Below are 57,671 nucleotides of genomic sequence, written 5' to 3'. Positions count from 1 at the left end.
GGATAGTTGCCCGGTAACTGCAAAATACAATCCTATACAATTGTATAAAAAGGATACTACAAAACTGGATTTAATAATAGTAATTGCTTGCTTGGATACTTGTAAATATTTAGGGATCATATCAAATTTTGTAGCATCCAAAATGGCATCACAAGCAGGAGAAAACACATTTACGTTTTCTGAGATTGCAATACCTACATTGCTTTGTGCCAAAGCTCCTGCATCGTTTAATCCGTCTCCAATCATCACTACTTTTTGATTGTTTTTTTGTAATGAGGAGATGTAGTTTAGCTTATCGTCTGGTTTTTGATTAAAAAACAATGATGTATTTTCTGGAAGCACTTGTTTTAAGTATTCTTTTTCGCCTTCGTTATCCCCTGATAAAATTGCTAGGTTATAACCGTTGGATAATTGCCTGAATATGTTTTTAACGCCTTTTCTATATTGATTGTGAAAAACATAACGACCTTTATATTCTTGATTTGTACTAATATATACCGATGTATTTATGGTTTCATAATCCCTGTCGTTTCCTGCAAAACTTGCAGATCCTATTTTTATAGAAGTCTCTTGTAGTTTACCTTCAATACCTTTGCCCAAATACTCTTGGTATTCATCTAGTGTTAAAATATCATGCTCCTCTAGTATATCATACAAAATTCTGCTAAGAGGGTGATTGGATGCACGTAATGTGTTTTTAAGAAGAGATTCTTCCTCTGGCGTTAGTTTCATCCCTTCATAGCTTACCTCATTGGTGATAGTAGTGGTAATTGTCCCCGTTTTATCAAAAATCATAGTATCTGCCATAGCCAACTGCTCTATAACATCTGCATTTTTGAGATAGAATTTATTTTTTCCGAATATGCGAAGAATGTTTCCCAGAGCAAAAGGTCTTGCCAGTGCCAATGCACATGGACAGGCAATAATAAGTACCGCGGTAAATACCTGGGCAGCTTTTGAAGAGTCTGTGAATAACCAAAAAGTGGTTGCAAGTACCGCAATACATAAAATAGCGATGGTAAAATACTTGCTAACGGTATCTGTAAGATTGGTAAAAGAAGCAGATTTATCCTGATTAAACACATCATTACTCCATAATTGGGTAAGATAGCTTTGTTCTACAGATTTTAATACTTCGATTTCTATAGCTCCATACAGTTGTTTACCTCCCGCAAAAAGAGTGTCTCCGGATTGTTTGGTTACCGATTCGCTCTCGCCGGTCACAAAACTATAATCGATTTGTGCATTACCATCAATAAGGATAGCATCTACAGGAATCAATTCATTATTTCTAATTAATAATCGATCCCCTTTTTTGATATCATATACTTGTATGTTTTCTTCTTTTCTTTCGCTTTTTTGTTTTGCAGTAGAAATTCTGGTAACGGCAATAGGAAAATAAGATTTATAATCCCTTTCAAAAGATAAAAACGAATAGGTTTTTTGTTGAAAGAATTTTCCTAGTAGAAGAAAGAATACCAATCCGGTAAGGCTATCAAAAAAGCCAGTTCCCCAGTCAAAAATGATTTCGGCAGTACTTCTTACAAAAAGAACCAAAATTCCTAATGCGATAGGAACATCAATATTTAATATTTTGGATCGTAATCCTTTAAAAGCAGAAACAAAATAGTCTTGGGCTGCATAAAATACCACAGGTAACGAAAAAGCAAACATTAACCACCTGAAAAGAGACTTATATTGTTCCAGCCAGAACTCAGATACTTCAAAATATTCTGGAAACGATAAAAACATTATATTACCAAATGCAAATCCGGAAATACCAAGTTTATAAATCAAACTTCGGTTAATTTGTTTTTTACCAGTTGTATAATCGTCCAGGCTAATATATGGTTCATAACCTATAGAGTTTAGTAAGGTCACTAGCTCTTTAAGAGAGATACGGTTGCTATTATAAGTAACGCGTATATTTTTTTTAGGAAAATTAACTTGTGATGCCGTAATTGCAGGTTGTAACTTATGTAGATTTTCTAAAATCCAAATACAAGAACTACAATGTATATGTGGGATATATAATGTGATGATTTGTGTAGTACCATCATCAAACTCCACTAATTTTTTAGCAATATCAGGGGTGTCTAGATAATCGTATTTTCCTTTAATCTCTTCAGGAATCGCTCCGGGAGCGGATTGCAGATCGTAATAACAGGATAGATCATTAGACGAAAAAATATCATATACCGTTTTGCATCCATTACAGCAGAATATTTTTTGATCAAACTGGATTACCGTTTTATTACAATCATTGCCACAGTGATAGCAAGTAGACTCTGACATAAAATTTATTTACTACAAATTTTAAAAAGCAGCACTGGATATTCTATGATAAATATCATACTTCTGCAACTGATATAAATCATAGTTTCTGCCTTTATAGTTCTTTACTTTTGAGACAGTATCCAATGTAAAGAATAATGAGAAAAATAGTGGTCCCTACAGATTTTTCAGAAAATGCAATGAATGCTTTGCGATATGTTGCAGAGCTATTTAAGTATGAGCATGCAGATTTTTTTATTGTACATGCGTATGCAGATGAGGTATATAACCATAATACTTTGGTTTCTCGTGATGTTTTTGATGAGTTAAAAAAAACAACTCATAAAAACTCAGATACTGCATTAGAAAAAATACGATATGCAATACAAGAGGTTTCTCCAAATCCTCGCCATAATTATACAATATTGTCAAAATTTGGAAGCTTGATTGACGAGGTCAATGATTTGGTAGATCAAGAGAATATAGATATTGTGGCAATGGGTACAAGAGGGGAGACTGATAATAGAAAACTTACTTTTGGCAGTAATACATTACAGGTTTTAAAATATGTGAAATGCCCTTTACTGGCTATCCCGAATGGTTGTTGTTATAATCGCCCGGAAAGGGTTTTATTTCCTACCAACTATTTATTGCCTTTTAAACGAAGAGAATTAAAGTTACTAAGCACTTTAACCAAAAGTTTTAGATCTGTTATCCATTTTCTTTATGTTTCCGAAAGCAAAAAACTATCTATCAGACAGGAAGACAATAAAGATTTTTTAAAAAAATCATTGCCGGATGTAGAGTTGAACTTTCACATAGAAAATGCAGGGGATCTTACTACTGCAATTAATGAATTTATTGAAAAAAAATCGATAGGTTTTTTAGTTATGGTAAACTCCAGACATTCTTATTTAGAAAGTATTTTATACCAATCTACTATAGATAAAATAGGACTTCATATCAAGATTCCTTTTTTGGCTATGCAAAATTTACAACGATCTTAAAAAAAAAAGAAGTTTTTGAATACTTAAAAATCAAAGTACAATGAAACATATATTATTACCTACCGATTTTTCTGATAATGCATTTAATGCGATACAATACGCTATGCATTTTTTTAAAGAAGATATGGCTACTTTTTATTTGTTGAACACATTTACACCGGTAGCATATCATACCGGATACCTTATCGAAAACCCAACACCCTATGGGATGGAGGACATAGCGATGATAAACTCGAACCGGGATATAGAGCGAACAGAAGAAAAAATAAAAGAAAAATTTGATAACCCCAACCATAGTTTTGTACGACTATCTACATTTAACACTTTGGTTGCAGAGATTAAAGACGTAATAGAACGGTATAACATAGATCTTATAGTTATGGGAACCAAAGGGGCTACCGGGGCTAAAGAGGTTTTTATAGGAACGCATACTATGTATACCATCAAAAAAGTAAGCTGCCCGGTTATAGCAGTTCCTGCAAATTTTGAATTTGAAGAGCCTAAAGATATTTTGTTCCCTACAGATTATAATCTTGATATACAAAACAAATATTTGCCCCTGATAAAGGAGATCTGCAATAAACATATAAGCAGGCTTCATATTTTAAACGCATATTATGGGGTTGCACTGGATGCCGGTCAACAAAAAACAAAGAGTGATCTTGATGTATATTTTGAAAATAATGCACATATTTTTCATATAGCAGAAGGAATGGATGTATTGGAAGCTGTTGAAGATTTTCAAAAAAAACATAAAATCAATTTATTGGTTATGCTCCATAACAAGCATTCTTTTTTTGAAAACCTTTTGTTTACACCAGTAATCAATAAAGTCGCATATCATACAAATGTTCCGTTTTTAGTAATTCCTTCAAAAGAAAGAATGCGGTGATAAAAAATTTAATCCCTCATTGAGGGTATGATTGCCAAAGGCTTACTTTGAAAACAAAATATATTTTTAAAAAGAATATCTCGTGAGTTTGCTCCGAGGTTATTGATTTTTGAAATAGCTATGACATTAACTTTAGATCTTACCAGTATTAAAAACCTGTTAGGTTTTATAAAACGTAGAGAGATGAAAAAAATCCTGATTCCCACAGATTTCTCCAAGAATGCATGGAATACTATTATCTATGCCATAGAACTGTATAAAAATACGCCATGTGAGTTTTATTTGTTAAATGCTTATAATCTTGATCCTGTACAGCTTTTAACTACCGTAAGCTCACAACGAATAGGTCATTTTTATGGGATGCTAAAGAAAGAGTCTGAGTACGAAATGCAAAAAATAACAGAGGAGATACAAAATCATAAATCAAATTTATACCATACTTTTAAAACAATAAGCAAACGAGGGCCTCTGGTATCCATCATAAATGAATTAGCAGAACAATCTCTGTTTGATATGATTATAATTGGTACCAAAGGAGCTACAGGGACCAAAGAAGTTTTTTTGGGCAGTACCACCCATAATGTAATCAAAAATGTAGATTGTTGTCCTATTTTGGTTATTCCGGAAGACTTTAGTTTTCAAAAAATTTCAGAAATAGCCTTTGCAACAGATTTTGAACGTTTATATCACAAATCTGAAGTAGAACCAATACTGGAATTTGCCAAAAAACACGACGCTACCATTAGAATGATTCATATTTATGATGAACCAAAACTGGATACGGTACAGCAATACAACTCTAATACTTTAGAACACTATTTTAAACACGTAAAATACGAGTTTCATGTAATTCCTGACTTTTCAACTGTCGAAAATGCAATTCAGGCATTTATAGAAGAGTTAGAGATTGATATCTTAATGATGATTTATTATAAGCACAGTTTTTTGAAAAGAATTATAAAAGAACCTGTTATCAAAAAAATAACATTTCATACTAATATCCCTTTTTTAGTGATACCTGAAGATACTAGTACGGTGTACTAATAGAATTTTACCATTATTCTTGCATCTTTCTTTTGAAACCTCGCAATAAAACAAAAACAAAATATAAATTATTTCTCAAGTAATTTATTACAATAAAATACCACCTCATCATTTTTATGTATAGAAAATTAGTGATCTTAAAGTTATATTTACCTCTATCCCCTTTTTGATAGCCAGATACACAGTCTTTGTACAAAACAAGAAGCTGATCAACGATAATATGAATATCAATTTGTGATCGTATCATTTGTGATACCATTTGAATATCTTTTGCATTATATTTTTGTATTTCATTTATGATATTTTTCTCGTTAGCGGGGTTTTCCATTAATTTCATTCCAAAATTAAACTTTCTGTAATGTTTAAGATTTTTGGTAGTAACCATCCCGGCTAACCCTCTAAAGTCACAAATAATTACTCCGGCTCCTGTTGCTATTGATTCCATAGCAGCTTTAGCTTTAGCAAAAATAATATCATAGTCTTCAAGATATTTTTCGGGATCTCGTTTTTGATTACCAGATTCCTGACCAATAACATCAAGTATTAAATTACATTGAGCACATGCTTTTTTGATAGGAACTAAAAAATTGCGATTGTTTGCATAATTAGAAAATATCAACGCTTTTTTTGGTTTAGTTTGGATAGTATCTTTTAGAGCAAATCTTTTAAGGTTTACCCAATTATATACCACGTCTGAATCGGACTGAGAAAATCCACAATCAGTAGCGTATCTTTCTTTACAATTATAATCAACTGCCATATATTTCACAATATTTTTATGAAACGGGGGGTGATCAAAGGGGCTTAATCGATCATGAATCCAAAATAACACAGGGACATTTTTAAAAAAAGATAAAACATCTAGAGTTGTTACATTATGATGTGCATGAATAACATCTGGATAAAAAGTGATATCGGTAAGATTGTTAACGATTGTAATTCCTTGTTCTCTGAGTTCAATCCCAATTTGACCTATTAATCTAGAATATATTTGAACATTTTCTCCTCTCTCTATCAATGAAATGGCTAATTCTTTAACATATAGTGTAGTTCCATTATATCCATCCATTTGTATATTAGTGATCAAGATATTCATAAAAAAACTAGAGCTTTTTAGGAGAAAATAGAGAGCATGCTATTTTTTTTATATGATTCTCGAATGAGATTAATTGTTCATAAGCTCCTTCAGCTATACGTCTTTTTCCAAACTCTTCATAGTAAGGAAACTCTGTATCCCAACTAGTGATCATTTTTGGATCTTTTACTTTTCGGAAAAACTCTAAAGCAAAGAATTCTTTTCCAAAATGAGCAACAAATTTATCTACCTCTGATTTGATTTCCGGATAATTCATGCATGCATCCATTTTTTTTTGAAGCTCATTTTTATTTAATTCTAAGACGATATCCTCATCCTTTTTTTCAGACACCTGGTTTTTTCGAACATCATCTTGAAAAAAATCATAATTCTTAATTTCAAAGCCTTCATTTTTAAGTTCTACTACAATAGAATTAATTAAATATCTGCAAAGATCATGAGATGGATTGAAACCTTCTAGTGCATCACCAACAATCATTTGAAATTCATTTTTCAAAATAAACTCTTTTAGAGTTAATTTAATTCTTAAAAAAGAGTCTATAGAATTAGATAATATTAAATCATATATTTGACGATCAGAATAAGGTTTGAAAGGAGAATATGCATTAAGGTTTAGAGATTTAATCAAATTAACAGACTGGTGTATTCTTGGTTGATTATTGTTTCCTGAGCCATCAGTTAAGAAAACGACAGCAGGTTTATAAATACTCATAAACTTATGTGCCAATAGCTCATGACCAGGATGACCGATAAATAATAGTGTTTTCATAAATTAGAATCTATTCAAAATTACAATAAAACATTTTAAGGAACTTATTGAAATGAATCATATTTTTAAAAATGCAGTAAATTATTCAATAGGAAATTATTCGAGTAAGTTTATTGCAATTTTGATATTTCCAATAATTGTCAGTTATCTTGGGTTTGAAGATACAGGGGAATTAGATTTGATTATTTCTACAGTAGCTCTGTTAACTACCGTTTTCTCATTACAGATTGGAGATGCTATATATAGATGGTTTAATACAAAGGATATTACAGAGCAACAAATTAGTTTTTCTAATGGCATAATAATTATGATACTTATGGTTGTAGTAACAACTATTGTTTATGCCTTTGTATATTATTTCTATTCATCTTTAACTTCATTTTTATCTATTACATATTTGATTTTAATGAGTCAGATTATTCTTTCTATTTTTCTTCAACTTATTAGAGCTATTGGCAACGTAACCCGATTCACAGTAGTTGGAATTGTAAAAAGCGTATTGTTTACCATAACATCGTTGTTGGTTGTTGTGTTTACCGAAAACAAATTATACAATACTCTTTTAGTATTACTTGGATCAAATATTATTTGTATTATTCTATCTATCTGGGGGTTTAGTTTTACAACTTATTTTAGAGATTATCTTATAAATTTTTTAAATGCTTTTAAACTAATCAAGTATTCAACTCCATTAATATTGAATGCATTGAGTTGGGCATCTTTTTTTACAATTAACAAATACATTATTGTATCCAATCTTGGTATCTCTGATAATGGTGTTTTTGCAGTAGCAGAAAGATTATCAACAGGGATATTTTTTTTAGGAATGTTTTATTACTATTCCTTACAAGATCATTGTTTATCGAACCCAAATTTTAAAGAAGAAAGCTCTTTTTTTAAAAGTATTATAATCAAGGTTATATTGATTTCTGTAGGATCCGTTATTATGGTTATCTTAGGCTCTTGGATTATTTTTCCTCTATACTTTCCTGACTTGGTAGCTTCATTAAAATATTTACCCTGGTTGGCTTTTTCTAATTTATTTATAATTCTTGCTGGTTACTTAGGGATTACCTATAACTATAAAAAACAAACATTGTTAATGGCTCTTACGTCCTTAACAGGAGTTGTTATAAGCATTCTTTTATCTCTATTATTAGTTTCCAGGTTATCTGTTCATGGGGTTTGTATTTCTATTCTTATAGGTACTATCTTTGTTTTTGTTACTAGGTTAAAATATACTTTAGCATTTTTTAAATCAACCTAAGTTAGTATCTGGTTACATTTAATAAATAAGGACCTTTTTATAACGAATTGAAAAAAGTTTAAACCACTAACCGCTTCGTATATTATCTTAAAGATTTTATTTAAACATATCATAGAGTAATATGAATTCCTAAAGGATACTAAAAAAACTATTAAAGTACCAAAATATAATTTTATTCAAAAATCAGATCTAACATACTCCTAATTAATTTTTTTAATTGAATACGTTTTCTTTTTATTGAATATTTTGATGTTTTATGTTTAGAAATTTTAAGCCAATATTGCCCGTCAAATGCATCTCTGGATAAACTTTCTAATATCAAGTTACGTTTATCGCACTCTGATTGAATCCATTTTCGCGAATGCCTTATACAACCAGATATATCAGACCTATGACTGGTACCTACCCAATCATTTCCTTGGTAATCATTTTTTTTTAATCTTGCAGGAAGGTATGAAGTCAAGAATACAGCAGAATCTGTTGTATTATTAGCAAATCCATTAAGCATTACCCTAATGCTCTCTTTACTACAATGTGTCCAGATAGATCCAGCTAAAAAGAAATCAAACTTTGTATGAAAAACAGAAGTATCAAAAATTTCATTAAAATCAAACTGAGGCCTTTTTGAGGCTAAAATTTCTGAATGTAAGAGATATTTTTTGCCGATTTCTACTCTTTTTTCTGCTGGCTCGATCCCATAATAACAATCTGGATTAAGAAAATGGATTAACCAATATCCAACACGAAGCACTCCACAGCCAATTTCAAGAACTTTAGAGTCTGGTGTTAACCCTTCCTCCAAAAGCGTTATCAATTGGTTTCTCCCAGCCTTTTCAAATGAATGGTCAGGAACCCCAAGAAAACCATTTTCACGGGTCATCTTTTCTCCAATAGATTTTAGATTAACAGGTATTCTTTCTATTTCGGGTATTTTTTTTTCATTTTCAGTGCTCATCATTTATTGTAAATATTTATGATTCGCTAATTTAGTCTAAAATCTTTACCTAATTTATAATGGAATACGGCAAATTAACAGAAACCTGATGATTATCATAGGATGCGTAATATTTTGGAAATAGTTTTAAGGTTTAATGTATTAAAACCAAAAGCAATGAAAAGAATACTTGTTCCTACAGATTTTTCTACAAATGCCTATTGCGCCCTTTTTTATGCAACACGATTGTTTCAAAATCAACCATGTCAATTCTATATCTTAAATACATTTAATGTAGAAACCCCTGTTTTAACTAGTAGGATCAATACTAGCAAAGGAGATAAACTATATCAGGAATTAAGTGCATCTTCTCAAGACGGTCTTACCAAAACAATGCATTCTATAATCCTGGATTCCAAAGGATTACAACATTCTTTTGAAACTATATCCGTTTCTAAAAAACTTGTAGAAACTATTCAAAAAACAATTAAGAACTTAGAAATAGATCTTGTGGTAATGGGAACCAAAGGAGCTAGCGGGGTTAAAGAAATCATTATGGGGAGCAATACCGTAAAGGTTATTCAAAAAATAAAAAATTGTGCAATTTTGGCAGTACCGGACCAGCTGGATTTTAAAACTCCAAAAAACATTGCTTTTGCAACAGATTTTAAATGTTTTTATAACGAGGCATCCTTAAAACCTTTTTTGGAAATAGTTACTGCATTTGCTTCTAACATCAGGGTAATACATATTCATGAAAAAGAAAAATTAAACGAAACACAAGAGTACAACCTTGCCAATCTTAAAGAAAAATTTAACGATTTTAATTATTGCTTTCATTGGATCCCCGGATTTTCAAAAAAAGAGAAGCATATACAGGAGTTTATAGATAAAATGAATATCGATATACTATGTATGTCGCAGTACAAATATGGTCTTATCGAGAGTATTACACACGAACCTGTAATCAAAAAAATAGGCTTTCATGCTGCTGTTCCGTTTTTGGTTATTCCCGAGGTAAGCTGATAATTATCATAGTTTTAAGATAGTGATACCTGTACATTTATAAGATTAATCGTAAAGACTTAAGTAATGAAAAAAAAGATATTGTTGCCCACAGATTTTTCTGGAAATGCGTGGAATGCTATGATATACGCAATAGAATTATACAAAAATGAAACCTGTGATTTTTATGTGCTTAATGTATTTAACGCAATAGGTTATGCTGTAGAAAGCTTAATGGTTCCCGAACCGGGAGAAAAGCTATATGAAGAAGCAAAAGAGAAATCCGAAAAAGGATTAGGTAAACTACTGGAAAGATTAAGTTTTAGGGACGAAAACCCAAATCACAAGTTTTTTATGATATCTCAATTTAATAGCATGTTAGAAGCTATCAAAGATATTGTTGAAAAACAGGATATAGAAATGATCGTTATGGGCACTAAAGGAACTACCAATGCCAATGATCTGGTTTATGGCAGCAATACAGTTTTGGTTATGGAAAAAGTAAGAAACTGTCCGGTAATGGCAATCCCTGCCGAAGCAAATTATAAAGAACCTGAAGAAATTGTATTTCCTACCGATTACAAAACCCATTTTAAACGCAGGGAACTTCAATATTTGGTAGAGATAGCAAGAATAACCAATGCTACTATACGAGTGCTTTATGTTACCAACGATGATGACCTGGATGAGGAACAAGTAAATAACAAAAAATTATTAGAAGAATCCCTGGATGGTTTACAGTATACTTTTCATACCCTCCATAATGTAGATATAAAAGGAGGGGTAAGCTGTTTTGTAGAAAGCAGAGAAAGCGATATGATTACTTTTGTAAACAGAAAGCATGGTTTTTTTGAAAGTATATTTTCAAAGCCAATGGTAAAAACTCTGGGACACCAATCCAAAGTGCCGGTATTAGCATTACATGATTTAACAAACTAATAAAGAAAAACAGATATCCGGTAAGTGGTTCTATGCGCTGTTAGAATTGCTTGCTGGATATACTCTGTACATGATAACCTTAAGGTTGCTTTGTGTTTTTCAGAAATTCACCTTACAAAATCACAATATAGTTTTCGATACAAAATTCTTAGCAGAATTTCACTCAGAATGACGCATTTCAAATGAATCAAAATCAGGTTCTTAGGCTATAGATTATAAACAGACTTTATGCAAAAACAGGATTTTGATATTATAAAATCTACAGGAGAAAAAGTTAAATTTTCTCTTCAAAAACTTCGGGGATCTTTACAACGTAGCGGAGCAGATGCCAAGGATATAGAGCATATTTTGGATATTGTTAGAGACGAGCTATATCAAGGTATTTCTACCAAAGAGATTTATAACCGCGCTTTTGCTTTACTTAAAAAGAAAAAATCTGTATTTGCTTCAAAATACAAACTCAAAAAAGCGATTTATGAACTTGGCCCCACAGGGTTTCCTTTTGAACATTTTGTTGCAGCAGTACTAAAATATTCGGGTTATGAAGTTGTTGTAGGACAAGTTATTAAAGGCAATTGTGTGTCTCATGAAGTAGATATAATAGCTCATAAAAATGGGGACTATCTGGTTATAGAGTGTAAATTTCATAGTGAAGAAGGACGCAATTGCAATGTAAAAGTCCCTTTGTATATCCATTCCCGATATCAGGACATTAAACAACAGTACCAAAATAACAAAGTAAAAGAACCTAATCAAGGGTGGGTGGTAACCAATACCCGTTTTACTACAGATGCTATCCAATATGGTACGTGTGCCGGGTTGTATTTATTAAGTTGGGATTACCCAAAAAACAATGGTCTTAAGGACAGGATAGATCGACTAAGTCTTTATCCGATAACAGTCTCCACACTTCTTACCAACCGAGAAAAGCACTTTTTATTAAGCAGGGATATTGTGCTTTGTAAACAATTACTGGGAGACGTTTTTTATCTGGACCATTTGGGTGTTTCAGAACAAAGAAAACAAAAAATCTTGAATGAAATAAACATGCTTTGCAATATATAAAACAGAAGGATATGCCAACAGTTAAAATTCATTTTTTGGGAGCAGCAGGTACCGTAACAGGATCCAAGTTTTATATAGAAACTCCGCAAAAAAACATACTAATCGATTGTGGGATGTTTCAGGGAGTTAAAGAGTTACGTGAGTTAAACTGGAAAGATTTTCCTGTTGATGCTACTGCAATAGACATGATATTACTTACGCATGGGCATTTGGACCATACCGGCTATCTGCCCAGATTGGTCAAACAAGGATTTAACGGGGATATTATAGCAACTGCTCCAACATTGGCTATTACAGAGATTATCCTTAAAGATAGTGCAAAAATACATGAAGAAGAGGCAGAAAGAGCAAACGAAGAGGGGTACTCTAAGCACCATCCTGCATTGCCTTTTTACACAAAAAAAGATGTAGAAAAAACAGTTCAGTATTTTAAAAGCCAGGATAAAGATAATTGGGTTTCGCTAACCAGGGATATTCAATTTAGATTTCGATATAATGGGCATATTATAGGTGCTACTTTTATAGAATTAGATCTATACGGAAAAATTTTAGTGTTCTCGGGAGATATAGGAAGAGCAAAAGATGTACTTCTATATCCTCCTCAAAAACCGGATTGGGCAGATTTTCTCTTTATAGAAAGCACGTATGGAAATAAATTACACCCCACAGAAAATGTAGAAAAAAAATTGATTGCCCTTATTAAAGAAACCTTATACAATAAAGGTACTTTAATTATCCCCTCGTTTGCAGTAGAAAGATTGCAGACTTTGATGTATATATTGTGGAAATTATATCAAAAAAACAAAATTCCAAATCTACCAGTGTATGTAGACAGCCCTATGGGTAGCAATGTGCTTTCTGTTTTTGAAAGCTTTTCAGATTGGCATAAAATACCAAAAAATGAATATTATGCCATCTGTGATTATATTAATATAGTAACCTCCTATAAAGAAACCTGGGAAGTAATTGATAAACCTCATCCCAAAATTGTTATTGCCGGTAGCGGTATGGTTACAGGAGGAAGGGTTCTTACCTATTTAAAACAATGCATAGATACTATAAACACATCGATAATACTGGTAGGGTATCAGGCAGAAGGAACAAGAGGCAGACAATTGCAGGAAGGGGCACATGAAATCAAACTATTTGGAAAATATTATCCTGTAAAAGCAAAAATACACCTGATCGAAAGCTTATCTGCTCATGCAGACCAACAAGAATTGTTAGATTGGATGGGGGCTATCAAAAATATCCCTGAAAACGTGTTTTTGGTGCATGGCGAGGCAACCGCAGCAGATGCTTTGCGCGTAAAAATACAGGATACCTATTCCTGGAAGGTTGAGATCCCCAAGCTACATGAGATTGTAGAGATTATGGTGTGATTCTCGGAAGGGTTAATTTTTTTAAGGCTCGTCTCTTCGAGTGCCACACCTTAGCGTTGTGTATCGAGAAGGAAGTGATTGTTATAGGAGCAACAAAAAGAATTTCATGTAAATAGTTAATAATCAAATTATTAACTATTTATATTTAGAATAAGTACGCAAAACTGGAAAACGCCCCAGAAAACCCGGGGCGTTTTCCAGTGCTACCGGATATGCTACCGTAAAACTCGGCAAACTTTCTGGTTTCACTAGAGGCTCGCCAAACTTTTGGAGGTACTTTTATGTTGATTTTATACGTTATCTTGCCTTTTTGCTAAAAGAAAACAGAAAGAAAACAGGGTAAAACACCAAAAACTATATCGTCATAGAAAACAGCATTGTTTCTGGTTTGTTTCGTTGTAATCTTAAATCAAAAGCCATACAAATATTTCGAACAAAGGGGCGGCCTTTTTCTGTTACTTGTATATGTTTATCGCCCATTATCAATAACCCGTCTTTTTCTAACTCTTTAATGTTTTGCAGGACTTCTGGTAATTCTTTAAAATATAGTGTATCCTTGTCCCAATTAGTTTTAAAATGGCACATCAAATTCAAAATATGTTGCCTTATAATTTCATCTTCTTTGGTAAGCATGTGCCCTCTGTATACGGGTATGATTCCTTCTTCTACCAGATGTTGGTATTCTTCAATATTTTTAACGTTTTGAGCAAAACCATACCAACTGTCACTAATTGCAGATACCCCTAATCCTATCATCGTATGTGTTTTGGATGCTGTATATCCCATAAAATTACGGTGCAAGGTTTGGTTTTGCATAGATTGATACAGAGTATCATTTTGCAATGCAAAATGGTCCATCCCAATCTCTACATATCCTGCTTTTGATAATAATTTTTTTCCTATTTCATATTGTTTTCTTTTCTGCTCTGCACTTGGCAAATCCGAATCTAAGAAACCCCGTTGCCCGTTACCTTTTTGCCACGGTACATGGGCGTAGCTATAAAATGCCAGTCGATCCGGTTGTAATTCTTTTGTCTTTTTGATAGTATTTTTTATTGCATTTTCTGTCTGAAAAGGCAGCCCAAAAATAATGTCATGCCCAACAGACGTATACCCTATTTTTCGTGCGGTATCTGTAACATATTTTACATTCTCGAATGGCTGTACCCTATGAATTGCTTTTTGAACTACGGGGTCATAATCTTGTACCCCAAAACTAACTCTTCTAAAACCTACATCATAAAGGGCTTGTAAATGCTCTTTTGTAGTATTATTGGGATGCCCTTCAAAACTTAGTTCGCAATCTTGTGCTTGTTCTGTTCCCAAAAAAATACCCTTAATCAAATAGTTCAGATTTTCAGGAGAAAAAAAAGTAGGAGTTCCTCCTCCTAAATGCAGCTCTTTTATTTTAGGTTTGGTTTCAAAAAGATTAAGATATAATTGCCATTCTTTCAGGACTGTTTTTATATAAGGTGTTTCTACATCATGTCGTTTTGTAATACGTTTATTACATCCGCAAAAAGTACACATACTCTCACAAAAAGGTAAATGAATATACAGGCTTATACCTTCGGTGTTATTGCTTTGCACAAAGGATCGTTTTACAGAGGTTATCCAGTTTTTTAAAGAAAACGTAGTTATATCCCAATACGGTACTGTAGGGTAACTTGTATAACGTGGTCCGGGAATATTATATTTATGTATTAGATTCTCGTACATTTTTAAGGTTTTTTGAACTATTTACGATTGTCAAACCTTCAATATTATGCACAGGCCGACTTTTTTATATCTTGACTCAAACTTATATAACAGCATCACTCGTGCAATACCAGAAAAGGAATACTGGTATGATAGCTTATTTTTTCTACAACGGGATGAAACAAAATACGTTGAAAAAAATTAAGATTTTTTGCCACCATAGTGATTACTTCGATATTTCTGCTTTCTACAAAACATTGCACAGCCTCTTCTATATTTGGGTTGGAAAGAAAATGAAAACTATGCTTTATTTTACCCAAAGAATCATCCAAAAAATCTTTGTTCTTTTTTTGTAAACCGGTTAATTCTTGTTCTTTTTTGGCAATATGCAATACTCGTAGAGATGCTTTATTTGAAACAAGAATATCTGTAATCGTATCCAGAACCCTGCTTTTATAAAGCATATTATAGTCTGTAGGAAATGCTATTTCTTTAGGCTTTATATAGCTTGCTTTTTCGGGAATAACCAATACCGGGCATTTTACTTTGGTAATCACATCGCCGGTATTGCTTCCTATAGTTTTTTCTTGGATTCCTGAAGCTCCTTTGGTTCCCATTACAATAAAATCTATAGATTTTTCTTCTACTTGTTTTCTAACTGCATCTACAAAAAACATGTACTCGTTAGTAACAAAAAAGCGATGTTTTGTATTAAGAGGCTGTTTTTCTATTTTTTTAAGCAAACTCTGCATTTGCCTGGCATTACTACCTTCGGTGTTTTTTGTAGTTGTTTTTCCGGATTCATAAAAAGAATTTCCTACAACTGTTTCTTTGAAAGGAGAGACATGTAAGAAATAAAAATTACAATGTATTCTTTTAAAAAAGGATAATGCATATATAATGGCATTCCATGAATTTTCAGAAAAATCTGTAGGAATCAGGATGTTCTTCATTTTTAATACTTTCTAATACACAAATGTATCAGGATGTATTCATCAAAAGTATGACAAAAATCAGTTTAGATATTTTTTGTGTTCTTATTCTATTACCTGTAGACCAGATAAGTCTAAAATTTTTATATTGCGTCCTTCTATTTCTATTAGCCCGTCTTTTTTAAAACTGGACAGGGTACGAATCAAACTTTCGGTGGCAATTCCTGCTACACTGGCAAGATCATTTCTGGATATTTTTATACAATCCTGTGGTTTTTTATTAAGTACCTCTGCAAACTGTAATATAGTTTGAGCTGTTTTTTTGCGTACAGAACTATATGCCATTTGTAGTAATTGTTCTTTAATCTCTGAAAGATTATGGGTAAGTAACTCCATTAATTCTAAAGATATGTTTTTGCTTTTTTCTAATATCTCTTTAAGGCTTGTTTTGGATATTCCTGCTAATTCTGCGTCTTCAACTGCCGTAGCCGACTCCAAATAGGGGGTGTTATCTATAAAGGAAGTAAATCCCATAAAATCATCTTCTTTATACAATGCAGTAATCAACTCTTTACCGCTTTCGTCCATTTTATAGCTTTTGACTACTCCTTTCAGTATAAGGTAAACATTATTTGAATGTTCTCCTTCTTTATAAATGGTTTCTCCTTTTTTAAATCTGGAAACCTCGCCATGGTCATCAAAAAAATTTTTAAGCTCATGTAGATTACGAATCCCGCTATCTTCAATCTTTTCTTTTACTGAGGCTTGTTTTTTGATAATTTTTGAGACTATATCGGCCTTGGCAAGACGGCTTTCTATAGCACTTAGCAGTTCTTCTTCTTCAAAAGGTTTGGTAAGATAATCATCTGCTCCCAAATCCATACCTTTTCTAATTTCTTTATGTTCTGTTTTTGCAGACAAAAATATAAAGGGGATATGATTGGTGTTTATATCATAAGATAATGCCTCTAATACTCCATATCCATCTATTTCGGGCATCATAATATCGCATACAATAATATCGGGTTTTTCTTCTTTTGCTTTATGGATGCCTAATTTGCCATTTGGTGAGGTAATAACCTTGTAATTAGAAAGCTCTAAGAGTTCTGCTGTGTTTTCTCTAAGCGCTGTGTCATCTTCTATTAAAAGAATAGTCTTCATGATTTGCAGGTATTTATGGGTACTGTAACAATAAAGGTAGAACCTTTGTTTTCTTTACTTGTAAAAGTAATACTCCCTCCAAGGTTTTCCAAATGACTCTTTACTATATTTAAACCAATACCTGTACCTTGGTCCAGCAATGCATTTTCTGCCCTAAAATACCTTTTAAATATAAAATTTTGTTCTTTTTCAGGAATCCCCCTGCCCTGATCTATAATTTTTACGGTAAGGATACTATCTTTATAAGATACCTGCAAATCTATAGTAGTATGCTCTCCAGAGTATTTGATCGCATTATTAATAAGGTTGGATAGTACAAGTTCCAAAATTTTTTCGTCAAACTCTATTACATAATCATCAATATCTTTGGGATAATTTATACGTTGCCCGTCTTTAAGCAGCATATTGGCATCATAAACTACTTCGTTAATCACTTTACTTAATGGAAATTGGCTAAATTTATAGGTTACCTTACCGGTCTCCAGACGTTCTATCGATAAAAAATCGTTGAGTATATTATCCAGATATTTTACTTTGTTTTTTATAGTATTAAGGTGTTTTTCCCTCTTTTCTTGCTGTTCTGTTTGGTTATATTTTCCTGCAAGTGTTGCAGAGGTAAGAATACCACTTAAAGGAGTTTTAAACTCGTGGGAAACGAGAGATAAAAATTTTGTTTTTAACTCATTAAGATCTCTCTCCTTTTTTAAAGATTCGTTTGTTTTTGCTTCTGCCTCCATACGAAGGCTTACTTCTTCTTTTAATTCTTGTATGGTATGGTGTAATTTTTTTGTGCGATCCTCAATCTTTTGTTCTAGCTTGGCATTCAAATCCTGTATTTGTTTTTCTTGCTCTTTACGAAACGTAATATCAATAACCAAAGCCATTACATAACTATTGCCATAAATTGCAAATGGATTTAACCCTGCTTCTACAGGAAAAACAGTTCCGTCTTTTCGAACTCCAAAAAGATCGCGTCCTTTTCCCATATTTCGTTTTTCGCTATGGTTTACAAAACCTTCAAAATGGCTTTTATGGTTATGGTGATATTTTTGAGGAATCAGGATATTTAAGTGCTTCCCTTTTAGCTCATCTTCTTCATACCCAAAAATAGTGTTAGCAGATCCATTGGTAGCAACTATAACCTGATCTTCATTTACAACGATAATACCTTCTGAAATGGCTTCAGAAAGCAATTTGAAAATATTATTCTCTTTTTCGAAAACTTTCATTCTCCAAAAATAAGGATTTTGATTTGTTAACACTACTGATAAATATCATAAAAAACCTCATTGTAGCTGCCTAAATTTATCCTAAATAATCTATAAATTATTATACGATGAGCACTTCAAAAAATATGGGAATCGAATTTTATCAACATCTGGGCAAGTTATTTTATGCTATTGCTGCTGCGGATAAAGTAGTTCGAAAATCTGAATACGATTCTTTACGAAAAATTGTGAAATCTGAATGGATAAAAACCGGTACTACAGAAGATGATTTTGGAGTAAATGCGACCTACCAGATAGAAATTGTTTTTGATTGGCTGGATTATGAGGAAGAATTAAATGCTGATGAATGTTTTGAACAATTTGAAATGTATTATAAAGAAAATACATCTGTTTTTACCGATAGCCTGAAAGACCTGATTTGGGACACTGCCAACACTATTGCAGGTGCTTTTTCAGGAAAAAACAAATCCGAATTAATGATGCTGGGGCGATTAAAACTGGTTTTTGAAAAACAATGATTAATTCTATGTATTTATTATGGAGTTTATTGATTATTATAAAGTTTTAGAGGTTTCTAAAAAAGCTTCGCAAGAGGATATCAAAAAAGCATATCGAAAATTGGCGAGAAAATATCATCCCGATCTTAATCCAAATGATAAAAAAGCAGAGCAAAAATTTAAAGATATTAATGAGGCTAATGAGGTTTTGAGCAATCCCGAAAATCGGAAAAAATATGACCGGTACGGGAAAGACTGGAAACATGCAGAAGAATTTGAAAAAGCCAGACAATCACAACAATCCTACAAAAGACCTGAAAACCAGCAACAATACAATGATTTTTCAGAAAGTGATTTTTCTGATTTTTTTGAAAACATGTTTGGATCTTCGGGCAGGAGCTATAAAAGCAACCAGGTAAAATACAGGGGCGAAGATTATAATGCAGAGCTACATCTCAACCTGTTAGACGTGTACACAACACATAAAAGAACTCTTGCCATCAATAACAAAAATATTAGAATTACTATTCCTGCAGGGGTAGAAAACGGGCAAACCATAAAAATTAAAAATCATGGCGGGCAAGGATTAGGGGGCGGCCCAAATGGAGATTTGTACCTTACATTTGTTATTGAAAACAATACAGCTTTTAAAAGAGATAAAAGCGACCTGTACTTAAACAAAAGCATTGATATCTACACTGCGGTTTTGGGTGGGGATATCACTATAGATACTCTGGACGGAAAAGTAAAACTAAACGTTAAACCAGAAACCCAAAATGGCTCCAAAGTAAAACTAAAAGGAAAAGGGTTTCCTGTATATAAAAAGGAAGGGGCTTTTGGAGATCTTTTTATTACGTATATTATTGAAACCCCTAAAAACCTTTCTTCAAAACAAAAAGAATTATTTAGAGAACTATCTAAACTTTAAATACACAACAATGACCAAGAAGCATCTTATACCAATGATAGAATTTTGTAATCATCATGAAATAGAATTTTCATTTATTGATTCTTTACACGAATTTGGATTAATAGAAACCATTACAGAACAAGATACTATTTTTTTGAACTCTGAAGAACTGCCAAAAATTGAGCAAATTTTACTTTTCAATAAAGAATTAGAAATCAATCTTGAAGGTATAGAAGTAATCATGCGCTTACTGGATCGGGTTCAAAAAATTCAATACGAAATGAACATCTTAAAAAACAGATTAGGCTTATATGAAAATCTATAGACCAACATTTATTCCCTCTTTTAAGTGATTATTATCATATTTTTTGATGTTTTTACTACCTATTTTTATGTCTGCCAAAAACAAATGTATGAAAACCCTAATCACCTGTTTTATGTTCATAAGTTTTATTTCTTGTAAAAAAGAAATTACTCCTAAACAACCTTTGGAGCAAAAACAAACAGAATCCAAGCAAATTATTGAAGAAGAAACAACAGGGACCTCCTCTTTTTTTTCTGAAGAAAATCTGGAATTGAATCAAGAAAAAACCAAATCCATCAAAAAAGAACGGTTGATAAAAGCTGAAGATGATAAAGCTCAATTGAAGGAATTAATTATTTCTAAAAGTTTTTTTAAAGAAGAAGATTTATATATTCTGGATTATCGATATCCCTATCTTAATGAAAAAATAGATCCTAATTATGCGGTATTTAATAACTTTATTACAGAAAATTACCTGAATATTGAAAAAACCGAAAATCAAATCCTTGAAGATAAAGAGTTATTATGCGATACTTTAAAAATTAACAGGTTCAGGGACAAAAGAACTATTGATTATAAAATTTATAGTGCAAAAAACGACCTTATAAGTGTGGTACTCTACAATGAAAACTACTATTCGGGTATGCTACATTCTACCTACCTGTTTGATTGTGTAAACTTTGATCTTAAAAAGCATGATTTTATTTATTTTGATGATTTTTTTGAAAAAGGATCAGAAGATGAAGTGTTTGTAACCATAAATACCATCATAATGGAAGGCATTGGCTCTGGAGAATTATTTTATGATTGTTGGGAGTTGTCCAAAGGCGATTTTAAAGCGTACAAAAACAATTTTGTGATAAACGACAATACGGTAGAGTTTTATTTTGATGATTGTATTATTTGCCCATCTTATACAGGCACCTACTCTATCGAGATCCCGATTAAAGATATTATGCATCTTATTAAAAAATATAACGATAAACCAAAAATAAGTTAAGAGTTATTGTTTATCAAAGTTTATTTTGAAATCAAAATATTTTTTTTTTCAGAAACCACATTTTGTTAAACTCCCCCAAGATTGTCAATCTAGCTTACAAGATACATTTTTGCCATAAGAAAGATCTAAAAAAGCCAATACTTTATCTTATTTTAGAGCCTCATTAATAATACCTGATATACTTAAAAACATTAAATGCGAACAAATGAAAAATAGTTTTAGCAACATCATCGATTCAGAAACACCGGTATTGGTAGATTTTTTTGCAGAATGGTGCGGTCCTTGCAAAATGCTTGCCCCTATTTTAAAACAGGTTAAAGAGGAATTGGGAGACCGTGTTAAAGTTATAAAAATAGATGTCGATAAAAATCAGCCTTTGGCTGCAAAATATCAGGTTCGGGGGGTTCCTACCATGATTTTATTTAAAGAGGGGAAACAACTTTGGAGGCAATCCGGGGTATTACAAAAAAATGACCTTATAAGCATTATAAATTCGAATCGTTAGTTATGATATTTGCTAAGTATATAGATCATACACTACTAAAGGCCAATGCAACCGTTAACGACATAAAAAAGCTTTGTACCGAAGCAAAAGACCATGCCTTTTATGCGGTTTGTATAAATAGTTATTATGTAGGTTTGGCAGCCAGTGAATTAAGAAATACCGATATCAAAATTGCCGCTGTAGCAGGGTTTCCTCTGGGTACTATGTCTTATAAAACAAAAGTTTATGAAGCACAGCAATGTATAGACGATGGCGCTGATGAGATTGACATGGTTCTTAATATTGGATTATTAAAATCCGGATATTATAAAATAGTAGAAGATGAAATAAAGAGCATCAAAAATGCTATTGGAGAAAATATCTTAAAGGTAATTTTTGAAAACTGTTATCTTACTGATGAAGAAAAGAAAATTGCTTGTAGATTATCTATAAATGCTGGTGCAGATTTTATAAAAACATCTACAGGTTTTGGGACCGGTGGTGCTACTTTGCAGGATGTAAAACTCATGAAAAACGAAGTGAAAAACAATATACAAATAAAAGCCTCTGGCGGAATTAAAGACACAGAAACCACTAAACAATATATCGACTTAGGGGTTTCCAGAATAGGAACCTCATCCGGGATTGCCATAGTTACTTCTAAATAAAAATTAATACAGAGCAAGTTCACAAGGTACATCTCCCGAAAATATATTTTGTTTTCATGGCAAACCTCATAAAATTAAGCTCTACAATATAGATTAAATGAGCATACATATTGCAGCAAAAAAAGGAGAAATTGCAGAAACGGTACTACTGCCCGGTGATCCTGTTCGGGCCAAATGGATTGCAGAAACTTTTCTTGACCATCCGGTTTGTTATACCAAAATAAGGGGGATGCTTGGGTATACTGGCAGCTATAAAGGCAAACCTGTATCTGTACAAGGAACAGGTATGGGGATTCCATCTGCCCTAATTTATTGCCATGAACTCATTAAAGATTATGGGGTTAAAAATTTAATCCGGGTAGGTTCTGCCGGATCTTACCAAAAAGACATTAAAATAAGAGATATTGTTATTGCTATGGCAGCATCTTCTACCTCTAATATCAATAATATCCGATTTCTTAATTCGGATTACGCTCCTACAGCAGACTTTGATTTGTTCATGAAAGCCGTACAATATTCAAGAGATAATAACATACCTGTCAAAGCCGGAAATGTTTTATCTTCAGATCAATTCTACGAGGATGATCCCGATTCATATAAACAATGGGCAGAATTTGGGGTGCTTTGTGTAGAAATGGAAACCGCAGGGTTATATACTATTGCGGCAAAATACAATGTTAAGGCTCTTTCTGTTTTAACCATATCAGATTCATTAGTCACAAAAGAAAAAACATCCTCAGAAGAAAGAGAATCTACCTTTACTAAAATGGTCGAAATTGCCTTAGGGACTCTATAAACCTGAGTTCGGTGTAAGAAAATTTACATCAGTCAGATTTTTGATAGAAAATTGTACTTCGGCAAAACTCAGCATAACTATCGAAGACAAGTAAATTTTAAACCAAAAGCTTTGTCCTCTTGAGCTTGTCGAAAGAGCGATACAATTTTTCTTCGTTACCCCATGAAAAACCACTAAATTTGACGACTTTTTTAAACCAAATTTTTAGATCGAACTCACGTTTTTTGGTAGTATATAATTTTAAATGTATAAGCTTTACAAGGATATTAAACCTAATCCTATACCCTTGTAAAGTCTTATATACATCTGTTTAACTTTGAAATATCTGTCTGATTATATTTTAAATGTAATCACAGGTATGTTTGCATGATTTGCAATATCCTCTCCTATACTTCCATTAAAGAAATGTGCCAACCCTCGTCGACCATGGGTAGGGATTGCTATACAATCTGCTTTTATCTTATTACAATAGTTAAATACACCACTTTCTACACTATAATCATTATAATATACCACTTTGTCATACATTTCAAGGCTTCCTTCGTCTGCTTTAAAAAGAAATTCTTTTACTCGTTCTTCTATCTGGTCAGAGCTTCTGAATTGCTCTCCGGGCAGATTAACATATAATAAATGTATAGTGGCTTTTAAAGAGTTAAATAATTTTTTTGCATTGTGATATGCTCTGATATTTTCAATCTTAAAATCACTGGCAAAAACTACTTTATCTATTGCAAAATTATCTACAGGGCTTTTTATCACCAATACAGGAATATCTGATGTTCGCACTACCTTTTCTGTATTAGAACCAATAAACACTTCTTCTCTTAAGCCACTAACCCCATGAGATCCCATAATAATAAGGTCTGCTTCTTTTTCATGGGCTACCTCATTAATTTCGCTAAAAATCTTATAATTCTGTACCGTTTCGGTAATCTGAATTCCTTTCAAATATTCTTTATCCAAAAAAGTGCTGAACCTTTTTTCGGCAAGTTTCATATAATACATTGCTTCTGTTGCCTCTTGAGTTTCATCTTTTATTAATACAGCTTCAGATAATCCCAACATGTGCAATACTATAATTTCGGCATTTTGTTGTTTTGCCAATATTGCAGCGGCTTTTAATGCATATTCTGAGTATTCAGAAAAGTCTATTGGTACAAGAATTTTTTTCATATTTAACTGTTTTTATACTATCAAAATTAGGGGGTTTTCAGCCTTTTTAAAATGATAATTATCATATCCATACCCTTCTTTATAAAAACAACATAATTATAGTATCTTTCTTTTTTATAAAATAGTATGCTAAAACATTACAAAATTACCGTAACAGGAAAAGTACAGGGAGTATGGTATAGACAGAGCACCCTAAACCAAGCTAAAGGACTTAATATTAAAGGATTTGTAAAAAACCTGGATAATGGAGAGGTATATATAGAAGCAGAAGCTCCTGAAGAACAACTAAAAATTTTGTTAGACTGGTGTGCCAAAGGCCCCGAATTTGCAAGAGTAGATGCGGTTTCTTTTAAAGAAAGTAGTTTAGAGTACTTTGACGATTTTGAGGTTTTGCGTTAAATACATTTTATCATAAGTATGGCATACTATATAGCGCCAATGAGATGTATAAAAAATAATGTAAAAATTAAGAAAGCGTAAAAAAATGAACACCATATATAAAATAGCAGGAATCATACTAGTACTAATCGTAGCATGCAGTTGTGGCAAGGCTACTACAAAAACAAATCTCCCGGACAGGATTATCTGGTATTTTCCGCCAACAGACTTTAATACCCGTATGTTCTATGGTCCCGTAAAAAAGAGTGAAGAGATAATGTATTATGCCACAAAAGATGCAAATGGGCAAGTCGTTAAAATAGATAAAAAATACTATGATACAGGACAAATTTTCCCCCATAATTTTAGTATAGAATTTGATTCTATTGGACGAAGAAAGGAATTTGTTACTTATTCTCCTAAAGCAGGAAGAAAGAATAGAGGCAAACCAATTAATGAGGATCAATATGGTTTTGTTTATGATTACGATAAGAAAGGACGGGAAATAAAAAGTAAAACAATTTATAATAATTCAAAAAGTGTATGGTACAGTACGGCAATGCTAGATAAACATTATAATGATGTTGGTAATAATGATTATGAAAGAGTAATCCGATATGATTCTGATGGTGAAAACATTTGGGTTATAGATAGTAGTGCTTATAAATATAATGAGAAAGGATTAATGATAGATTCAGAGTTCTATATGAGAGATAGTGAGGATGATCCTTTAATACAAGAACGTGCTTTTGGCGAAGAGCCTATGACAGTCAAGGTAGAGTAGTAAAAAAGGAGGTACACATCATTATTTTTATAAAGATAGTGTACTGTACCGAGAAACCAGAGAGTTGTTTGGCAGGACAAATGAGTATATATATTATCCTAATGGAGTATACAAATCTGCCAAGTTAAGGACTACCCTAATTACCGGGGATTTTGAGTTTTTAGAAACCGGGGATATTACTACCTACAATAGTCAAAAAGTAGCAGACTACTACGAATTTGATGCGTATGGCAATTGGACCAAACGAATACGGTATAAAGAAAATGGGGAGCCCCAAAGTTATACAGAACGCAAAATAGAATACTACAAATAAAAAGATAAACGATGCCATTCATAGTTAAAAGTCATCCTTGATATACTAAAGGCTGTTAAAATTATTATAGGGTTGATTCTATTTTGTGTAGGGGAAAATCAAATCCTCCGACTTTATGTTTTTCCTAAAGGAAAACATAAAGCCACCTCCCTTTGTCCAAAGGGAGGAGCTTTTTATTAGGATATACTTATAAAAGCTCTCCCTTTTAAGTAAAAAGGGAGAATGAATTGTACACTTTTAAAAAGTGTACAAGAAAGAGGGATTTGCGAACACGTTTTAGTTTTACAAAAAACAACCCCCTGGGGTAACTACTCCCAAGGGGTCTATATTGAAACTTAATTGTATTAACACAAACTCAACTTATACTAATTATGATAGTTTCAATGTATTGTTATACTGTATTATCAATTACCGATAATACATAACTTATAAAATACTTCCTGTTCTTAAATTCGCGGATAAAAGTACTTTTATAAGTCATTTCAAAACATGACAAATATCATTTTACATATATACTTAACATCTATTTAACGATAAAATGTTGCTTCTAACCGTGTTCATTTTTTGCTTTATACGGCATTTTATAATTAATTTGATATAACATGAGTTTGATCGTAAGAATTTAGTTTAAAATTCTAGATATATGGTTTCATTTCTTGTTTGCGCTTTTTAAGTTGTTTTTCTAAATCCTCTAAAGTTTCTTTAAATGCCATCTCAAAATTTTTCTCATTAGAGCTAGCATATATTTTTGGCCCGGGCAAACTTAATTCTACATCACAGATTTTACCTTCTCCTTTTGGATCATTTTCTTTCTTAAAAAACACATCGGCCCTGATTATCCAATCATATTTTTTAAATAGTTTTTCTAGTTTTTTTTGCACATAATCTTCCATCGTTTCACTAGTCGGCATTTGTACAAATTGAATATTGATTTGCATTTGTTTGTTATGTTTTATAATTGTTAAATCTATATTGCTCTGTATTAGCAATAAATCTTACTTGTTTTTGGAGCTTTATTAAAGGCTATATTTTGATCTAATCCCTATGCTAAAATAAAGACTGTCTTCTTTTTTAAATATGATAAATATCATTCCGAAAATCCGTCTTTTCAACGAAATTCGATAAAAATATGTTGGCATGTCTAAATATATATTATGGACGTTTTTTGCTATTGTTTTTATATCTTGTACGGATAAAGAAGAAAAAACGCTTCCTACAGTAACAAACATCACAGAATTGGTATATTCATCGGTTACTGTACAGCCAGACAGTTTATATCAGGTCTATGCTTCTGTACATGGTATTCTGGATAAAAACTTTGTAGAAGAAGGGGATATCGTTCAAAAAGGAACTCCATTACTTCAGATCATAAATAGTAACCCTAAGTTACATTCAGATAATGCTAAGTTATCGTTAGAACTTGCTCAAAAAAACTATAATGGCAGTGCGGCAATCCTAAGTAGTATAGAAGAAGAAATAAAATCCGCAACTCTTAAAATGATTAATGATTCTATACATTATTGCCGTCAGAAAAATCTATGGAGTCAACAAATAGGTTCAAAAACAGAATATGATACTAAAAAACTTACCTATGAACTTTCTGTAAATTCTTTAAGTCTGTTAAAAAACAAATATAACAGAACCAAAGATGAACTTAGTACTCAATTACAACAGGCAAAAAACAATTATAAAACTTCGGTAATAACTACCAAAGATTTTACCATTAATAGTAAGATTACTGGTAAAGTATATGGTTTGTATAAGAATCCCGGAGAGATTGTAAATACTTTAGAACCTATTGCAGCAGTTGGTAATGCTACTGTTTTTGTTATCGAAATGCTAGTGGATGAAGTAGATATTGTAAAAATCAAAGAGAATCAAAAAACTATAATAACTCTGGATGCATATAATAAAGAGGTATTTACTGCAAAAGTGAATAAAATATACCCAAAAAAGGATGAACGCAATCAAACCTTTATCGTTGAAGCCCTTTTTGATAAAAGCCCAAAGGTATTGTATCCCGGATTATCCGGAGAGGCAAATATCATCATAGATCAAAAAAAAGAAGTGCTAACGATACCTAAAGAATACCTGATTGATAATACTAAAGTAAAAACTGAAAAAGGAACAGTAGAAATTGCTGTTGGGCTTCAGAGTATGGATACTGTAGAAATTTTATCAGGAATTACAAAAGATACCTGGATTTATAAACCTAAACATTGATTAACTGGAAAGTCATATTAAACATTGCCAGAACGCATCTGGTTACCAAAACCAAACAAACAGCAATAGCTGCTTTGGGTGTGACTTTTGGCATTGGAGCGTATATTACCCTGGTTTGTTTTATGACCGGGCTGAATAAGATGCTGGATGATTTGATCCTTAATCAAACACCACATATTCATATTTTTAATGAGATTGAACCTTCAAAAAAACAGCCTGTAGATTTATATGATGAATTTCAAAATACATTTAATATAGTACATTCTATTAAACCAAAGCAAAGTCAAAAAAGAATTCATAATGCGCTTCCTATCCTTAATTATCTTAATAAAGATACTCGGGTTAGAGCAGCAATACCACAGATTAAATCACAAATATTTTATATCGCAGGATCTATTGAACTGGGAGGTAATCTAACAGGGGTTGATGTTATAAAAGAAGTCGAGTTTTTTAATTTCAAGGATTATATTATAAAAGGAACTTCTCGGGATTTGCAGCGTAATGATAATGGTATTTTGCTAGGTGCGGGTGTTGCCAAAAAAATGTCTCTTGATGTGGGTGACAGGGTACAAATCAGTACCATAAAGGGAGATATTTTTCCGTTAAAAATTGTAGGAATATATCAAAGTGGGATTGCTGATATAGACAATGTTCAAAGTTTTGCCAATATTAGAACTGTACAGCGTATTCTGGGCGAAGCAGAAAATTATATTACCGATATCCATGTAAAACTTCATGATATCGAACAAGCAGTTACATTAGCTGAAAAAGTTGAGCAACAGTTTCAATTGAAAGCAATTGATCTTAATACTGCCAATGCACAATTTGAAACAGGAACTACGATTAGAAATTTAATAACCTATGCTGTTTCTATAACACTATTGATAGTAGCAGGTTTTGGTATTTACAATATTTTAAATATGCTTATTTACGAAAAAATGAATGATATCGCTATTCTAAAGGCGATAGGTTTTTCAGGTAATGATGTACAATTAATTTTTATGAGCCAAGCTATAATCATTGGGGTCATCGGAGGGGTTTTGGGCTTATTAATTGGATTTGGTTTATCTCATTTAATTGACAGCTTACCTTTTAAAACAGAGGCATTACCAACAATTTCTACCTACCCCATTAATCATAATCCCTGGTTTTATGTTATTGGTATTACATTCGCTATGATTTCAACTTTTCTGGCTGGTTATTTACCTTCTCAGAAAGCAAAAAAAATAGATCCTGTACGTATAATAAGAGGTCAATGAAAACAGTTCTAGAAGCCAAAAACATCAATAAGTATTTTAAAAAACCTGTACTTTTTCATGTATTAAAAGATATTTCTTTTAAGATAAGCCAAGGAGAATTTACCTCTATCATGGGCAAATCCGGGTGTGGCAAATCTACTTTGCTGTATATCTTATCTACTATGGATACCGATTATGAAGGAGGCTTATATCTTAACAATGAGCTCATCACAGGGCAGAAAAGAGAGAAGCTCTCCTATATCCGAAATAAGCATATAGGATTTGTATTTCAGTTTCATTATTTGTTGTCTGAATTTTCGGTATTAGAAAATGTAATGCTTCCTGCCAAAAAACTAGCAGAAAAATCTATTGAAGAAATAGAGCATGATGCTATGAGGAAGCTTCATATTCTTAACATTGATCACCTTGCCAAAAAAAGAGCCTCACAAATATCGGGTGGAGAAAAGCAACGGGTTGCTATTGCAAGAGCTTTAATAAATAATCCCACTATCATTATGGGCGATGAACCCACAGGAAACCTGGATAGTTATAATTCTGAAAATGTTTTCAATGTTTTTAAGCAATTAAGCGAGGAAGAAGGGTTATCCCTTCTTGTAGTAACTCATGATACCGATTTTGCAAATAAAACCGATCGAATTATCGAAATGGGGGATGGTAGAATTATAAGTTAATTATGTTGTAATGTAAAAACGATCTAAAAATGATATTTATGATAATTGGAAGTATAATAACCTTACTATTTATAATAGCTATCATAGGAATAGCATCGTTTCATACTTCTGTAAAAAAAGAAAAAACACTACTGTTTCATCCAAATAAAGAGGTAAATAAAAAGATCACTCCAGAAGACTTGGATGATTTACCGGATCTGATGAAAAATTACCTTAGTAAAGTCAATATTGTGGGAAAACCGAAATACTGCAATGCTGTTTTTACCCAAAAAGGAGAGATCATAACAGGGTCGAAAAAAAAGTGGTTACCATTTTCTGCCACGCAATACATGTCTTCTAATAACTTTGGATTTATCTGGAAAGCAAAAGCATTACCTATGCTAATAAGGGATAAATATACTAATGGTAAAGGTGAAGTGAAGGTAAGTCTATTGGGATTGAAAAATGTAGTTCTGTTTTCGGGTCAAAAAGTAGATCAAAGTTCATTAGGACGATATTTGGGAGAACTTATTTGGTTTCCGATAGGTTTTCTAAACCCTGATATCTCTTGGAAAACTATAGATTACAGAACAATAAAGGCTACCATCATAAACGATAATCATACGCTTGAAGGCTTTTTTATATTTAACCAAAATGGGATGATAGATCGTTTTAAAACCAAAAGATACCGAGATACAGAACTAGAAGATTTTATTGGAGAAGCAGGAGAATACCAAGATTATAATGGATTATTAATACCAAATACAATGACTGCAATCTGGGATCTTAAAAATGGAAAGCAAAAGTATTTTAAAGCGACTATTCTTAATTACAAATTAATGTGATAGTGCCTAATACCCTACTTTATTTTTTAAAGATGGTACTTCCCATTTGATAATCTCTTTTAAAAACTCATCTACCTTTTCTACAATAAGTTTTTCGGTTATAGATTCTGGAGTATGAGTCCCAAGTTCTATTACATTATTTTCTTGTGGAGAATTTTCTACCTCAGGAAATAGCATCGCTATATAGATATCCCCATTATAAGATTGCGAAAAAATTAAGGTTCCTCCCGATAAAAATTGATATGCAGGTATAAGGTTAGTACAGTCCATTAATCCCGGAGGAAAAGAATCAAATGTAATGTTTACAGCTTCATTATTATGTATCCAGCTTAATTCTTGCACCTTCCACCCTATATCATACTGTTTTACTATCTCATGCAGTGTTTTAAGAAGAACATCTTTGGTTTTGTTTTTCCATAGCATTCTCTTATCTACCACTGTTTTTATAGAGTTTTTATAATCTGTAACCCGTTCTTCTAAATGTTCAATTTTCATTACTATTATTTTTAACCGATTTTTCTTTTTCCAATTTTTTAAAATACCCCCTGAATAAAAAATTATGTTTTAAAGCTTCCATATTTTCATTAAAACGATGGGTACTTTCTTTTATATTATTCATTGTAGAATCTATATTCTTAACCAAAATTGAATCTGTTGCCAAATAATGCAATGCTCCTTTTCCTTCCTTTATATTGCTTACTGTCGAGTTAAGGTTTTTTGTTAATTGCTCGATATTTATGCTCGATTGTTCCAGATTATTAATAACTGTTTTTACTTTTTGTGCAGATATGCTATCCTTTAATAAAATCCCAATAACACTTTCGTTTTGATTAATAGAGGATACTATATTCTTTATTTCTGCAATGGTTTGTGATGCTCCTGCACTTGCATTTTTAAGTTGATAAATGGTTTGTTTTAGATCTTGTGCCATAATAGAATCATTAATAAGCAGTCCTATCGTACCATTTCCCTGAGTGATTTTTGTGGTAATTTTTAATAGATCTGCAGTAAGTAATGCTGCATTTTCATTAGTAACATTAAGAGTAGTTAACATATCATCGGTTCCTATTTTACTATAGGATTTAATAGTGTCTCCAGAAATTACTACTGGTTTTTTATTTTCCCTAGGAATAATATTTACAATCATATTACCAACCAAACCATCTGTCCCGATAGTTGCGACTGCATCTTTTTTAATATGTTTTGCTATGTTGCCTTTTATCAACATTTCTACTATAATTTGAGAATCCTCTAACATTATAATTTTATTTACCGTTCCCACATTTACCCCGGAGTATCTAACATTGTTCCCTGTTTCTAAACCATTTACATTAGTAAACTGTGTCATGATTCTAACATTGGTCCCAAAAAGATTTTGTCGATTTCCTATGGCGTATAATGCAACAACAAGTAGTAATGTGCCAACTACTACAAATACACCTAACTTCAATTTTTGGGATGCTGCCTTTTTCATAATGCTTTTCTTTAGTTTTATTTGTTCCTTAATGTTTAAAAAATGCTTTTACCTGCGGGTCTTTAGATTGGGCCAACTCTTGATATGTGCCCTCTGCATAATTAATCCCATCTACTAACAAAATAATCCTGTTAGAAATTACTCTGGCACAATCTACATCGTGTGTAATAATCAATGAAGATGTCTCGTACTTTTTTTGTATACTGCGCATTAATTGAATAATTTCTTTAGCAGTTATTGGATCTAATCCAGTAGTTGGTTCATCATAAAGGATTATTTTAGGTTTTAAGATAAGTGCTCTTGCCAATGCTACTCTTCGTTGCATTCCGCCAGAAAGTTCGGCTGGCATTAGATCTATTGCATTTGCTAAACCTACATTTGCTAAAGCCTCTTTAATTAGTACCTCTGTATTTTCGGTCATATTTAATTTACTCTTATGCCTACGCAAAGGAAATTCTAAATTTTCGCGTACCGTCATAGAGTCATACAAAGCACTTCCTTGAAACAAAAAACCAATCTCGGTTCGAAGCAGATCAAGTTCTGTTTGTCCTAAAACTGTAATATCTTGTCCTTTTATCTTAATACTGCCACTATCTGCTTGAATTAATCCTACTAAACATTTAATCATTACAGATTTTCCAGATCCTGATTTACCCATTATTACCAGATTTTCTCCTTTAGACAGTTGTAAATTGAAGCCATTAAGAACTGCTTTGTCTCCAAAACTTTTTCTAAGATCTTTAATCTCTAAAACAAATCTATTGGTATTTCTATCTGCTTCTATCAAGTGTATGTGTATTTAACATTAGGGTTCTTTTTCATTTAAAAAAATATATCTGCCAAAAAAACTGCTATAAAATCTATTACAAATAATAACATCGATGTATAGACAACTGCAGAGTTGGATGCTTCTCCAACTCCTGCGGTTCCTTTTTTGCAATAATATCCTTTATAACATCCTACCAAACCTATAGCATAACCAAAAAAGAAAGATTTTAGGGTTGCAGGAACAACATCACTATACTCTATGGCATCAAAAACCTGGTTAAAATAAAGTTGATAGGATACCGATCCTTTTAGGTTTTCGATAATTGCAGATCCTAAAAGAGCAATTGCATCTCCAAAAATGATCAATATCGGAAGCATTAATGTAGTTGCTGAAATACGGGTAACTACCAGATATTTAAAGGGATTGGTACCCGATACCTCCATTGCATCAATTTGTTCTGTTACCCGCATAGAACCAAGTTCTGCTCCTATACCCGAACCTATACGCCCAGCACAAATTAAAGCTGTAATAACTGGTCCTATTTCTCTTACAATAGATATCCCTACCATAGATGGCATCCAGGATTCTGCTCCAAACTCCATTAAAGTAGGGCGGGATTGAAGCGTAAAGACCAATCCCAAAATAAAACCAGTGACTCCTACCAAAAGTAAAGAACGATTACCTATATGGTAACATTGCCGAAGTAATTCCTGAAACTCAAAAGGCTTTGTAAAGACTTCTTTAAAAAACCGTATTGAGAAATATGACAAATCCCCTATCTCTGTAAAAAAAGCTTTAGTTCTTTTAATGATTTGTAGCGATTGTGTCATAAAGATTATAAATCAGTGTTTTATCAAAGATATAAGCAGCTTTCTCGAATAAAAATGATATAAATCAGCTATTTAGCGTAAAACAGGTAATGAGTATATCGTCTTTTTTAGCTTTGAAATCAAAATTTAGAGAATACACTAATAATACCTATTGCCAAAATCAGAAATAACACAAATCTCCTGAATTGTTCCTGGGATATTTTATTCAGGATTTTTTTTCCAATCCATGTTCCCAAAATACTTACAACAATCAAAACAGGAATCAGATACAAATCATGTTGATGTATATATCCATTAAAATAATACACTACCGTTCTGCTAAAATCCACTCCTAAATCAATTACTGCCGAGGTGGCTATAAATTTATTTTTATCCATTTTAAAAGCTGCCATAGTAATGCCCCGAATTGCGCCCCCAGTACCTAATACTCCCGCACTTAACCCGGATAACGCCCCGCCTAAAATTGCATTTTTAGTATTAGGTTGCACTTTAAGCTCTTTAAAAACAAGAAACAACAAGCTTAATCCTATCAAAAAAAAACCTAAAACGTAGGTCAGAATTTTTGGATCTAAATATTTACTGTAATAAGCTCCTACAGAGACAAAAATTATTGCTGGTATTCCCAAAGCTAATACTACTTTCTTATCTAATCCTTTTTTAAAAAATGCAATTTTGGTTACGTTACTGGATAAATGAAACAAAGCGGTTACTCCTAAAACAGATTGAAAATCCAAAAAGAAATTAGCAATAGGAACAAAGTATACAGAAGAGCCAAACCCCCCAACGGTACCCAATATTTCTGATAATATAGAGAGAATAACAAAAACAGGAAGGTATTTAGATAGCATAAGGTATGGTATGAAATAGCATCAAATATATCTTATCCTAATGTTTCATATTATGATATATATCAACCCTACTAATTTGACAAGCATATTATAATTACAATTCTAAACTAACTTAAATAGAATATTTTATATTTACTGAAAACTTACTTTATGTCCTCCCAATTCCGTCTGGATCGCGCATATAAAAATGCTAAAATAATTCCTTTTAACGACAGTTCTAAGTTTGTATTATTTAGTGACTGTCATCGTGGGGACAATAGTTTTGCAGATGATTTTGCTAATAATCGAAATATATATTTTCATGCTCTTAAATATTATTTTAACGAAGGTTTTACGTATTGTGAACTTGGGGATGGTGATGAGCTTTGGGAAAACCTTAATTTTGAAACTATTTTTAGGGCACATAAAAATGTGTATGAATTGCTTCAGCTCTTTTACCTAGAGAATCGATTAGAAATGATATGGGGCAATCATGACATGGTGTACCGTGACCCCAAATATGTACAGAAAAATTTAAGCTCGTATCTTGATCATAAAACCGGAAAAGAAGTCCCTCTTTTTCCTAATATAAAATACCATGAGGCTATTGTTTTAAAACATCAGGATACAGAACAGGAAATCTTCTTGCTCCATGGTCATCAAGCTGATTTTATGAATTATATAGGATGGAGGATAAACCGATTTTTGGTACGGATTTTATGGAAGCCTTTGCAAGTGGTTGGAATTGCAGATCCTACCAGCCCGGCAAAAAATTATAAAGAAACTATACGAATAGAGCGAAGGATAAAAAAATGGATCATCCGTAACAAGAATAAATTCACGATAATTGGTCATACCCACAGACCCAGATTTCCTGAAGCGGGAGAACTAGCTTTATTTAATGATGGTAGTTGTGTGCATCCAAGATCTATTACAGGTATGGAAATAGAGAGTGGTAATATAACCCTAATTAAATGGCAAATCTCCACTACAGAAGACGGGACATTAAAAATTATACGAGTTATTTTGGAAGGTCCTCAAAAAACAACAGACTTTATTACTTAATAAAAATGTTAACTTATATTAAGTACTTCTTCAATCTGCGGAGCATACTTTTTTATAGTCATTTCTACTCCGGATTTAAGAGTCATTTGGTTTACACTGCACCCAACACATGCACCTTCTAATTGCACTTTAACGACCTTATCATCTTCAATAGATACCAGAGATATATTACCTCCATCACTTTCTAAAAATGGTCTAATTTCATCCAGAGCTTTTTCTACATTAATTCTTAATTCTTCTGAAGTCATTTTTTATTTTTTTATAGCAGAACATCCTGCCATTGTTGTTATTTTGATTGCCTCGGTAGGAGGTAAATTGTCGTTTCTGTTTACTACTTCCTGAACTACATTTTTGGTTAATTCCTCAAATGCTTTTTCTATTGGAGTTGCTGTTTGCAATGCTGCTGGTCTGCCTGCATCTCCTGCCTCCCGTATGCTTTGCACTAGAGGAATTTCTCCTAAAAACGGAATATCCAAATCTTCAGCAAGGTGCTTGGCTCCTTCTTTGCCAAAGATATAATATTTATTGTTAGGAAGCTCTTCTGGAGTAAAATATGCCATATTTTCTATAATCCCTAATACTGGTACATTAATACTATCTTGCTGAAACATAGCTACTCCTTTTCTTGCATCTGCCAGTGCTACATTTTGTGGTGTGCTTACTACTACAGCTCCTGTTATAGGCAAGGATTGCATAATAGACAAGTGTATATCTCCTGTTCCCGGAGGTAAATCAATTAACATAAAATCTAATTCGCCCCACGCTGCATCAAAAATCATTTGGTTTAATGCTTTTGCTGCCATAGGCCCCCGCCACACTACTGCTTGATTAGGTTGTGTAAAAAATCCTATAGATAAAATCTTAACTCCATAATTTTCTATAGGTTTCATTTTTGATTTACCATTTTCTTTTACAGATAGTGGTCGTTCTCTTTCTACATCAAACATAATAGGGGCAGAAGGCCCATAAATATCTGCGTCTAAAAGTCCTACTTTAAATCCCATTTTTGCTAGTGTTACTGCCAAATTAGAGGTTACTGTAGATTTACCTACACCACCTTTACCAGATGCTACTGCAATTATATTGGTTATCCCAGGGATTTGTTTCCCTTTAATTTCATTTTTTTGAGGTTGCGTTGCGGGAGCTTCGACTTTGATATTTACTTTTATTTTTGCTTTTTCATACACCTTTTCATGAATAACTTTCATTACATCTACTTCAGCACGTTTACGAATGTGCAATGCAGGAGTTGTCAACACTAGATCTACAACAACTTCATCTCCAAAGGTGATTATATTTTTTACTGCACCACTCTCTACCATATTCTTGCCTTCGCCAGCTACCGTAATAGTTTCTAATGCTTTTAATATATCTGATTTCTCTAACTTCATGGGTGTTATTTCTTTTTCAAGGTACTATGTTCGTCCAAACGGATTTAAAGGCAAAGATAGGTCGAAAAGTTAAGATTATAAAGCCTGTGAATTGAAATGATTTATAGTGGCATCGTTATTTATGATGTGCTAATATTTGTAAATTTTTCAAAAATTAGGAAATATTAGGATAAATTGTATATTTGATGATATTTGTAAATTTTTCAAAAATTAGGAAATATGATTGAAAAAGCGCCTAAATTTGAACCAGATAATGATACTTATTTTCAAATGGGAGCATTGAATGTAGAAAATAGTCTAGACAGAGATGCGTTCGCAAAAATAAATTCGAATTATTTGTTTTGGGATAAAATAAAGTATTTGAAATTTAAAAACCTAGATGCCAATGCTGCTTGGAGATACATAAAGACAAAAAGGTTTTTGAATCAGGTAACCTTATATCTTGAAGGGAAAAATAGAAGTCTATGGTTTAATTATAATATAAATGGATTTCTACAGCAAAAACTCCATTATCTAGATCATAATTTTGGAGCAGGGTTACAAAAAGAACAATTACTTTCTGAGTTAGACAAACAACAATATCTTAATAATGCATTGATGGAAGAATCTATTTTTTCATCAATGATAGAGGGAGCTACAACTACAAGAGTGCAGGCTAAGGATATGCTCAGAAAAAATAAAAATCCGAAGAATAAATCGGAGCAGATGATTCTGAACAATTATGAAACTATCCAATTTATAAGCGATCATAAAACTGAAGATATTTCTATCGAGAAACTTTATGAGGTTCATAGACTGGTCACTAAAAATACATTAGAAGAAGAAAAAGTAGGTGTTTTTAGGAAAAACAATGAGATACACGTAATGAATGAAATCACAGGAGAGATTGTTCATACCCCTCCAGACTTTAAAGCACTCAATGCTTTTATGTTGTCTTTTTGTGATTTTTTTAATACCAATCCTAAAGAAAATTTTATCCATCCAATTGTTAAAGCAAGTATTTTACATTTCTTAATAGGGTACATACACCCGTTTGTAGATGGAAATGGCAGAACTGCCCGTGCTATTTTTTACTGGTATTTGTTAAAAGAAAGATATTGGCTAGTAGAATACTTATCTATATCCAGAGTAATTATGAAAACGAAAACCCAATATGAAAAAGCTTATCTATACACAGAAATTGACGACATGGATGTTACTTATTTTATTCACTATCAAGTAAAGGTGCTTACGCAAGCTTTTGAGGACTTAAAAAATTATGTAGCCAAAAAGAAAAAAGAGGAAATCCAACTTTCTGTTTTTTACAAAGAACCAAATATTAATGAAAGACAGGCTCAATTATTATTTTGGATAAAGGAAAATAATAATCGTTATTTTTCGGTAAAAGAAGTTGAAAACATTTTTTCAATTACTAATCAAACTGCAAGAACTGATCTTGAAAGTTTGGTAGAGCGAAATATTTTGAAGAAAATAAACATCAACAAAAAAACCGCAAACTACTGGAAAGGTAATGATTTTGATAAAAAATTCTTATAATTCTTTCATCGGATCCCAAAATATCTCCTCAAAATCTATTATTTGGCTATCTACTACTTTTATACCTTCATTTTCTAATAATTGCTGCATTAGATTGGTTCCTTCAAAATGATGTTTCCCCGTGAGAAGTCCTTTTCTGTTTACAACGCGGTGTGCGGGAACATCTTCTCTACCACCACATGCGTTCATTGCCCAACCTACCATTCTTGCACTTTTGGCTGCTCCCAGGCATTTGGCAATCGCACCATAGGAAGTTACCCTACCATAAGGAATTAGTCTGACCACCTCGTATACTCTGTCAAAAAAGTTAGTTTCAGATCCTGGTTGGATATCTTTTTCTTTCTTTTTTACTCCCATGTATATATAATTCTTGCTAAGGTTATGATTACTAAAATTAACATTAATATACCCATAAAATAATTAGAATATTTTGTGATAGATGCCGTTTTCTTTTCTATTTTCAAAAAGGAAATCACATAAAAATACAGGGTAACAAAGGTGCCTGTTCCTGCTGCTATTGTAAATGCTGTGATACGCAAAGCATCGTATTCCATTTTTCCGCTTACGCTCATTCCTGCTGCTATTGCACAAAAGTATGGTATTGGCAAAACATTAAGAGCAGATATCATTACCCCTTTAAAAAAGCTTCTGGTTTCGTCATGTTTATACTCCTTGATTTTTGTTTTGTTTTGTTTTGCTTTTGCAAAAAAATAGATTGCCATAAAAAAAAAGATTACAGCTCCTGTGCGTAGTAGTATATTTTTAACAAATGGGTTAAAGAAAATATATTTTGCTAATAGAATTGCAATAAATGCTTGAAAAAGCACTACTACAGAAGCTCCAGTTGCAACAAGGATACCGTTTTTTTTTCCTCTTTCAAGACAAGTTCTGGCTACGGTCATGTTTACCAATCCGGGTGGTATTACACCTGCTAATGAGGCAAAAAATGTGACCAAAAACAGTTTAGTTGTTTCCAAAATAGCAATACTGGTTAGGCAATCTTAAAACGAATGTAAGTTATAGGTTTATTTTTTTCCAGATATTGTTTTTCATAAAAAGTTTGGATAGTGGTTACAATTTCGGGAGCTCCTTCATTATGATATACATTATGATTTGCATACAGTACTTCATGCCCTTCGCCATGAAGTAACCCTAATGTATATCCATGCATGAACTCACTATCTGTTTTAAGGTGCACAATTCCGGTAGTTTTTAATATTTTTTTATAGCGTTGCAAAAATTCGTGATTGGTTAACCGATGTTTGGTTCGCTTATATTTAATTTGCGGGTCTGGAAAAGTGATCCAAATTTCGTCTATTTCTCCTTCTTCAAAAATATGTTCAACTAATTCTATTTGTGTTCTAATAAAACCAACATTGTGCATTCCATTTTCGATTGCTGTTTTGGCACCTCGCCAAAAGCGAGCTCCTTTGATATCTATACCTATAAAATTTTTGTTTGGATATTGTTCTGCCAGCCCTACAGTATATTCTCCTTTACCACAACCCAGTTCTAATACAATAGGGTTTTGGTTTTTAAAAAACTTATCTTTCCATTTTCCTTTGTATCCTAATGTATTATTAAGCACTTCCTCTCTGTTAGGTTCTACTACGTTAGGAAAGGTTTTGTTTTCGTTAAACCTTTTTAGTTTATTCTTACTTCCCACTGATTCTTTTATTTCTTTGATTTATCTTATTTGTTCGGGTTGCATGAGGGATAGGAACAAGCTATCTCATAGCGTGGATAGCCCGACCACAGAGCCCGTGCGATGTGGTCATGCCCCAAACCCATTTTTTAAATAGGTAAAAAACCTTATTTGTTTCTAAATATCTTGAACACAAAACAAGGTAAGTTACACTAAAGATAATTTTTTGGTAAAATTAAGGAAATATATGGATAAGAAAATAAGATTACTTTTATTATTAAGAATCAATTTGTTAGTCGGTATAACAAACTAAAAACTAGAACATTTGAACAGAAAAGTACTTGTTGCTCCACTTAATTGGGGATTAGGTCATGCAACCCGATGTATCCCTATTATTAATGCACTTATACAAGAGGGCCTGGAGCCTGTTATTGCCTCTGATGGTGTTGCTTTGTCTTTATTAAAAAAGGAGTTTCCGTTACTAAAAACAAAAGAGCTCCCTTCATACAATATAGAGTATGCCAAAAAAGGAAGTAATTTTAAGCTAAAAATGCTGCTAAACAGTCCTAAAATTGCACATGCAATAAATGCTGAAAAGAAGATTATAAAAAAGATTGTTGAAGAGGAAAAATTTTGTGGTATTATATCCGACAACAGAATGGGGGTGAGACACAAAAGTATACCTTCTGTATTTATTACGCATCAACTAACTGTGCTTAGTGGAAAAACTACCACTATTAGCACCAAGTTACATAATAAGTACATCAAAAAATTTGATGTTTGCTGGGTTCCTGATATGGCAGATGACCCAAATCTTAGTGGCGAATTAGGGCATCCTAAAAAGAGTAGTATTCCTGTTACTTATCTGGGACCGTTAAGCAGGTTTGAATATCAAATTGTGCCCAAAAAGTATGATATCATGGTTTTGCTTTCTGGTCCAGAGCCACAGCGTACCTTATTGGAAAAAAAATTACTGCAGGAGTTTGAGCAAAGTGACAAAAGAATTGTATTTGTTCGCGGGCTTATCGAACAGCATCATAAAACGTATGTAAAAAACAATATTACCATTCATAATTACCTAACCGGAAAAAAACTGGAAGAAACTATTAATAGTAGTAATTTAATTATTTCCAGATCTGGATATACTACGGTTATGGATCTTGCCAAATTAAAGAAAAAGGCTTTTTTTATCCCTACCCCGGGGCAGTTTGAACAAGAGTATCTGGCAGAGCGATTAACTAGTAACAAACTGGTGCCTAGCTGCAATCAAAACGATTTTACATTAACCAAATTAAGAGATTTAAATACCTTTAGAGGGCTTAGTAGTTTTAGTACTGACATCGACTACGGGGAACTTTTTCACTTTTTCCAGAGTAAATGAAAATTCACTTCCTACCCGATAATCACTTTCTACATAGATACGTTCGTGGTGTGCTTCGATGATATGTTTTACAATAGCAAGCCCTAGTCCCGATCCTCCTTCTTTACGAGAGCCACTTTTATCTACACGATAAAAGCGCTCGAATAAACGAGGTATATGTGCCTGCGCTATCCCTTCGCCATTGTCTGTAACTCTAACTATCGCTTTATTACGAATTAAATCCTCGATACTTACCTCTGTAGTACCATCTTCTTTTCCGTATTTAATGGAGTTTACAACTAGGTTAGAAAGAACTTGCTGTATTCTTTCTTTATCAGCATGAACCAGTATTGGTTGTTCATAATTCATATCAAAGGTAAGTGCTATATTTTTTTTTGCTGCTTTCATTTCATAGAGATCAAAAACACTTTGCACTAATTCTACGATATCAAAATTAGTATAATTAAGATTCAGATCTCCTACTTCTAACTTAGTTATCATATCGAGATCGTTTACAATATAAATTAAACGCTCTACTCCTTTGCTTGCGCGATTTAAATATTTATCCAGAATATTTTTATCATGCATTGCCCCATCCAAAAGTGTTAATATATATCCTTGTACGGTAAACAAAGGTGTTTTTAGTTCGTGAGAAACATTACCCATAAATTCTTTTCGATAGGCTTCTCTTACCTTTAAGGTTTCTATTTCTGTTTTTCTTTGTTGTGCAAATTTTTCGACTTCTTTGATAAGGGTTTTCATGTCTGTAGTAACGGGACCACCTCCAATAGTATCTACCCCTAACATTTCGATATCATCATATATTTTACGTACTCTGCGGTAAATAAATTTTTCGACCCTATATTGTATAATCAAAAAACAAATAAGGTAACACCCAATTATAAAACCTACTACAAAAAATGGGTTAAACAAAGATTGGGCATACAAAAAAACGCTCAATACGAGCGTTAATAATACGGTTATATATAAAGACGAAAGGTATGCAAACCTATATGACTTTTTAAAAATTTCTGCCATTAAATTACGAACTTATATCCTACTCCTTTTATCGTTTTAAAACTATTATCGCCAATTTTTTCTCTTAATTTTCTAATATGAACATCGATAGTTCTACCTCCTACAATTACTTCGTTACCCCAAACCTTATCAAGGATATCTTCTCGTTTAAAAACTTTTCCTGGTTTTGAGGCTAATAAAGATAATAACTCAAACTCTTTTCTTGGTAATACGATCTCTTTTTTATCTTTAATGATCTTATATTCATCTCTATTTATTATTAGATCGCCTATTTTTACAACATTATCCGAAGAAGATTCTTCTTTAAGTCTACGTAATAATGCCTTTACTTTGCTTACCAAAACTTTGGGTCGAATAGGTTTTGTTATATAATCATCTGCTCCTGCATCAAAGCCAGCTACTTGGGAATAATCTTCTCCTCGTGCTGTAAGAAAAGTAATGATGGTATTTTGCAAATCTGGTATTTTACGTATTTGCTCACATGCTTCGATCCCGTCCATTTCTGGCATCATTACATCCAGGATAATCAAATGTGGTTTTTTCTTTTTAGCAATTTTCACAGCTTCCAGTCCATTTTCTGCTGTAACAACCCCATACCCTTCTGCCGTAAGATTATATCCAACAATTTCTAAAATATCGGGCTCGTCATCTACTAACAGAATCGTAATATCTTTTTTGTTCATTTTTTATAGAATTATATCACTTTAGGTAAATATACTATGTTAAAACGAAGTTTCTACAACTATAGCACCAGGAAACAATAAACTAACGTAAATACCTTACAGGCATAACAATTATTTAATATTAACCATATTTTTTTAATTTTCAAAAAAAAGACTGAATAATAAATCACCCAGTCTCTCATATCTTTTTATAATAGTTATTTTACTTATGCTCTCTGTATGTTTCTAACAAATTCATTGTTGCGGTGATCAGATCTTTGGTCTCTAATAATAATCCAAAATATAAGGTTGTGTTTTTGGGACTATTTTCTTCGGTTCTAGTTCTGGAAACTTGCTTATCAATTTTTTTGTTTACTATATTAAATAATTCTTGTTTTTCGTTTATGATTACATCAATATTATCAAACTCTCTATCGTTAAATGCTTTTTTAATTTGCCCAAACAATTCGTTTAATTGTTCTTCAATTTCTTTTAAATCTTTGATTTGATTAAATCGAAGTTTTTTGTGGTTATTGTTTACATGTTTATGACTCGCTTTAGAGATATAATCTAAAGATTGGGACATATCTTGTAAATATCCTAAAATATTGATATAAAAATTACTGGCTCCTACGCTAGATTCATCAAGGTTTTTAATAAAATAAAATATATTATCTCTTAAGTGCTCAACTTCTTCATCTAATTTGGCAATTCCTTTTTTAGTTTTCTTTAAAGCTATTAAATCATATTTTACAAGACTATCGATAGTGCTTATATAAATTTTATTTCCTCTGTTTACAAAAGACATAATGTTGTCAGCACTTTCTTCTATCACTCCTTGAATAGAACTGCTTTCAGAATTTTTAAGACTATCTTCTGCTTTTTCTGCTTTTACTTTATTTCTATAATTTATGGTATTTCTTGCCAAAAAGAACACTGCTACTAATAGCAATACTGCTATCATTACAGAACCTCCTAGGTTGATTAAAAATGCAACTGCTGCTGCTGCAACAAAGGCTATTATAGCGGTAAAAAACCACCCTCCAATTACATTTAACACACCTGCTACGCGATAAACAGCGCTTTCTGTTCCCCATGCTCTATCTGCTAACGAAGTACCCATTGCCACCATAAAAGTTACATAAGTGGTAGAAAGAGGCAATCCCATAGAAGTTGCAATTGATATTAAAACACCTGCAACCATTAAGTTTACCGCTGCTCTAACCATATCAAAGGCTGGCATCTCATAGGTTTTATTTTTGGGCAAGTTAATGACCGGTTTTGTAAACTTTTCTTCTATAACCTTCATGGCAAATCCCGGCATTATAGCAGTAAGTCCTTGAGATATTAATACTGTCCCCCTAACTATACCTCTGGATAAAAAATTAGGATTAAAACGTTCTTTAGCTTCCCCCTCTCTGGAAAGGTTAATTTCTGTTTCTGCAACATATCGTGCTTTTTTTGAAAACCACAATGTTAAAACCATTATTAACCCTGAAATAAACAATAACAAAACTGGTGTTTCTACTTTTTGAGCTAAAACATCCATAGAAAATTCTGATGCTGGCACACCAGAAACAACCCAAGCTTCATAAGACTGCCAACCTGCGATAGGAACTCCAATAAAATTTACCAAATCATTACCAGAAAAAGCTAATGCTAAGGCAAAAGTACCTATGATTATGATAAGCTTGTATATGTTGACTTTAAAGAAAGTAACAAGTAGATAAGATAAGGCAGAAAAAATCACAAAACCGGCCAATACTATTTGTAATACACGTGTTTCGAGAAATCCTCTTAAAGTTACTTTAACAGTCCCTGCATCTCCATCAATTTTAAATAAATCTTTTTGGTCTTTTGCTAATTCTTTTACGCTCTCGTAAGCACTACCAAAATAATTATTTGCCCAATCTAATAATCCTTCGGCTCCACCATTATAAACTACATCGACTATAGTCTTAGCATAATTAGTTCCTTTGATTCCTTTTATAAATATAAAATACAAAAGTGCAGTTAATGCAATCCCTCCAAATATAGCTCCAACCCATTTGGCTCTCTTCTCAAAATCATAAGATAGCAGTAAACGAGTAATAAATTGTACGATAGCCCCTACAGAGAAAGCGATTACTACAGATAATAAAATCCCTGTAATAATCTTTGTTGCTGTTTTAGTGTTTATATAATTACCTAAATCAGCAAAAGTATGTTCTGGATCTGCTCCAATTTTTATTAAAGCAATACATACTGCTGCCCCCAACAAGTTAAAAACAATAGATACTGTTGTAGAGGTTGGCATTCCTAATGTATTGAAAAAATCAAGAAGTAGTATATCCGTAATCATAACTGCGACGAAAATTATCATGATTTCATCAAAATAAAATTCACCTGGATTAAATATACCTTTTCTGGCAACCTCCATAAGTCCGCTAGAAAATATAGCTCCTGCAGCAATTCCGACACTAGCTACTATCATTATGGTTCTAAAAGGTACTGCTTTAGAGCCTATAGCTGAATTCAAGAAATTAACAGCATCGTTGCTAACTCCTACAATAAGATCTGCTACTGCTAAAACAGCAAGAGCTACAACCATTAACAAGTAAATATTATCCATTATTTTTCATTTAAGGTGCAAAAATACAATCAATTTTCAGTAAAATGTTATCAAATTGTTATGTATTCAATCTTCATTTAAAAATGTATATCAAACTGCAATCTATACATTAATCCACTACCATTACTATCCTCTGTAGTGTAACTAATATCTGATTGAACTTTTAAGTTATGCCCTACTATATATTTTGATATTCCAAATGTATATTGTTCTTCCAAATTTTTACCAACAATTGCATCATAATTAAGATTTGTATAACGACCTGTTACCTCCCAATTATTTTTCAGCAGATATCCTGCTTGAAAATTTAATGCATTACCAACCTGAACGATATCTCCTGTTGGCTTACCATCATTTTCTACTGCAATAGCCTCATCTGCATACCTATCTGCAAACTCTCCCATAAAAGAAAATCCTCTATACTTAAATACCGCATCAACAAATATTGTAGAGATATTGGTTTCATAAAAACCTGTACTGGTCTTCATATACGTCCCTTGGTTACTCCTGTTTTTAACAGCATCTGCATTAAAATCATAAGTAGCAGCCAACATAAGCTTAGGACTTTGCTCTCTTTTGAGGTCTCCTCCTTTATAATCTCCTTTATTTTGAAATTTCCCAAAAGGTAATAATTCTAATCTACCAGTATATTGATGCCCCCCTAGATTGCCTGTAGTAATATTTCTTCCTTCTCCTTGTGAAACTGAAAACACCTCTCTTATCAAAAAATTATTTGATAGTTTAAAATGATGTCTTAACTGTATTCCAATATCACGATCAATATTAAATCTACTATTTAATCTTGATCGATCTACTAATTGTAAATTCGCAGATGAAATAACGCGCTCTACGTTACCAGGTAGTTTTGTTTGTCCTACCCAAAGTGTGAAGTTTTCATAAAAATTCCATTTTATAACTGCATCAAGTATATATCTAGGAGTGTTACTAGTGTATTCTGATACCCCTGAAAGATCCCGGTTGGACAAACCCAACTCTATTTTATACTGCAACTTAGGACTGTATGCAAAACCACCAAACTTTAATCGGGCCCGTCTAACTAAGAAATTAGTCTTTGGTTTACTAAAATCATCATCGTTGATATCCCATCCTATGGTAGAAAGAAACTGCATTCTGGTTGCAAATCTCATACTCCAAGAACTATCCTTGGCTACTACATTTAAGATTCCTTTTCCAAATTTAGTATTTGTTATTTCCTGAGAATTTACAAAACATACTATAAATAAGAATAACGAAGTGAACGTAATCTTTAATTTTAACATCGATATTAGTTTTTGTCGCCGCAAATAACCAATTCTAATGTTAATAAAATGTTAACCTAACATTAATTTATGTTTACAAATTAACTATATGGATTTGTTTTTCAAGCCTTCATCTCAAAAAAGAAGGCACCTTTTTTTGAGTGCCTTCTCCGTATTTCAAAAATCTAAGTCGACAAAAACTAATATGATTTTTTGATCTACTTTGTCTATTGACATTGCAAAAATATTTCATCGATCATTAATTTATGTTACTTAAACTTTAAGCAATTGTTAAAAGACTTTTAAACTTAGATTTTTAACCCATCAAAGCTGTTTATGCTTTCAAAATTACAAATAATCATTAAATTAAAAACATTTACATACCTATAAATCAATTAATTAAAAGTTTAATGTTAATTAAATATTACCTAAATGTTGTTTAAATGTAAATTATATAGTACTTTTATAAAGCAATACTGAGTCGACATCCCAAATAACAATAAAAACATATAGAATCATGAAAAAGATAATCGTAGCAATTGCCATTTTATTTTCGGCAACCGTAATGGCTCAAGATGTAAAACCTACTTTTGAAAAGCAAGGAAACCTTATTAAAGGTACATTTTATTTTGAAAATGGAACTGTAAGACAACAAGGTTTTTATAACAAAGAAGGCATACTTCATGGAGAATGGAAATCTTATAATACTACCGGAGAAAAAATTGCCATGGGGCAATATGAAAATGGGGTAAAAACTGGAAAATGGTTTTTCTGGAGTGAAAATAAATTATCAGAAGTGAATTATAGCGAAAATCAAATCGCAGATGTAACAACTTGGACTGATAAAAACAATGTAGTAGTTAATTATAAAAATTAGATATTTACTTTAAAAAAACAAAAAAAGAGACTCTTTAAAGAGTCTCTTTTTTTATAGAAAAACATCAAAAAAAACACCTTTCCTTCTATAAAACTAACTTTTCTTCCCTACAAAGTTTTTAATATAATTTTTACATCATATCTTTTACCCTCGTTTCTTAACAATAAAATACACTGTTTTTAAAAATCATCAAATACTCTTTAATAGCTTTTAAACAGCACTTTAACCACAAACCTAACAAATTATTAATGTTAAGAAAACATATTCTAAACACAGGTCAATAACAATTTTCTAACATTAAAATGATTTATAATTAATTTTTGAATAACATCAATTTAACACTAGCATTCGTTCTTTGCACGAAATTTGAGAACAAGTTAGATGAAAAAAATTGTTACATTCTTTGCACTATTTTTTGTAGGAATACTCTTAGCGCAAGAAACAGGTTCGGTTACGGGAACATTATCAGATAAAGAATCTAATAACCAACCCCTTCCTTTTGCCAATGTCTTAATCAAAGGAACAACCAAAGGAACAACTACCGATTTTGATGGTTTATATACTATTGATAATTTACAACCGGGCACATATACTATAGAGTTTAGTTTTGTTGGATATGAAAGCCTGGAAGTTAAAGATATTGAAATTAAATCAGGTCAGACTATTACCGTTAATGGAGCTATAGGTGCAAGTGCAGCAGCTTTAGACGAGGTAATAATTAAAACTACTACCAAAAAAGAGTCTGAAGCAGCCATATTGTTGGAACAAAAAAATGCCGTTACAATTCAGCAAAAAATAGGAGCACAAGAGCTTTCTAAAAAAGGAGTTAGTGATGTTGCTACAGGTTTAACCAAAGCAACAGGTATTTCTAAGCAAAGTGATAAACTATATGTACGTGGATTAGGAGACCGATATAACAATGCCTATCTAAACGGGTTGCCAATACCATCTTTAAACCCTAAATTAAAGCTTATCGATCTGGGGATATTCCCAACAGATATTGTTGAAAACCTGGGGATATACAAAACCTACTCTCCCGATATCTATGGTGATTTTGCAGGGGCTAGTGTAAATATAGACACCAAAGACAGATCAGGAAAAGGATTTTTAGAAGTTGGTTTGTCCTCTGGGATCAACACCAATGCTGTTAGTAATGATTTCTTTTTACTTAACGGGGGACAGTATGACCGATGGGGATTAGATGATGGATCCAGAAGAGTACCAGCTTTTTTAGACATTCCTGAGTATAACTATGTTAGCTCACAAATCGATTACTACCCTTTTCACACTTCTTTTAACCCTCAAAAAAAATCTAATGCCCCAGACGGAGGTGCTAGCATAACCGGAGGAAAAACTTTTTCGATTGGGGAACAACAAAAACTAGATGTTTTGGCAACAGTATCTTTTGGGCAAAACCATAGGACTTCTTTGGGAGGTAAACAAGCAGCCTTTAACTCACAAGGAGAAAGTATAACCGGTCTGGGGAATTTTAAAGAGGTAGATCGATATGAATACTTTACCAACACTACAGTATTATCCAGCTTAGGGTATAGTTGGAACAGTAACAACAAAATCCTTGCAACTACCTTATTTGTTAATGACACAGAAGATGAGTTAAGAGAGTTTAAAGATGGAGTAAGTAGTGAAGATACCGATGTTAAAATACGATTACGAAGAGGTACTTACGAACAAAACACTTTGTTTACACAACAATTTACCGGGGAGCATGCTTTTACAGAAAGCAAATACAAAGTAAATTGGGGTGCAGCATACAACAAAGCAACAGGATTAATCCCGGACAGACGCCAATTAGTATTTACAGAATTAAAAGACGGAAATCTTGTATTAGGTAATCGTACCAGTCCCGATTTGGCAAACAACCAACGTTTTTACCAAGAACTAAATGAAGAAGATTACTCCGCAAAATTAGACTTTGACATTAATTTTGGCAAAGATGAAGAAGATAGTTTTAAAAACAAACTTACTATTGGGGTAAATGCCAGAGGAAAAGACCGTGATTTTGAAGCAAATCAAATAAACTACAACCTCAATAACTTAAGAGAGCAAAATGTGGATTTTAATAATCCGGATGCTTTACTTAATGAAGAAAACCTGTTAAACGGAAGATATGTGGTATTAGAAAACCTGAATTCTACCAGAATTTATGAAGCAGATCTGTTAACTTTGGCTGGCTTTGCCAACCTACAATACGCACTTACCCCCAAACTAACATTTAATGGTGGGCTTCGTACAGAATTATTTGAACAAAATGTTTTCTATAAAGAACAACAAGATTTAGAAAACTCTCCTTTTAGAACTCAAAAAATAGAAGAAACCTTTGTTTTACCAAGTATAAGTTTAAAATACAGCCTAAACGAAACCTCTAATCTTCGTTTTGCAGCCAGTAAAACGATTACTTTACCTAAGTTTACCGAAGTAGCTCCTTTTTTAGATGAAGATGTAACCGAAGCAACATTAGGAAACCCGATTCTAAAAAATTCTGACAATTACAACGTAGACCTTAAATGGGAACATTTTCCTGAGCAATCTGGTGAATTAATAAGTGCTACCCTGTTTGGTAAATACATTAAAAATCCTATCGAAAAAGTATTTGTAGCTTCGGCTTCTAATGTCAATACGTTTATAAACTCCGATAATGCCATTATTTTTGGTACCGAATTAGAATATAAAAAGAACCTTGGTAATTTATTTAAACTAGAAGAAACCATCTGGAATAACCTAAACTTTGGAATCAATGCTACAGTAATGTACACCAAAGTAGAAATTGATCCAACCATTACCACATTTAACGGGTCTAATATTGCCCCAACAAACTTAGACAGACAATTGCAAGGAGCCTCTCCTTTTTTAATAAACTCAGATATCTCTTATTCTAAAGAATTTGAAAAACACAAAATAACCTCTGTAGTAGACTTTAATATTTTTGGAGACAGGGTATACTCTGCCGGAGGTAATGGTGTAGGGGATATTTTTGAAAAAGGGTTTGGGGTATTAAACTTTAATTTCAAAGACGAAATAGGAAAACAAATAGAAATAAGCTTTAAGGCTAAAAACCTGTTAAACCCTGCTATAAAAAGATATCAGGATCAGGAAGATTCAAAACAAGAACTTACAACTTACCAATTTGATAACGGTATCAACTTTAATCTGGGAGTTACCTTTAAGCTTTAATCAAAATCAGAATTAAAAATTAATCATTATAATAAAATGAAAACTAGAAATTTATTTGCAGCAATATTAGTTATAACTGCCTTAATCTTTAATGCCTGTACTATTAAAGAAGATAATATAGGAGATGTTATAATTAATTTGGACAGTTGTGGCGAAAACGTTAATACGGCTATCCTAGAAGGTAAAATCACAGCAGACAGAACACTAAAAGCCAATGAGCTTTATGAACTAAGAGGAGGGGTTTCTGTAGTAAATGGTGCGACACTAACCATAGAACCTGGTACAAAAATTATTGCTGGTAACTCTGGAGGGGTATTTTCTTATCTGGCTATAGAGCAAGGCGCAAAAATTATAGCTGAAGGAACTGCAACCCAACCCATTGTATTTACTTCTAACAAATGTACTCCAAACTCAGGAGATTGGGGCGGTCTGTTACTTGCCGGAAAAGCACCTATTAACCGAGGAACTACAGCTACAGCAGAAGTAGCCAACCTTACTTACGGAGGTACAAATCCTGCAGATAACTCAGGAATACTACGTTATGTGCGCTTAGAGTATACTGGTGGAAAAATTAATGATGATTCAGAATTTAATGGATTGTCTTTATATGGTGTAGGAAATGGAACTACTATTGAATATATCCAAGCATTTAATGGTAATGATGATGGAATCGAATTTTTTGGAGGAACTGTAAACCTGAAATATGCAATCGTAACCGGTGCAGGAGATGACTCTTTTGACTGGACAGACGGATGGGTAGGAAACGGGCAATTTTGGATTGCACAACAAACATCTGCTGCAGGAGACAAAGGAATTGAAGCAGATAACTTATCCTCTGCACCAGATGCAGCTCCTTTTTCTAATCCAACCTTATCCAATATTACTTTAATTGGTGCAGAAGACGGTGATGGTGAAAATAAAGGAATAGAGTTTAGAGCAGGTACAAAAGTGCGTATGTACAATACTATCATTAAAGCGTTTCCCGGAGCAGGAATCGAAGTAGATGATAACCAAACATTAATAAACTTAAACAACAACGAAGTAATTGTTAGAAATTCAATTATAGATAATGCAAAATCCTTTGATTTGGATCATGGTGGTGCTACTGTAGATCTTGCTAATTTTGCTACTTTTAACAATTACACAAAAGATGGTTCCGGAGCTCCATTTAACAATGCAGGAACTCCCGTACCAACCAGTTTTAAAACTAACGGTTTTATAGGCACCTACCAATATACCATTGCTATAGATGGTGTAAATAATTTTGACCCATCTACATTAGGAGCATTTTTTGATGCTGCAAATTATGTAGGAGCATTACAAAAAAACGACACTTGGACATCTAATTGGACACGTTTATAATACACCAATCATATCTATAAAAAAAGCCTGGTCAAGTATAAAAATACCAGGCTTTTTTATACCTGTATACCAAACAAAAAAACAAGGCTCTGGTTTATAATAGCGTTGATAGTTGTGAAAATATACATTTAATTGACTTAAAGATGTTTATCCTATCCTAAATCCTAGTAATAGGTTTACAATTTTTGACTCCCTTCCTTCTGGGATATGCTGAGTTTCGATAAAATTATCCATACTATTATAAACCAGAGCCAAAAACAATTATAAATCCATAAGCATATCCAAACCTAAATCTCTAAAAAAAATACAGGCAACCAATACAAATCTGCTTATATTAGTTTACCTAAGTGTTACCATCAATTCTCTAGGCATACATACATTAACACTGTCGTAACAATTATCTAATAATTTATACAAACAAATACATCTTCACTACTACCTGTTTCTGTCCTTAAATTCAAGTTTGCAAAAAAGACACGTAAAACATCAAAATCCTTATTTTTAAACACATTAAGTTTGATTTTGTTTAAAAAAACACCTTTTCAAAACTACACAAAAACCTTAAAATTCTGACTTTTCAAACTATTTTCCTACATCACAATCCCTTAAACTAACGATAATAGTGAGGTAAACACAATTACTGTAAAACCGTATTTATTTGTATCAGATTTTGAAAATATATAATGAGAAAAACATTTACGGTAATAGCACTATTTTTTATAGGGGCTATTTTTGCACAAGAAACCGGTACTATCGCCGGAAAATTACTAGACAAAGAATCTAACAACCAACCTCTACCTTTTGCCAACGTTGTTGTAAAAGGTACTACCAAAGGATCCTCCACTGATTTTGATGGTTTATATGAAATTACAGGAGTACCCGCAGGGACATATACTTTAGAGTTTAGTTTTACAGGATATCAAACCGTAGAAATACCCAATGTAGTTGTACAAGCAAGCAAAGTAGCAGTAGTAGATGCCACTATGGGAGCAACTGCCGCAGCACTAGATGAAGTAGTTATAAAAGTAGTTACCAGTAGAGAACGAGAAGAAGCCCTCTTAATAGAACAAAAAAATGCAGTAGAAATTAAACAAGCAATCGGAGCCCAAGAATTAGCCAGAAAAGGAGTTAGCGATGCTGAAGCTGCAGTAACAAAAATAACAGGAGTAACTAAACAAGAAGGAGAAAAAAATGTATTTGTGAGAGGGCTTGGCGACCGTTATAATTCTACTTCACTAAATGGATTACCTCTGCCTTCTGATAATCCTACATATAAAAATATAACTTTAGATCTTTTTACTTCTGATATTATTAAGACTATTGGAGTAAGCAAAGTGTTTAATCCTAAGTTATATGGAGACGTATCCGGAGCGAATATTGATATAGAATCAAAAGAAGTTACAGGAAAAGAAGAATTTAAGGTTTCTATTTCTTCTGGGATCAATACTGTTACTATAAAACAAGATAATTTTCTAATTGCCGATGGTTCAAATGGGTTTGGAACTGGTCTTAATAAGAATTTCCCTATTACTGATTTAACTCAATATAATTTTGAAAACAGTCTTGATCCAGATACTCAAAGCACTCCTCTTAATAGTAGCATATCAATTTCTGGCGGAAAGAAATTTGATGTGGGAGATAATAAGCTAAGCATTTTTTTAGTAGGTGGATTTGATAACAATTATCAATTTAAAGAAGGTTTTTCGAAGCAAATTAATGCTATAGGAGGTTTTGGTAGAAATTTGGATGTTAAACAGTTTGAATATAATGTTGCTCAAAAGCTTATGGGTAATTTCAAATATAGTTTTGGTAATGGAAATTACTTAGGAGTTAACAGTATTTATATTCACGATAATACACAAAGTGTAAATAACTATTTTGGTCAACAAGATAGTGTAAGTGATAATCCTGACCGCCCTACTTTTATTAGAAGACAGCAAACTAATAACAATAATGTATTCATCAATCAATTATTAGGTTATTTCAATATAACTAAAAAACTATCCTTAGATTTTGGTGGATCTTTCAGTAATGCAAAAAGTGATGAACCAGATAGAAGACAGAACACTTTTTTACAAATTGATGGAGGTTTTAGAACCACTACAGGAAGTGCAGGACTTAATCATCGTTTCTTCTCTCAATTGGATGAAGACGACATAGCAGGTAAAACTATCTTAACTTATGATCTAAACACCTCCGATAATGAAAATGATAAGAATATAAATAATGTAGAATTAGGAATCAATTATAGAAATACAGAAAGAAAATTTAATTTTTTACAATATAGTACTAATTTTGACAGACAAATTCCTGTTGATCTAAATAATGTAGATGGGTTATTTAATCAGGAATCTATTAACAACAATACTTTTAGTTTGCTTACAGATAGAGGAAGGGCTGATAATCCAAATGCTTTGACTCCTTTCTTTTATAATGGAGACAGAACAATTGTATCTCCTTTCGGTTCTACAACCCTTTCTTTGATTAATAACTTAACACTTAATTTAGGTCTTCGATTAGATAATGTAAAACAAATTGTAGATTATGATACGGAACTAATTAGTAGCGTATCCAATCCTCCTAGTGGTCCAACTGGTAAAATTGAAGAAAATTATATTTTACCAAGTATGAGCTTAAAATATAATTTTTCTGAAAATAGTATTTTAAGATTCGCTGGGAGTAAAACATATACTCTTCCGCAATTCATTGAAGTAGCTCCCTTTTTATATGAAGATGTTAACTTCTCTAGGTTTGGTAATCCTTTATTACAACCATCTGATAATTATAATGTGGATTTAAAATATGAATGGTATCCAAAATCAGGTGAAATCATCGCTATTACGGGATTTTTCAAATACATAGATTTCCCAATAAATACAATTGAGGTTAATTCTGCGGGGAACGATATTTCTTTTGTAAACACTCCTGAAGCTACAGCTTTTGGTGCAGAGTTAGAAATTAGAAAAGAGATATTTAATAACGACTCTAATGGCAGTAATAAACTATCTGCAGGATTAAACATATCCTATTTAAATACAAATCAAACTCTTGAAGATGTTGATACAGATGAGCTAACTGTAAGATTCACGAACGATAAAGATAATCTATCTGGGGCATCAGATTTATTGGTAAATACAGATCTTACTTATAATATTAACAGAGAAAATTACGATCTTTTATCATCTCTGGTATTCAATTATTTCAGCGATAGAATATTTACAATTGGAGTCGCAGGTAGAGAAAATATTGTAGAAACAGGAATTCCAACATTAGATTTTATTAATAAACTGAAATTAGGAAAACATTTTGGAATTTCATTAAATATCAAAAATTTATTAGATCCAGAATTCAAATTAACACAAGATACCACTGCAGGAGAAACTATTGATTTAACAAGTTTCAAAAAAGGAGTCAATATTAGTGCTGGGATCTCCTACGAATTCTAACAATTTTGAACAAATACATAACAATAATTACGCATTTTTAAACTCAAAAAAACAAGAAAACATGAAAAGATTATTTTTATCAAGTTTGGCGATTGCTGCTTTATTAGTAGCTTCATGTAATAGTGATGATGACACTCCAACAACAGGTGGGCCAACTTTAGATGGTATTATTGCAACGCAAAATGATAATGATTTAATTGTAACAGATCTTAAAGGTGATATTACTGGTAATATTACTCTTGCTGCAAATAAAGCATGGAATCTTACAGGCGCATTAGCTGTTAAAGATGGTGCTACTTTAACTATAGAGGCCGGAACAACAATAAAAGCAAATGCTGGTGGTACTAACGTATTTATTGTAGTAGAACAAGGTGGTAAAATTATTGCTGATGGTACAGCTGCTTCTCCTATCAAAATTACTTCTAATGCCGGTAATCCAAGACCTGGTGATTGGGGAGGTTTACTAATTAACGGTAAAGCACCTATTAGTGGTGGAGGTACTTCTACTACAGAAGTATTACCTCTACAATATGGAGGAACTAATGCAGCAGATAATTCGGGTATTTTAGATTACGTAACCTTAGAATATACAGGTGCTCGTATTAACGGTGAAAAAGAGTTTAATGGTCTTACTCTTTATGCCGTAGGTTCTGGAACAACAATAAGCAACATCGCTATACTAGAGAGTGATGATGATACAATTGAGTTCTTTGGTGGATCTGTAAATGTTTCTAATATATTATTAATAAATGCAAAAGATGATATGTTTGATTATACACAAGGATATACTGGATCAGCTACTAATATATATGGTATAAGAACTGCAAGTTTAACAGCCATATCTGAAGACCCAAGAGGTATTGAAGGGGATGGAAATTTAGATGGAAATTCTCCTGCAGATTCTGGGCAATCTAACCCTACAATAGACAAGATAACTTTAGTTAATGCTGGAGTTATTGAATTTGCGGATATGATCAAGATTAGAAGAGGAAGTAACGCTACTATTACCAATGCCTTAGTTGCTTTGGTTGGTAAGGATGCTACTGCTGGTGATTTTATAGATTTTACAGACAAAAAAGGATATGCTTCTAACAATATTAATATAACCGTTACTGGTGCTAAAATTGATATTACTGATATTAAATTTAACGCAACAGAAGAAGGTACTGATATCCCTGCAAATACAGGTACAGTTAATGCTACAGCTGGTGCTACCGGTGGTGCTGATACTAGTGTTTTTGCTTGGACAGGATTCAAATTTCCAACAATAGTTCAATAGTTGAATAAGCTTATTTTTTTAGACACTGTTTCATTAAGTGTGTAACTTAAAATATCGAGGGTTTGACTTT

The 57,671-nt window shown here is 32.5% G+C and carries 54 protein-coding genes (1 of these 54 running past the window's edge); 30 read left to right on the top strand and 24 right to left on the bottom strand.

The features are described from left to right. On the bottom strand, positions 1-2,295 hold the 5' portion of the coding sequence (locus ACZIYX_RS02275; RefSeq protein WP_462680574.1) for a heavy metal translocating P-type ATPase. The gene continues 96 nt to the left of window position 1, outside the view; the window shows 2,295 of its 2,391 coding nt (coding positions 1-2,295); its start codon is at positions 2,293-2,295; its stop codon lies beyond the left edge, outside the window. Between the two features lie 137 nt (positions 2,296-2,432). Here ACZIYX_RS02275 and ACZIYX_RS02270 point away from each other — a divergent pair, with 137 nt between their 5' ends. The 3 genes from ACZIYX_RS02270 to ACZIYX_RS02260 all read left to right on the top strand — a co-directional run bounded on the left by ACZIYX_RS02270 (position 2,433) and on the right by ACZIYX_RS02260 (position 5,217). Continuing rightward, entirely contained in the window at positions 2,433-3,281 is an 849-nt protein-coding gene (locus ACZIYX_RS02270; RefSeq protein ID WP_462680573.1) for a universal stress protein, read from the top strand. Positions 3,282-3,321: 40 nt separating this feature from the next. Further along, positions 3,322-4,173, top strand: a complete 852-nt coding sequence (locus tag ACZIYX_RS02265) for a universal stress protein (RefSeq protein ID WP_462680572.1) — start codon at positions 3,322-3,324, stop codon at positions 4,171-4,173. 120 nt (positions 4,174-4,293) lie between these two features. Next, positions 4,294-5,217: a universal stress protein gene (locus tag ACZIYX_RS02260; protein ID WP_462680571.1), complete on the top strand. Its 924-nt coding sequence runs from the start codon at positions 4,294-4,296 to the stop codon at positions 5,215-5,217. Positions 5,218-5,230: 13 nt separating this feature from the next. Here the strand turns inward: ACZIYX_RS02260 and ACZIYX_RS02255 are convergent, their stop codons facing one another. Both ACZIYX_RS02255 and ACZIYX_RS02250 read right to left on the bottom strand, forming a co-directional pair. Beyond that, positions 5,231-6,313: a glycosyltransferase family protein gene (locus ACZIYX_RS02255; RefSeq protein WP_462680570.1), complete on the bottom strand. Its 1,083-nt coding sequence runs from the start codon at positions 6,311-6,313 to the stop codon at positions 5,231-5,233. Between the two features lie 7 nt (positions 6,314-6,320). After that, entirely contained in the window at positions 6,321-7,082 is a 762-nt protein-coding gene (locus tag ACZIYX_RS02250; RefSeq protein WP_462680569.1) for a hypothetical protein, read from the bottom strand. A gap of 52 nt (positions 7,083-7,134) precedes the next feature. Here ACZIYX_RS02250 and ACZIYX_RS02245 point away from each other — a divergent pair, with 52 nt between their 5' ends. Further along, complete coding sequence (locus ACZIYX_RS02245; RefSeq protein ID WP_462680568.1) at positions 7,135-8,349, top strand: lipopolysaccharide biosynthesis protein; 1,215 nt, start codon at positions 7,135-7,137, stop codon at positions 8,347-8,349. A 172-nt stretch (positions 8,350-8,521) separates the two neighbouring features. Here the strand turns inward: ACZIYX_RS02245 and ACZIYX_RS02240 are convergent, their stop codons facing one another. Beyond that, positions 8,522-9,307 (bottom strand): methyltransferase domain-containing protein, encoded by a 786-nt coding sequence (locus ACZIYX_RS02240; RefSeq protein WP_462680567.1) that lies wholly within the window; start codon positions 9,305-9,307, stop codon positions 8,522-8,524. Positions 9,308-9,460: 153 nt separating this feature from the next. Here ACZIYX_RS02240 and ACZIYX_RS02235 point away from each other — a divergent pair, with 153 nt between their 5' ends. From ACZIYX_RS02235 to ACZIYX_RS02220, 4 genes are all read left to right on the top strand, one after another. Continuing rightward, on the top strand, positions 9,461-10,309 hold the full coding sequence (locus ACZIYX_RS02235; RefSeq protein WP_462680566.1) for a universal stress protein: 849 nt from the start codon (positions 9,461-9,463) through the stop codon (positions 10,307-10,309). A 66-nt stretch (positions 10,310-10,375) separates the two neighbouring features. Beyond that, a complete protein-coding gene (locus tag ACZIYX_RS02230) occupies positions 10,376-11,227 on the top strand; it encodes a universal stress protein (protein ID WP_462680565.1) in 852 nt (283 codons plus the stop codon). Positions 11,228-11,455: 228 nt separating this feature from the next. Beyond that, positions 11,456-12,292, top strand: coding sequence for a restriction endonuclease (locus ACZIYX_RS02225; protein ID WP_462680564.1), 837 nt, complete (start codon positions 11,456-11,458; stop codon positions 12,290-12,292). Positions 12,293-12,303: 11 nt separating this feature from the next. Beyond that, the gene (locus tag ACZIYX_RS02220; protein ID WP_462680563.1) at positions 12,304-13,674 is read left to right on the top strand and encodes an MBL fold metallo-hydrolase RNA specificity domain-containing protein; all 1,371 of its coding nucleotides are present in this window, start codon (positions 12,304-12,306) and stop codon (positions 13,672-13,674) included. Between the two features lie 354 nt (positions 13,675-14,028). Here ACZIYX_RS02220 and hemN read toward each other — a convergent pair whose 3' ends face one another. The 4 genes from hemN to ACZIYX_RS02200 form a co-directional block, all read right to left on the bottom strand. Further along, positions 14,029-15,393 carry an oxygen-independent coproporphyrinogen III oxidase gene (gene hemN, locus ACZIYX_RS02215; protein WP_462680562.1) on the bottom strand — a complete coding sequence of 455 codons (1,365 nt, stop codon included), beginning with the start codon at positions 15,391-15,393 and terminating at the stop codon, positions 14,029-14,031. A 95-nt stretch (positions 15,394-15,488) separates the two neighbouring features. Next, positions 15,489-16,325 (bottom strand): universal stress protein, encoded by an 837-nt coding sequence (locus ACZIYX_RS02210; RefSeq protein WP_462680561.1) that lies wholly within the window; start codon positions 16,323-16,325, stop codon positions 15,489-15,491. An 84-nt stretch (positions 16,326-16,409) separates the two neighbouring features. Then, positions 16,410-17,465 (bottom strand): response regulator, encoded by a 1,056-nt coding sequence (locus ACZIYX_RS02205; protein ID WP_462680560.1) that lies wholly within the window; start codon positions 17,463-17,465, stop codon positions 16,410-16,412. After that, on the bottom strand, positions 17,462-18,694 hold the full coding sequence (locus ACZIYX_RS02200) for a PAS domain-containing sensor histidine kinase (protein WP_462680559.1): 1,233 nt from the start codon (positions 18,692-18,694) through the stop codon (positions 17,462-17,464). The genes ACZIYX_RS02205 and ACZIYX_RS02200 overlap by 4 nt, the downstream gene beginning before the upstream one ends. 107 nt (positions 18,695-18,801) lie before the next feature. Here ACZIYX_RS02200 and ACZIYX_RS02195 point away from each other — a divergent pair, with 107 nt between their 5' ends. The 7 genes from ACZIYX_RS02195 to deoD all read left to right on the top strand — a co-directional run bounded on the left by ACZIYX_RS02195 (position 18,802) and on the right by deoD (position 23,353). Continuing rightward, a complete protein-coding gene (locus ACZIYX_RS02195) occupies positions 18,802-19,212 on the top strand; it encodes a hypothetical protein (RefSeq protein WP_462680558.1) in 411 nt (136 codons plus the stop codon). Between the two features lie 19 nt (positions 19,213-19,231). Next, positions 19,232-20,119, top strand: a complete 888-nt coding sequence (locus ACZIYX_RS02190; protein ID WP_462680557.1) for a DnaJ C-terminal domain-containing protein — start codon at positions 19,232-19,234, stop codon at positions 20,117-20,119. A 10-nt stretch (positions 20,120-20,129) separates the two neighbouring features. After that, a complete protein-coding gene (locus tag ACZIYX_RS02185; protein WP_462680556.1) occupies positions 20,130-20,426 on the top strand; it encodes a chaperone modulator CbpM in 297 nt (98 codons plus the stop codon). 88 nt (positions 20,427-20,514) lie between these two features. Next, entirely contained in the window at positions 20,515-21,405 is an 891-nt protein-coding gene (locus tag ACZIYX_RS02180) for an RsiV family protein (RefSeq protein WP_462680555.1), read from the top strand. 205 nt (positions 21,406-21,610) lie between these two features. Continuing rightward, positions 21,611-21,910, top strand: coding sequence for a thioredoxin (gene trxA / locus ACZIYX_RS02175; protein ID WP_462680554.1), 300 nt, complete (start codon positions 21,611-21,613; stop codon positions 21,908-21,910). A gap of 2 nt (positions 21,911-21,912) precedes the next feature. Next, positions 21,913-22,557: a deoxyribose-phosphate aldolase gene (gene deoC, locus ACZIYX_RS02170; RefSeq protein ID WP_462680553.1), complete on the top strand. Its 645-nt coding sequence runs from the start codon at positions 21,913-21,915 to the stop codon at positions 22,555-22,557. A 97-nt stretch (positions 22,558-22,654) separates the two neighbouring features. Continuing rightward, the gene (gene deoD / locus ACZIYX_RS02165; RefSeq protein WP_462680552.1) at positions 22,655-23,353 is read left to right on the top strand and encodes a purine-nucleoside phosphorylase; all 699 of its coding nucleotides are present in this window, start codon (positions 22,655-22,657) and stop codon (positions 23,351-23,353) included. 333 nt (positions 23,354-23,686) lie between these two features. On the opposite strand, the gene ACZIYX_RS02160 is transcribed toward deoD, so the two are convergent. Further along, positions 23,687-24,526 (bottom strand): universal stress protein, encoded by an 840-nt coding sequence (locus ACZIYX_RS02160; RefSeq protein ID WP_462680551.1) that lies wholly within the window; start codon positions 24,524-24,526, stop codon positions 23,687-23,689. A gap of 126 nt (positions 24,527-24,652) precedes the next feature. Here ACZIYX_RS02160 and ACZIYX_RS02155 point away from each other — a divergent pair, with 126 nt between their 5' ends. The 3 genes from ACZIYX_RS02155 to ACZIYX_RS02145 all read left to right on the top strand — a co-directional run bounded on the left by ACZIYX_RS02155 (position 24,653) and on the right by ACZIYX_RS02145 (position 26,001). Then, complete coding sequence (locus tag ACZIYX_RS02155; RefSeq protein WP_462680550.1) at positions 24,653-24,925, top strand: acylphosphatase; 273 nt, start codon at positions 24,653-24,655, stop codon at positions 24,923-24,925. Positions 24,926-25,010: 85 nt separating this feature from the next. Beyond that, positions 25,011-25,688 carry a hypothetical protein gene (locus tag ACZIYX_RS02150; protein WP_462680549.1) on the top strand — a complete coding sequence of 226 codons (678 nt, stop codon included), beginning with the start codon at positions 25,011-25,013 and terminating at the stop codon, positions 25,686-25,688. A 64-nt stretch (positions 25,689-25,752) separates the two neighbouring features. Further along, positions 25,753-26,001, top strand: a complete 249-nt coding sequence (locus ACZIYX_RS02145) for a hypothetical protein (protein WP_462680548.1) — start codon at positions 25,753-25,755, stop codon at positions 25,999-26,001. Positions 26,002-26,636: 635 nt separating this feature from the next. Here the strand turns inward: ACZIYX_RS02145 and hpf are convergent. Beyond that, positions 26,637-26,939: a ribosome hibernation-promoting factor, HPF/YfiA family gene (hpf, locus tag ACZIYX_RS02140; protein ID WP_462680547.1), complete on the bottom strand. Its 303-nt coding sequence runs from the start codon at positions 26,937-26,939 to the stop codon at positions 26,637-26,639. 199 nt (positions 26,940-27,138) lie between these two features. Here hpf and ACZIYX_RS02135 point away from each other — a divergent pair, with 199 nt between their 5' ends. Genes ACZIYX_RS02135 through ACZIYX_RS02120 form a run of 4 tightly spaced genes read left to right on the top strand, consistent with a single transcriptional unit; the run spans position 27,139 to position 30,978 of the window. Beyond that, positions 27,139-28,224 carry an efflux RND transporter periplasmic adaptor subunit gene (locus ACZIYX_RS02135; protein WP_462680546.1) on the top strand — a complete coding sequence of 362 codons (1,086 nt, stop codon included), beginning with the start codon at positions 27,139-27,141 and terminating at the stop codon, positions 28,222-28,224. Next, positions 28,221-29,483 (top strand): ABC transporter permease, encoded by a 1,263-nt coding sequence (locus ACZIYX_RS02130; RefSeq protein WP_462680545.1) that lies wholly within the window; start codon positions 28,221-28,223, stop codon positions 29,481-29,483. The genes ACZIYX_RS02135 and ACZIYX_RS02130 overlap by 4 nt, the downstream gene beginning before the upstream one ends. After that, positions 29,480-30,154 (top strand): ABC transporter ATP-binding protein, encoded by a 675-nt coding sequence (locus tag ACZIYX_RS02125; protein ID WP_462680544.1) that lies wholly within the window; start codon positions 29,480-29,482, stop codon positions 30,152-30,154. The genes ACZIYX_RS02130 and ACZIYX_RS02125 overlap by 4 nt, the downstream gene beginning before the upstream one ends. A gap of 38 nt (positions 30,155-30,192) precedes the next feature. Beyond that, positions 30,193-30,978, top strand: coding sequence for a DUF6544 family protein (locus ACZIYX_RS02120; RefSeq protein ID WP_462680543.1), 786 nt, complete (start codon positions 30,193-30,195; stop codon positions 30,976-30,978). 6 nt (positions 30,979-30,984) lie between these two features. Here the strand turns inward: ACZIYX_RS02120 and ACZIYX_RS02115 are convergent, their stop codons facing one another. The 5 genes from ACZIYX_RS02115 to ACZIYX_RS02095 form a co-directional block, all read right to left on the bottom strand. Continuing rightward, on the bottom strand, positions 30,985-31,473 hold the full coding sequence (locus tag ACZIYX_RS02115; RefSeq protein WP_462680542.1) for a hypothetical protein: 489 nt from the start codon (positions 31,471-31,473) through the stop codon (positions 30,985-30,987). Continuing rightward, positions 31,463-32,452 (bottom strand): MlaD family protein, encoded by a 990-nt coding sequence (locus tag ACZIYX_RS02110; RefSeq protein WP_462680541.1) that lies wholly within the window; start codon positions 32,450-32,452, stop codon positions 31,463-31,465. Before ACZIYX_RS02110 ends, ACZIYX_RS02115 begins: the two co-directional genes overlap by 11 nt. 28 nt (positions 32,453-32,480) lie before the next feature. After that, on the bottom strand, positions 32,481-33,239 hold the full coding sequence (locus ACZIYX_RS02105) for an ABC transporter ATP-binding protein (protein ID WP_462680540.1): 759 nt from the start codon (positions 33,237-33,239) through the stop codon (positions 32,481-32,483). 35 nt (positions 33,240-33,274) lie between these two features. Beyond that, on the bottom strand, positions 33,275-34,051 hold the full coding sequence (locus tag ACZIYX_RS02100; RefSeq protein ID WP_462680539.1) for an MlaE family ABC transporter permease: 777 nt from the start codon (positions 34,049-34,051) through the stop codon (positions 33,275-33,277). A gap of 119 nt (positions 34,052-34,170) precedes the next feature. After that, positions 34,171-34,899: a sulfite exporter TauE/SafE family protein gene (locus ACZIYX_RS02095; RefSeq protein ID WP_462680538.1), complete on the bottom strand. Its 729-nt coding sequence runs from the start codon at positions 34,897-34,899 to the stop codon at positions 34,171-34,173. 150 nt (positions 34,900-35,049) lie between these two features. Here ACZIYX_RS02095 and ACZIYX_RS02090 point away from each other — a divergent pair, with 150 nt between their 5' ends. Continuing rightward, entirely contained in the window at positions 35,050-35,943 is an 894-nt protein-coding gene (locus tag ACZIYX_RS02090; RefSeq protein ID WP_462680537.1) for a metallophosphoesterase, read from the top strand. Between the two features lie 8 nt (positions 35,944-35,951). Here ACZIYX_RS02090 and ACZIYX_RS02085 read toward each other — a convergent pair whose 3' ends face one another. Beyond that, entirely contained in the window at positions 35,952-36,191 is a 240-nt protein-coding gene (locus ACZIYX_RS02085) for a NifU family protein (protein WP_462680536.1), read from the bottom strand. 3 nt (positions 36,192-36,194) lie between these two features. Beyond that, positions 36,195-37,334 (bottom strand): Mrp/NBP35 family ATP-binding protein, encoded by a 1,140-nt coding sequence (locus ACZIYX_RS02080; protein WP_462680535.1) that lies wholly within the window; start codon positions 37,332-37,334, stop codon positions 36,195-36,197. 219 nt (positions 37,335-37,553) lie between these two features. On the opposite strand from ACZIYX_RS02080, the gene ACZIYX_RS02075 reads away from it, so the two are divergent. Further along, a complete protein-coding gene (locus tag ACZIYX_RS02075; protein WP_462680534.1) occupies positions 37,554-38,870 on the top strand; it encodes a Fic family protein in 1,317 nt (438 codons plus the stop codon). Here the strand turns inward: ACZIYX_RS02075 and ACZIYX_RS02070 are convergent. The 3 genes from ACZIYX_RS02070 to trmB are packed head-to-tail and all read right to left on the bottom strand — an operon-like array spanning position 38,865 to position 40,536. Further along, positions 38,865-39,227: an MGMT family protein gene (locus tag ACZIYX_RS02070; RefSeq protein WP_462680533.1), complete on the bottom strand. Its 363-nt coding sequence runs from the start codon at positions 39,225-39,227 to the stop codon at positions 38,865-38,867. The genes ACZIYX_RS02075 and ACZIYX_RS02070 overlap by 6 nt on opposite strands. After that, complete coding sequence (locus ACZIYX_RS02065) at positions 39,218-39,847, bottom strand: LysE family translocator (RefSeq protein WP_462680532.1); 630 nt, start codon at positions 39,845-39,847, stop codon at positions 39,218-39,220. The genes ACZIYX_RS02070 and ACZIYX_RS02065 overlap by 10 nt, the downstream gene beginning before the upstream one ends. A 14-nt stretch (positions 39,848-39,861) precedes the next feature. Beyond that, positions 39,862-40,536: a tRNA (guanosine(46)-N7)-methyltransferase TrmB gene (gene trmB / locus ACZIYX_RS02060; RefSeq protein ID WP_462680531.1), complete on the bottom strand. Its 675-nt coding sequence runs from the start codon at positions 40,534-40,536 to the stop codon at positions 39,862-39,864. 304 nt (positions 40,537-40,840) lie between these two features. Here trmB and ACZIYX_RS02055 point away from each other — a divergent pair, with 304 nt between their 5' ends. Further along, positions 40,841-41,896, top strand: coding sequence for a glycosyltransferase (locus ACZIYX_RS02055; protein WP_462680530.1), 1,056 nt, complete (start codon positions 40,841-40,843; stop codon positions 41,894-41,896). Here the strand turns inward: ACZIYX_RS02055 and ACZIYX_RS02050 are convergent. The 4 genes from ACZIYX_RS02050 to ACZIYX_RS02035 form a co-directional block, all read right to left on the bottom strand. Further along, the gene (locus ACZIYX_RS02050; protein WP_462680529.1) at positions 41,816-42,913 is read right to left on the bottom strand and encodes a sensor histidine kinase; all 1,098 of its coding nucleotides are present in this window, start codon (positions 42,911-42,913) and stop codon (positions 41,816-41,818) included. The two genes, ACZIYX_RS02055 and ACZIYX_RS02050, sit on opposite strands and share 81 nt — an antisense overlap. After that, on the bottom strand, positions 42,913-43,596 hold the full coding sequence (locus ACZIYX_RS02045; protein ID WP_462680528.1) for a response regulator transcription factor: 684 nt from the start codon (positions 43,594-43,596) through the stop codon (positions 42,913-42,915). The genes ACZIYX_RS02050 and ACZIYX_RS02045 overlap by 1 nt, the downstream gene beginning before the upstream one ends. Positions 43,597-43,798: 202 nt before the next feature. Continuing rightward, positions 43,799-46,186, bottom strand: a complete 2,388-nt coding sequence (locus ACZIYX_RS02040; protein ID WP_462680527.1) for an anion permease — start codon at positions 46,184-46,186, stop codon at positions 43,799-43,801. 77 nt (positions 46,187-46,263) lie between these two features. Beyond that, a complete protein-coding gene (locus ACZIYX_RS02035; protein ID WP_462680526.1) occupies positions 46,264-47,466 on the bottom strand; it encodes a porin in 1,203 nt (400 codons plus the stop codon). A 496-nt stretch (positions 47,467-47,962) separates the two neighbouring features. On the opposite strand from ACZIYX_RS02035, the gene ACZIYX_RS02030 reads away from it, so the two are divergent. The 5 genes from ACZIYX_RS02030 to ACZIYX_RS02010 all read left to right on the top strand — a co-directional run bounded on the left by ACZIYX_RS02030 (position 47,963) and on the right by ACZIYX_RS02010 (position 57,601). Beyond that, positions 47,963-48,322: a toxin-antitoxin system YwqK family antitoxin gene (locus tag ACZIYX_RS02030; RefSeq protein WP_462680525.1), complete on the top strand. Its 360-nt coding sequence runs from the start codon at positions 47,963-47,965 to the stop codon at positions 48,320-48,322. Positions 48,323-48,703: 381 nt separating this feature from the next. Then, positions 48,704-51,514, top strand: a complete 2,811-nt coding sequence (locus ACZIYX_RS02025) for a TonB-dependent receptor (protein WP_462680524.1) — start codon at positions 48,704-48,706, stop codon at positions 51,512-51,514. Between the two features lie 36 nt (positions 51,515-51,550). Then, positions 51,551-52,876 (top strand): hypothetical protein, encoded by a 1,326-nt coding sequence (locus ACZIYX_RS02020; RefSeq protein WP_462680523.1) that lies wholly within the window; start codon positions 51,551-51,553, stop codon positions 52,874-52,876. 683 nt (positions 52,877-53,559) lie between these two features. Beyond that, a complete protein-coding gene (locus tag ACZIYX_RS02015) occupies positions 53,560-56,322 on the top strand; it encodes a TonB-dependent receptor (RefSeq protein ID WP_462680522.1) in 2,763 nt (920 codons plus the stop codon). Between the two features lie 61 nt (positions 56,323-56,383). Beyond that, complete coding sequence (locus ACZIYX_RS02010; RefSeq protein ID WP_462680521.1) at positions 56,384-57,601, top strand: hypothetical protein; 1,218 nt, start codon at positions 56,384-56,386, stop codon at positions 57,599-57,601. The last annotated feature ends 70 nt before the right edge of the window (positions 57,602-57,671 follow it).

The sequence above is a fragment of the Aquimarina sp. genome, assembly GCF_977115655.1.
This window is presented reverse-complemented; position numbering and strand designations above follow the sequence as displayed.

Coding starts and splice junctions, on each gene's coding strand:
- ACZIYX_RS02270 (WP_462680573.1), top strand. CDS start 2,433: ATGAGAAAAATAGTGGTCCCTACAGATTTTTCAGAAAATGCAATGAAT.
- ACZIYX_RS02265 (WP_462680572.1), top strand. CDS start 3,322: ATGAAACATATATTATTACCTACCGATTTTTCTGATAATGCATTTAAT.
- ACZIYX_RS02260 (WP_462680571.1), top strand. CDS start 4,294: ATGACATTAACTTTAGATCTTACCAGTATTAAAAACCTGTTAGGTTTT.
- ACZIYX_RS02255 (WP_462680570.1), bottom strand. CDS start 6,313: ATGAATATCTTGATCACTAATATACAAATGGATGGATATAATGGAACT.
- ACZIYX_RS02250 (WP_462680569.1), bottom strand. CDS start 7,082: ATGAAAACACTATTATTTATCGGTCATCCTGGTCATGAGCTATTGGCA.
- ACZIYX_RS02245 (WP_462680568.1), top strand. CDS start 7,135: ATGAATCATATTTTTAAAAATGCAGTAAATTATTCAATAGGAAATTAT.
- ACZIYX_RS02240 (WP_462680567.1), bottom strand. CDS start 9,307: ATGATGAGCACTGAAAATGAAAAAAAAATACCCGAAATAGAAAGAATA.
- ACZIYX_RS02235 (WP_462680566.1), top strand. CDS start 9,461: ATGAAAAGAATACTTGTTCCTACAGATTTTTCTACAAATGCCTATTGC.
- ACZIYX_RS02230 (WP_462680565.1), top strand. CDS start 10,376: ATGAAAAAAAAGATATTGTTGCCCACAGATTTTTCTGGAAATGCGTGG.
- ACZIYX_RS02225 (WP_462680564.1), top strand. CDS start 11,456: ATGCAAAAACAGGATTTTGATATTATAAAATCTACAGGAGAAAAAGTT.
- ACZIYX_RS02220 (WP_462680563.1), top strand. CDS start 12,304: ATGCCAACAGTTAAAATTCATTTTTTGGGAGCAGCAGGTACCGTAACA.
- hemN (WP_462680562.1), bottom strand. CDS start 15,393: ATGTACGAGAATCTAATACATAAATATAATATTCCCGGACCACGTTAT.
- ACZIYX_RS02210 (WP_462680561.1), bottom strand. CDS start 16,325: ATGAAGAACATCCTGATTCCTACAGATTTTTCTGAAAATTCATGGAAT.
- ACZIYX_RS02205 (WP_462680560.1), bottom strand. CDS start 17,465: ATGAAGACTATTCTTTTAATAGAAGATGACACAGCGCTTAGAGAAAAC.
- ACZIYX_RS02200 (WP_462680559.1), bottom strand. CDS start 18,694: ATGAAAGTTTTCGAAAAAGAGAATAATATTTTCAAATTGCTTTCTGAA.
- ACZIYX_RS02195 (WP_462680558.1), top strand. CDS start 18,802: ATGAGCACTTCAAAAAATATGGGAATCGAATTTTATCAACATCTGGGC.
- ACZIYX_RS02190 (WP_462680557.1), top strand. CDS start 19,232: ATGGAGTTTATTGATTATTATAAAGTTTTAGAGGTTTCTAAAAAAGCT.
- ACZIYX_RS02185 (WP_462680556.1), top strand. CDS start 20,130: ATGACCAAGAAGCATCTTATACCAATGATAGAATTTTGTAATCATCAT.
- ACZIYX_RS02180 (WP_462680555.1), top strand. CDS start 20,515: ATGAAAACCCTAATCACCTGTTTTATGTTCATAAGTTTTATTTCTTGT.
- trxA (WP_462680554.1), top strand. CDS start 21,611: ATGAAAAATAGTTTTAGCAACATCATCGATTCAGAAACACCGGTATTG.
- deoC (WP_462680553.1), top strand. CDS start 21,913: ATGATATTTGCTAAGTATATAGATCATACACTACTAAAGGCCAATGCA.
- deoD (WP_462680552.1), top strand. CDS start 22,655: ATGAGCATACATATTGCAGCAAAAAAAGGAGAAATTGCAGAAACGGTA.
- ACZIYX_RS02160 (WP_462680551.1), bottom strand. CDS start 24,526: ATGAAAAAAATTCTTGTACCAATAGACTTTTCTGAATACTCAGAATAT.
- ACZIYX_RS02155 (WP_462680550.1), top strand. CDS start 24,653: ATGCTAAAACATTACAAAATTACCGTAACAGGAAAAGTACAGGGAGTA.
- ACZIYX_RS02150 (WP_462680549.1), top strand. CDS start 25,011: ATGAACACCATATATAAAATAGCAGGAATCATACTAGTACTAATCGTA.
- hpf (WP_462680547.1), bottom strand. CDS start 26,939: ATGCAAATCAATATTCAATTTGTACAAATGCCGACTAGTGAAACGATG.
- ACZIYX_RS02135 (WP_462680546.1), top strand. CDS start 27,139: ATGTCTAAATATATATTATGGACGTTTTTTGCTATTGTTTTTATATCT.
- ACZIYX_RS02125 (WP_462680544.1), top strand. CDS start 29,480: ATGAAAACAGTTCTAGAAGCCAAAAACATCAATAAGTATTTTAAAAAA.
- ACZIYX_RS02120 (WP_462680543.1), top strand. CDS start 30,193: ATGATAATTGGAAGTATAATAACCTTACTATTTATAATAGCTATCATA.
- ACZIYX_RS02115 (WP_462680542.1), bottom strand. CDS start 31,473: ATGAAAATTGAACATTTAGAAGAACGGGTTACAGATTATAAAAACTCT.
- ACZIYX_RS02110 (WP_462680541.1), bottom strand. CDS start 32,452: ATGAAAAAGGCAGCATCCCAAAAATTGAAGTTAGGTGTATTTGTAGTA.
- ACZIYX_RS02100 (WP_462680539.1), bottom strand. CDS start 34,051: ATGACACAATCGCTACAAATCATTAAAAGAACTAAAGCTTTTTTTACA.
- ACZIYX_RS02095 (WP_462680538.1), bottom strand. CDS start 34,899: ATGCTATCTAAATACCTTCCTGTTTTTGTTATTCTCTCTATATTATCA.
- ACZIYX_RS02090 (WP_462680537.1), top strand. CDS start 35,050: ATGTCCTCCCAATTCCGTCTGGATCGCGCATATAAAAATGCTAAAATA.
- ACZIYX_RS02085 (WP_462680536.1), bottom strand. CDS start 36,191: ATGACTTCAGAAGAATTAAGAATTAATGTAGAAAAAGCTCTGGATGAA.
- ACZIYX_RS02080 (WP_462680535.1), bottom strand. CDS start 37,334: ATGAAGTTAGAGAAATCAGATATATTAAAAGCATTAGAAACTATTACG.
- ACZIYX_RS02075 (WP_462680534.1), top strand. CDS start 37,554: ATGATTGAAAAAGCGCCTAAATTTGAACCAGATAATGATACTTATTTT.
- ACZIYX_RS02070 (WP_462680533.1), bottom strand. CDS start 39,227: ATGGGAGTAAAAAAGAAAGAAAAAGATATCCAACCAGGATCTGAAACT.
- ACZIYX_RS02050 (WP_462680529.1), bottom strand. CDS start 42,913: ATGGCAGAAATTTTTAAAAAGTCATATAGGTTTGCATACCTTTCGTCT.
- ACZIYX_RS02045 (WP_462680528.1), bottom strand. CDS start 43,596: ATGAACAAAAAAGATATTACGATTCTGTTAGTAGATGACGAGCCCGAT.
- ACZIYX_RS02040 (WP_462680527.1), bottom strand. CDS start 46,186: ATGGATAATATTTACTTGTTAATGGTTGTAGCTCTTGCTGTTTTAGCA.
- ACZIYX_RS02035 (WP_462680526.1), bottom strand. CDS start 47,466: ATGTTAAAATTAAAGATTACGTTCACTTCGTTATTCTTATTTATAGTA.
- ACZIYX_RS02030 (WP_462680525.1), top strand. CDS start 47,963: ATGAAAAAGATAATCGTAGCAATTGCCATTTTATTTTCGGCAACCGTA.
- ACZIYX_RS02025 (WP_462680524.1), top strand. CDS start 48,704: ATGAAAAAAATTGTTACATTCTTTGCACTATTTTTTGTAGGAATACTC.
- ACZIYX_RS02020 (WP_462680523.1), top strand. CDS start 51,551: ATGAAAACTAGAAATTTATTTGCAGCAATATTAGTTATAACTGCCTTA.
- ACZIYX_RS02015 (WP_462680522.1), top strand. CDS start 53,560: ATGAGAAAAACATTTACGGTAATAGCACTATTTTTTATAGGGGCTATT.
- ACZIYX_RS02010 (WP_462680521.1), top strand. CDS start 56,384: ATGAAAAGATTATTTTTATCAAGTTTGGCGATTGCTGCTTTATTAGTA.